The organism is Paenibacillus nanchangensis (genome assembly GCF_046543445.1).
GTDB classification, from domain to species: Bacteria; Bacillota; Bacilli; order Paenibacillales; family Paenibacillaceae; genus Paenibacillus_AQ; species Paenibacillus_AQ nanchangensis.
Map to the genome: position 1 here is coordinate 1 of NZ_JBHOFD010000045.1, position 46,612 is coordinate 46,612.

Below are 46,612 nucleotides of genomic sequence, written 5' to 3' on the forward strand. Positions count from 1 at the left end.
TGGCGGATGGCGTGGTGGAGAGCCGCCACATTCGGAAGAGTGCGATTACACGTGAACATTTGGCCTCAGAGATTATCGACAGCGCCCATCTGACCCCAGGCTTGATCAGCGGAGCTCACCTTGCACCGGAATCGGTAGGCGGAAAACATCTGCGGCAAAGCGGCATCAATAGCGAACATCTGGCAGATCAAGCGGTGGAAGCCCGGCATTTGGCGGATGAAAGTGTAGAGGCGCGGCACTTGACGGAAGAGTCGGTGGAGAGCCGCCACATCCGCGAGGGGTCGATTACGAGAGAACATCTGACGCCGGAGAGCGTGGACAGTGCACATCTGGTACCGGGTTCGGTAAGCGGAGCGCATCTCGCGCCGGAGTCGGTCGGAGGCACACACCTGCAGGAAGGCAGCGTGAACGGCGGTCATCTGACAGATCAGTCGGTGGAAGGCCGGCACCTGGCCGAGGAAAGCGTGGACGGACGGCATTTGACGGACGACGCGGTGGAGAGCCGCCATATCCGCGAAGGCTCGATTACACTGGAACACATGACGCCGGAGAGCGTGGACAGTGCACATCTGGTACCGGGTTCGGTAACCGGCGCACATCTCGCGCCGGAGTCGGTGGGCGGGATGCATCTGCGGCAGAGTATTGTAAACAGTTGGCACATGGCGGATCAGTCTGTGGAGAGCCGGCACCTGGCCGAGGAAAGCGTGGACGGACGGCATTTGACGGACGACGCGGTGGAGAGCCGCCATATCCGTGAAGGCTCAATCACACTGGAACATCTGACGCCGGAAAGCGTGGACAGCGCGCACCTGGTGCCGGGTTCGGTAAGCGGAGCGCATCTCGCGCCGGAATCGGTGGATGAAAAACATCTGCGGCAGAACATTGTGAATCGCGGGCACTTGGCGGATCAGTCGGTGGAAGGCCGGCATTTGACGGACGAAAGCGTAGAGGCACGGCACCTGACGGATAACGCGGTGGAGAGCCGCCACATCAGCGAAGGCTCGATCACATTGGAGCATCTCACACCGGAAAGTGTGGACAGCGCGCACCTGGTGCCGGGTTCTGTAAGTGGTGCGCATCTCGCGCCGGAATCGGTGGATGAAAAACATCTGCGGCAGAACATTGTGAATCGCGGGCACTTGGCGGATCAGTCGGTGGAAGGCCGGCATCTGACCGAGGGAAGCGTGGATGGACGGCATTTGACGGACGACGCAGTGGAGGGCCGCCACATCCGCGAAGGCTCGATCACACGGGAGCAGCTGACGCCGGAAAGCGTGGACAGCGCGCATCTGGTGCCTGGTTCGGTAAGCGGAGCGCATCTCGCGCCGGAATCGGTCGGAGGCACACACCTGCAGGAAGGCAGCGTGAACGGCGGTCATCTGGCGGATCAGTCGGTGGAAGGCCGGCATTTGACGGACGAAAGCGTAGAGGCGCGGCACCTGACGGAAGAGTCGGTGGAGAGCCGCCACATCCAGGCCAGGGCCATCCTGCGCGAGCACCTCACACCGGGTTCGGTGGACAGCGGCCATCTGGTGCCAGGCTCGGTAAACGGAGCGCATCTCGTGCCGGAGTCGGTGGGCGCAAAACATCTGCGGCCGGACATTATTACCGGTTATCATCTGGCAGATCAGTCGGTGGAGAACCGGCATCTGACGGAAGAGAGCGTAGACGGACGGAAGTTGACGGATGACGCGGTGGAGAGCCGCCACATCCAGGCCGGAGCGATCCTGGGCGGGCACCTGACACCGGGTTCGGTGGACAGCGGCCACCTGGTAGCGGGCTCGGTCAGCAGCGCGCATCTTGCGCCGGGTTCGGTCGGAGGCACACATCTGCAGGAAGGCGGCGTGAACGGCGATCATCTGGCAGATCAGTCGGTGGAGAACCGGCATCTGACGGAAGAAAGCGTAGACGGACGGAACTTGACGGATGATGCGGTAGAGAGCCGCCACATCCAGGCCGGAGCGATCCTGCGCGAGCACCTGACACCGGGTTCGGTGGACAGCGGCCACCTGGTACCCGGCTCGGTCAGCAGCGCGCATCTCGCGCCGGGTTCGGTCGGAGGCACACACCTGCGGGAAGCCGGCGTGAACGGCGATCATCTGGCGGATCAATCGGTGGAGAGCCGGCACTTGACCGCAAGCAGCGTAAACGGCGCACATCTTGCGGATGGGGCTGTGGAGAACCGCCATATCCAGGCGGGCTCAATCACGCGGGAACATCTTACACCGGAGTCGGTTGGCAGTGCGCATCTGGAGCCGGGAGCGGTGAGCGGAACGCATCTTGCCGCGGGTTCGGTCGGATGGATGCATCTGCGGGAAAGCGGCGTGAACGGCATGCACCTGGCGGGCCAATCGGTGGAAGGCCGGCACTTGACCGAAGGGAGTGTGGAAAGCCGACATCTGACCGATGACGCGGTGGAGAGCCGCCACATTCGGGCCGGGTCGATCCTGGGCGGGCATTTGGCGCCGGAGTCGGTGGATAGCGACCATCTGGCGTCCCGCTCAGTGAGCGGAACCCATCTTGCGCCGGAGTCGGTCGGCGGAGTGCATTTACGCGAAGGAAGTGTAAACGGCATCCATCTGGCGCGGGAGAGCGTCGAGAGCGGTCATTTGGCGGCCGGAGCGGTCGACGGAACGCATCTCGCAGCGCAATCCGTTGGAGGCGCTCATCTGCAGGAGGGCGAAGTGACCGGTGCTCACCTGGCAGACGGTTCGGTAGAGAGCCGGCATTTGGCCGCAGGATCAGTCGGCCCCGCTGCCCTGCAGGAGGAAGCGGTCGACTCGGCGGCGATCTCCGCTTTTGCCATCCAGTCCCGCCATATTGAAGAAGGCGGCGTGCAGAGCTTCCACCTTGCTCAAGGCGCGGTGGGTCCGGCACAGCTGGAGCGGGGAGCGGTTGGCCTCCGGCATCTGGAGTTTGCCCCCGTTCTCACATCGGGCAGTGTCGCCGCCAAGCAGCAGTTCGGAATGACGGCGTTTATGTTCCATGGCGAGGGCGACAGCGTGGACGTTCCGGTGAATTTTGATGAACCGTTTGGCCACACCGGCTATGTGCTGGTAGCCATGGTCAATCAGCCTTACTTCCATGCTTCGCTGAAAAGCCGGGAAGGCGGAGGAGCGGTTATTCAGGTGGTTCGTCTGCGTCCGTCCGCCCAGTTCTACGGCGTGGTCTCCTGGATTGCGATCGGGACACCCAGCGTACGGACTGGCGCACCGGCTGAAGGACCCCAGGACTGGACAATTTAGCACTACTTGAATAAACACAGATTTTAGAGTTACGGTCAGGTCCGCAGGAGCGGGTTCCTGGCCGTTTTTTTTTCATATTGCACGGTTACCCCGCCAGTATTGACTCCGGATAGGAATGCAGCATTGTGGAAATTAAATGAGGCTTCCGATAAAATTAGGAGATTATCCCACTACAGAGAGAAGGACAGGAGCATGATAGGAATCGACTTGGGAACAACGAACAGTCTGGTTGCTTTTTGGGATGGCGAACGGCCTGTGCTGATCCCGAATGCATTTGGCGATACGCTAACCCCTTCCATTGTGAGCGTGGATGAATCCGGCGAAATTCTGACGGGGGCGATTGCCCGGGAACGCCTGATCACTCATCCCCGGTTTACTGCGGCGGCATTTAAACGGTTTATGGGTACGGAAAAAGAATACAGCCTGGGACGGTACAGCTTTTCTCCGACGGAGTTATCTTCTTTTATCCTGAAAACATTAAAGTCCGATGCGGAAGCCTATCTGGGCCAGCCGGTTGAGGAAGCCGTAATCAGCGTCCCGGCTTATTTTAACGACACTCAGCGCAAGGCGACAAAGCAGGCGGCTGAACTGGCGGGTCTCAAGGTGGAGCGTCTGATCAGCGAACCTACAGCCGCAGCGCTGGCGTACGGCCTGCACCAGGAGGAGGAAGAAACGCGTTTTCTCGTATTTGACCTCGGCGGCGGCACCTTTGACGTCTCGATTCTGGAGCGGTTTGAGGGCGTTATGGAGGTGAAGTCTATCGCAGGCGACAACTTTTTGGGCGGAGAGGATTTCACGGAGCTGCTGGTGTCTCATTTTACGGAGCGCACCGGGATTGCTCTGGAAAGTCTCGATCACAAAATGCGCTCGGTTCTTAGTAAACAGGCTGAGCAGTGTAAACGGTCGCTTGGTGCGGAGACGGCAGCGGACATGACCATCGTTTCGGATGGCAAGGAATACAGTCTGCGGATCGATAAAACGACGTGGGAGCAATTGGCCCAGCCGCTGCTTGTCCGGCTGCGCCGGCCGGTGGAACGGGCTCTGCATGATGCGGGGCTAAAGCCGTCCGAACTGGACGGCATTGTTATGATCGGCGGAGCAACCCGGATGCCGCTGGTGAAACATACGGTCGGCCGGATGTTTGGCCAAATTCCTTATGTCACCATCAATCCCGATGAAACGGTTGCGCTTGGTGCGGCAATCCAGGCTGCGCTGAAACAGCGCGACCAGGCATTGGATGAGATTGTTCTGACGGATGTCTGCCCGTATACATTGGGGACGGATGTCTTAACCCGCAATGAAAACGGACAGGTAATTGGCGTTCAATATTTTCCGATTATCGAACGGAACACACCGATCCCGGTAAGCAGGGTTGAACGGGTCCAGACGGCTTTTGATAAACAAAAACAAGTGAACGTGGACATTTATCAGGGAGAAAGCCGCCGGGTGGAGAACAACTTGAAGCTGGGCGAAATCACGATCAAGGTGCCGCCGGCTCCCGCGGGCGAGCAGAAAATTGACATCAGATACACTTATGACATTAACGGAATTCTTGAAGTGGAAGTGACCAGTGTACAGACAGGAGAAAAGCAGCGCCTGGTTATCGAACAGCACCAAAATACGATGACCAAAGAAGAAATCGACGAGCGACTCCGGCAGCTGGCCGATCTCAAAATTCATCCCCGCGACCGTGCCGAAAACCGGCTGCTGGTTGCCCGCGGCGAACGGCTGTTTGAGGAATCGCTTGGGGAGGACAGGGAATACATCGCCCGCTGTCTGACAGCGTTCGAGGCAGCACTGGAAACGCAGGACGACCGGATTATACAAAAAGCGGTAAAGGAATACACGCAGCGGCTTGAACAACTGGAAGGGTGGAATTACTTTACATGATCCGTTGGGAAATGCTCGGGATCGAGCCGACGCGGGATGCTTCGCTGATCCGGAAGGCGTATGCCAAACAGCTCAAAATTTATCATCCCGAAGACGATGCCGAAGGATACCAGCGTCTGCGGGAAACGTACGATGCGGCGATGAAGCAGGCGGACCGGAGCAAACGGCAGACGAGGGAGCCCGCCGGTAATCCTCAAGCGGGCGCGGGCATAACCGCTGCGCCGGAAGCCCGCGATATGGACCGGGTTCCGCCGGAACCCGGAAATGGAACAATGCAGAAGCTAGAGGCAACCCATGGGCCTGGGCCGGAAGCTGCGCGCGGACAGGAGATGCGCCGTGAGCTAGAGCCGCAAGCCCTGCGGGAGCAGGAACCGCTTCGTGAGTCCGAGCCGGAAGCCGCGCGGGAGCAGGAATCGCTTCGTGAGTCCGAGCTGGAAGCTGTGCGTGAGCAAGAGGCGCACCGTGAGCCCGAGCCGGAAGCTGTGCGTGAACCGGAGGCGCACCGTGAGCCCGAGCTGGAAGCTGTGCGTGAGCAAGAGGCGCCGCGTGAGCCCGTACCGGTAACCCTCTGGGACGCTGAGGTGCGGCGCGAGACGGCAGCGTATGGGGAACCGCGAACGGAGTACGTAGACGACAGGCCGGCTCCGGCACGGCATCCAATCGAACAGCTGCTGGACCGGCTCCATGAAATCTATGAGGACTTTAATCTTCGGATTGAGCCGGAGGCATGGAACGCTCTGACGCAAGAAGACTTTATGTGGGACGTCGAGCTGGGAGCGCGCAGAAGGGATGCGACAGCCAACTTCCTGTACGAACACAGCTTCCTGCCGTTGGAGGTCTGGGGTACGCTGGATACGCTGTTTGAACTGAAGGAGAATGCAGAGGAGCTGCGGGAAAAATACGGTCCGGAGCTTATGGACTTTGTTATCGCTGAAGTGGACGGCGTGTGTGCCATGGGGTACGACTGTTTCCGGAACCGGGATTTGGACTTCGACATTGAAGCGTATCTGGAATACAGACAGGAGGGACAAACCCTGTTGATGGACGGGCAACCGGAGAAGGCGGAGGTCTGGTTAACCCGGGCGTACGGCCTGTTCCAAGACGATCCCGACCTGCATTTGATGCTGGCCAAAGCGGCGATGTTGATTGGCAAAACGGAAGCGGCGCTGGAGCATTTGAACCGTACGGCGGCGCTGAAACCTGAGTGGGGCGAAGTTTATTTGCTTAAAGGAAGGCTGCTGCTGGACCGGAAGCAATACGGCGAAGCATTGGAGGCTGCCGATACGCTCCTCCGGATAAACCCGGGATCGCAAGATGCGCTGACGCTGGCGTTGGAAGCCCGGATCGGGAGGGGCGAACTTGAAGCGGCATGGGAAGTGAATACCCAAAGTCAAAAGATCGATCCTCCCCAAGCCCATTTCAAATTTTATTCGCTGATGTTTGGTTTGCGGAACCGGCACCTCCACTCTCAGAAGCATAATAATTTGGTACCCAAAATGAGAGCGGCCAACCGGAGATTTATCCTGATGGAGGCGCTGATGCTGCTTCTTTATTTGAACTGGCCCGCCTTGTTTATGGGAGCGGTTATTCTGATGATGCCCAAGTCTGGAAACTGGTGGTATGTATACTTTATTTTAATGCTGCTGTTCGTTTATAAACTGATAAAAAATACATGGAGAGCCTTAAGGGCAACCCTTCGAATGCTAACCTGATAACCGGAGGAAATCGCGGTGTCCATCGATTATAAAATACGCCAGCGGAAACAGCTTGAGCCGTATTTTCGCTGCCTCTCCTCCAGCTGTTTTTTTGGGGGAACAGGGAATTATTACGTAACTTATGAGGTTAAATCGGATGATCTGCTCCTGCGCAGGCGTCAACATCATCAAATCCTTAAGAAATGGGAGCTTAAAAAAGCGGAAGACGCCGTCAGCTCCATACAAACATTGCTGAATCCTGATACTTATCTGCCTTACCGTATACTTCATGCACGCCTGTTTGCGCTTTCCGAGGAAGCGAGGGCCCGTTACATGGAATCGAAGCGTGAAAACGACCCCGAGTTCAAAAAATTGGAGGTAGTGAATACTTGTCTGTATCAGCTGCCCTCCGGCAACGTTTCGGGGTACGGTGCGGCTTGGGCCATCGCTTTGAGCCGGGTCGCCTTCACGGAAAAGTGGATCGGTGCCCAAGAATTATGGGATTACCGGCTGGCTGCCGCCCGGATGGCCCAGCAGAGCTACGGCAGCTGGGAGGAGTTTTTTGTGGGTTATTCCGCGGGGCTGTATTACTTTGAATCCAAATCCATTCAGAAATACATGTTCCATAACGCCATGTTTAGCTTGATGAGCGGCAGCTCTTTCCTGTACAAAAAAATAAAATGGGACATGAATTTGGACCCGGAGTGACGAACGGACATACCGTTGAGCCCTCCGATAACGGCATAGTTCCGCCGTTGTCCCGTCATTTCGCATGGTAAGGCCCGGCGGCTCGCCGGGCCTTTTGCTTATGGAGAATTTAAGCGCAGCTTAAGAGCTGCGGGCACATGGGAAGGCGAAGCATCCTTCAGGGGGCGCTTTGCTTTTTTTACGTGATAAAAAACAGCCGGCATAGCGCGCTAGTCCTGCTAAACCAGGCGTGTAACCATTCTTCCCGCGCCGCCCGCGCCTTCGGGCGTTGGCCGTCGCCGGAATCCTCCGGAGGACATAGTCTGTCATGTAACCCTGCAGCCGGGCAGGATCCGGCAGGAAGGTGGATGAGCTTGAAGACAAAACGGCCTGCAGCCGCCCGCGTACCGGCGCGGCGGAACGTATCCCTTGTCCGGACGCCGTCTCCGGCGCCCGCGCATCCCGATCCGCTTGTGTCGGTCGTGATTCCGGCTATGAATGAAGAACGCACCATCGCGGCGGTCATTTCCGGCGCCCGGGCAGTTCATCCGCGGACGGAAGTGATTGTTGTCGTCAACGGCTCCGCTGACCGGACGGCGGAGGTCGCCGCAGCTTGCGGAGCGCGTGTGATCCTGCTGGATCGGCCGCTCGGACACGATGTGGGACGCAGTATCGGAGCCGAAGCAGCTAAAGGCGGCATCCTGCTGTTCACGGACGGGGACCTTCCGCTCCCAGCCCGGCGGCTGCAGCCGTTCGTCCGAGCGGTGGAGCGGGGAGTTGACGTCGCGCTTAATGACTATAGCGGCCCGGTCGGCCGGAGGGTTCCCCATCCGGTTGTACTGTCCAAGCATACGCTGAATCTGCTGCTTGGCAGGCCTGAGCTGGCCGGCAGCTCAATGACCGCTGTGCCTCATGCGATCAGCCGCCGGGCGCTGGCCGCTATTGGCAGCGAGGCTCTGTGTTCGCCGCCGGTCGCCCAAGCGAAGGCGGTGCTGGCCGGACTGCGCGTAGAGGCGGTCTCGCATGTACCCGTCGGCGGCATGAACGCGCCAAGACGCAAAACACGCGGCACCGATCCGCTCAGCGGGGTTATCGTCTCCGACCATCTTCGCGCCATAGCGCTGCTGTGCGAAGCCAAAGGACCGCGGGCGGGATTTCACGACGGAGGACGCAGAAGGGAGTGGGTGCCATGAAAAAGCGGGCGAGAACCCGGGGGAGACCGGCCGGCGGGCTGAAGACCGGTCCGAAGCGGGCCAGCCGGCCGGCTCAAAGGACAGCCCGGCGGACCGCTTCGGGCTATTCGGGCGGGAAACGCCTGTCCGCCGCCGGATCAGGGAGACGGGGGCAGGGTCCGGCGGGAACGCGGCTCCGGCGGGCGGGGACAATCGGAGAGGTCATGGTTCCCGGGAGCAGGAAAGGCACGCTGTCTGTAGTGGTCTGCGCCAGAAACGAGGAAGGGACCCTTCCGGCCGTGCTGCGGGAGGCCGGCCGGCTGCAGCCCGAGGAATTGATCGTGGTACTGAATGGCTGTACGGACGGCAGCTTCGAGGCGGCAAAAAACGTGCGCGGAGCAACCGTGATTCAGCTTCCCGAGCCGGCAGGCCACGATGTGGGACGGGGAATCGGCGCGAAGCTGAGCCGGGGCGACATCATCCTGTTTCTTGACGGCGACATCGCGATCCCGGCTGCTTCGCTTGTTCCCTTCGTCACGGCGGTTGACCGGGGCATGGACGTCGCCCTGAACCGGATCGATCCGCTGCTGCCTCCGTTTGCCGCCTCCGACGGCGTTACCCGCTGCAAGCAGTTCCTGAACATGGCGCTTGGCCGGACGGACCTCGGTGCGGCTTCCATGACGGCCGTCCCGCATGCCTTGTCGCGCCGCGCCGTGCGGAAGCTTGGCTCTGCCGTGCTGGCCGTTCCGCCGAAGGCCCAGGCGGCCGCCATGCTCGCAGGCCTGCGGGTGGAAGCCGTTCACACGGTGGATGTGCTCGCCCGCAACCGCAAACGGACCGGGAACACCGGCGAGGACAATACCGTGTCCCGGCTGATCGCGGGCGATCATGCCGAAGCCCTGGCGGAAGCGATTCAGGCAAGCGGCGGCAGGCTGCTCGAGCCGGGCAGCCGCCGGCCGGAGCTTGCGGCCTGGAGGAATGCTTTATGAATACCATGACCAGCATCATTATTCCGACGCATAACGCGCTTGGGCTGCTGTCCGAATGCGTAAATGCCATTCGGTCGCATACCGGCGGCAGGTACGAGATCATTGTAGTCGACAATGCTTCTGCCGACGGTACAGACCGGTACTGCCGCGATCAGGGGCTGCGCCTGGTCTCCCTCCCTGTCAATGCGGGGTTTCCGGCCGCTTGCAACCTCGGTATGCAGCTTGCATGCGGCGGCGAGCTGCTGCTGCTGAACAACGATGTGACGGTCTCCCCCGGCTGGCTCGATAAGCTGAAGCGGGCGCTTTACAGCGAGCCGGATATCGGCATCGTCGGGCCGGTCACGAATTACGCGAGCGGCAGGCAGCGGGTAGAGGACGTGCCTCATCAGCTGGAAGCGTTCCGCCGTCTTCCCGCCAGTCCTTCCGATCCGTCGAAATGGCAGGTCTCGCCCCGGCTGGTGGGATTGTGTTTTCTTTTGCGGAGGGAGCTGCTGCGTACGGTCGGTTTCCTGGATGAACGGTTTGCGCCGGGGCATTACGAAGACGATGATTATTGCCTTCGCGCCCGGATTGCGGGATACCGGCTGCTGATCGCCGGAGATTGCCTTGTACATCATGAAGGCAGCGCGGGGTTCCGGGCACTGTACCGGGAGACGCTTGCCGAACTGGTGGACCGGAACCGGCGCAAGTTCATTGAAAAGTGGCAGACGGACCCGTCTCTGTTCATGTAAGGCGAGCCTTGAGACCAAGTGAAGGAGGAGAGAGGATGAGAGGAGTTATACTGGCGGGCGGCACCGGCACCCGGCTCTATCCGCTGACCCGCCTGCTGAATAAGCATCTGCTTCCCGTCGGCAAATATCCGATGATTCTCTATGGGATCGACCGGCTGCGCCGGGCGGGAATCACCGATATCCTGCTGGTGATCGGTAAGCATTCCGCCGGCCTGTATACCGATTTTTTGGGCAGCGGGGCCGCCTATGGCGTTTCGCTGACCTATCGTGTGCAGGAAGCCGCCGGCGGCATCGCCGAAGCGCTGCAGCTGGCGGAGAGCTATATCCCCGCAGGGGAACGGTTTGTGGTTCTGCTCGGAGATAACCTGTTCACCGACGATCTGAAGCCTTACGCCGAGCAGTTCGGCCGTCAGCCCGCCGGCACGGCTAAGGTGCTGCTGAAGCCGGTGGACGACGCGCGGCGATACGGCGTGCCGGTCTTTGACCCGGCTGATCCGGCAAGAATTACCATGATCGAGGAGAAACCAGAGCGGCCGCGGACGGAATATGCCGTAACCGGTATTTATATGTACGATACGGCCGTGTTCGATCTGATCCGTACCTTGTCGCCGTCAAAGCGGGGCGAGCTGGAAATAACGGATGTCAATAATCTGTACGCTGCCAAAGGCAGACTGAGCTATGATGTGTTAAAAGACTGGTGGAGCGACGCGGGCACCTTCCAATCGCTTCGTGAGGCAGGCGAAAAGCTGAACGATCCGCTGTTCTAACCGGACCGTCTCCTGCTGGAGAATGACCTGCAGATCATCCGGCCATCGTTTTTTTGTTGAACCGGCAGTCCCGCCGGCGGATTACCGCCAAGGCTGGGCTGTCTTTTTACATACGGGATGGAAGCCGCGCATAACTTTAAAGAATCGTAATGCCATCTATGGCTTGTTTATTTGGCTGCTTCCGCCAAGAGCAAAACTTTCCTTCTTGCAGCAATTTTGGCAGTTTGCGCCCGCCATGACGCGAACCCATTTGAGATCCCTGGCATATGCTGTAGCAGGGCGTTTAGGCAATCCGCAAGGCGTTTTGGCAAAGGAGCAACCGGCATGCAAAATCAAATCACCAAAGTACTGCAGCACATGGCCCATACCCACGAGCAGATGGCGCGCATTCTTGATGCAGAACGCCATGTGGCTGTGCGTATGGCGCAAATTGTCCATGATCTGCCGGCGGAAGACCCCGATTTCGGAGACAGCGCCGGACTGATTGAAAGCGCGGGCCAGGTGAACAAAAATATTATTGCTTACCTGAACGCGATCGCCGATCTGGAAGAAGCTTTGGCCGACCAGGTAGGCAGGGTTATCAAGGAAATGAATGGCACGGATGAAGAATAGCGGCATTACGGGAGGCGGAGGATGAGCAGGGAAAAAGCGTTTTTGCAGATGCTCGAATCGACGGCCGTCCTCCAGTGGAACATTGCGATGATTCTGGAGGCCAAGGCGGTTGAGGCGGAAAAAGTCAAGGATTGGACGCATCATCATATCCATCCCAGAGCGTTCGAGTCCCACGAGGATCAGCTGAAGGAGACGATCGGCATCCACGAACAGATTGTGGAATTGCTGGAAGGGCTAACGAAGCTGGAAAACGGATTGTGCAGCAACCTGAAAGCCGTGCTGGCCCCGCCGGAGGATGCGGAGGACAGCGGCGATTTTGGCGGAATGGATGGCGGCTTCGGATTCGGAGACGAGGAAAAATGAACGGCGGACCCGTCTCGGAGCAAGCCGTCAAGCTGGAGATGATCCGTTCGATTGCGCGCAGCCAGGCCGCCCTGGCAAACATTCTCGAGAGTATCGCTGAGGTGACCGGCCATTCCGAGCCGGTTGCCCGCAAGCTGTGCGACAACATCCGGATCTTAAGCGAATACCAGAGCGCCATGTGCCGGATGATGTCGGGTATCTCGCTTCACCGTCAGAAACGGGGGGTCCCAGCCGCGCCGTGGCTTCAAACCGGGTTGATTATGCCGCCCCACATAGGAAGTAATGGAGGGAATCCGAAATGAAAAAAACCAGCCGCAAAACCGCGGGCCACGCCGGTCCCGCCCGGCGGCGCAGAGCGCTTGTCGCACGCAAGGCGAAGCTGCGGACGACCAGACTGCGCCGGGTCAAAGCCCGGAAAACGGGGCTCCGCAGAGCACGCCGCCTGTACGCGGGCAGAGGAAGACGCCGTACCGGAAGTACCGCGCTCCGCCGGCGGAGACGCATCCGGCGGCTGCATTCGCGCCGCCTCCGGACGATTGCGCCGCCGCCCGTTCCGGTAGCCGTTGCCGTGCCTGTTCCGGCACCTCCCGCGCCGGAGGTGATTCCGCTCCCCCCGGAACCGGGCGTCTCGCCGGAAACCCCCCCGGCAGACGCCTATCAGCAGGGCTACACCGAAGCATACAACGTGGGGTTCGACGCGGGTTTCGCGAAGGGTTTCGAGGACGGACACAAGCTTGATTTCCGCTGAAGCTTAAACGGTTAGAAGCCGCTGGAGGAGCGAAGAAACATAGAAGTGCTAGAAGTAACTAGAAGCACCGAGAAGCAGCTAGGGATAGCTAGGAACAGCTAGGAACAGCTAGGAACAGCTAGAGGCACCTAGTGGCACCTAGAAGCACCTAGTGGCACCTAATAGAAGCTTAACCTGCCGGATGGCGCTGACGCCATCCGGCTTTTTCCCCTTTCGTGCCCGCTCTCCCCTTACTTCAGTCTTTTCTCTCCTGTTGAGCCTCCTTACGTGATACAACTCCTAGCCGCCGGAAGGCAATGGAAGTTGACGCATTTGTCGGCGGTGTCCTATACTCTTTCTCTGGGAAAACTGAAGAGGAAACGCCTCTTTTGTACCACACGAGAACATGGGATGAGGAAGAGAGGAGAGGCGGAAATGGAGAACGGGATTCGCCCGGCCCGGAGAGAAGATTTGGAGCCGGGAATGGAATTGATCCGCAGTTGCGTAGCTTTGATGCAGGCGGAAGGCAGCGACCAATGGAATGAAAGCTACCCGAATCTGGAGCTGATGACGTTGGATCTGGAGGAAGGCGTCCTCTATGTGTGCGAGGAGGAAGGCGAAGTTGCCGGCCTGCTTACATTGGACGAGTTCGCCAGCGAGGAATACGAGGCGGTGGAATGGTCCCGCCAGGAAGGCCGTCATCTGATCATGCACCGTCTGGCGGTGCATCCGAAGTTTCAAGGGCGGGGAATTGCCCGGCGGCTGATCGCCTTTACGGAGCAGAAGGCGCGTTCCGAGGGCTATGATACGATCCGTCTGGATACGTATGCGAAGAATCATAAGGCGCTGTCACTCTATACCAGTCTTGGATATGAGCTGCGTGGTGAAATCCGATTCCCGGGGCGTACGGCGCCTTTTCCGGTATTTGAAAAAGTGCTGACCAGCCAATAAACCTAGCCTGCAAAAAAATTGACCATGAACGTTTTTTTCGTCAAACCAAAACAAAACACCGTCGAACAACGGGACGCCGCAGTGCGAACGAACATATTCTCAGCTGTGGTGAGTTTGTTGTGCTCGTCGATGGACGAAGCGGCTAGACGAAACTACGAAATGCAGACGCTTCCGCAGAGACCCTGTTGCCTTTCTAAAACAGATTGAGAACAAGCTTTGTTAATAACTCAACTTTCACAGCTAGAAAAATGGCTTAGACCCTTGAGCGAGTAAGAGAAATTCAATAAATTTACTTGTATTGTCAAAAAACACCTCACTTGTTAGGGATCACGGTAGTGCGACCAACCATTCGAACAAGAAAGGTATGTAACTCTACGTTACAGCAACATTCCCTGCCGGAACACCGTCTCGGTTATCTAAACTTTGGAGGACTTTTGTAGCAACTCAACATTGACCTCCCCTATGACTTTCTTACGGACTCAGGGGACCCTATTTGCTGATTTTTCCGTGTTTTGGCAAAGAGACGGACTCAGATTCCCTTATTTACGAGGAAAATTCATCATTTGGATGTTTTTGGTACGAATAACGGATCTGGAGTCCGCAAGGCATACCAAAAGCCCAAGAATTTCAGAAATAACGTCCTCTGGGTCCGGAAAGACCTCGGTATCGCGTTCGGTGGTAATCCGCTCCGCTGCGGGTCTGTCGCTGGAGAGGATTCGTTCCAGTTAGTTCAACTGCAACAGCGGCAGTCGAAGACATTTGTTGATTATGTCACTTAACATGACGTGATCTAAAGGTTTGAGCAGGTTTTCTTAGGTGTTTGTTTATTTATAAAGGGGATTGTGTAAATTTTATTGACATTAGGCATGTCTTCCTCATAAAATTAATCCATTCCAATTAAATACGCATTCCTTTCGTATATCCTTAATAATCGGATTAAGGGTCTCTACAAGAAACCGTAAATTTCTGGCTACGAAATAAGCTTCGGCTTGTTTTTGTGGCTTTTTTTGCGTGCTCCGTTAGTACAGTTAGTACATCCAGTTCATCCTGCAGGGGGAGCCACAAGCCCGCAGAGACCGCGCTGAAAGGGAGGAATCGGCCATGGCCGGACTGCTGATTAAAAATGCCCAGCTGATCACAATGAACGCACGCGAGGAAATTATTCAAGGAGATCTGCGGATTGACGGCGGTGAAATCGTGGAAATCGGTTCCGCTCTGCTGCCGCGGGAAGGGGAAAGCGTGATGGACGCAACCGGACGGACCGTCATCCCCGGTTTTATCCAGACACACATCCATTTGTGCCAGACCCTCTTCCGCGGACAGGCGGATGATCTGGAGCTGATGGATTGGCTGCGCAAACGGATTTGGCCGCTGGAGGCGGCGCATGACGGAGAATCGGTGTATTATTCCGCTTTGCTTGGCATCGGAGAACTGATCTCCGGCGGAACAACTACCATTGTGGATATGGAGACGGTGCATCATACCGATTATGCTTTTCAGGCGATTGCGGAGAGCAGAATCCGGGCGCTGTCCGGCAAAGTGATGATGGACCGGTCTGGAGACGACGTTCCGGCCGCGCTGCAGGAGAAGACCGCTTCTTCCCTGCAGGCCAGCGTCGATCTGCTAGAAAAATGGCACGGGTACGGGAACGGGCGAGTTCAATACGCGTTTTCGCCCCGGTTTGTGATCTCCTGCACGGAGCCGCTGCTAGAAGAAGTGCGCGATTTATCCGCACGCTACGGGGTCAAAGTGCATACCCACGCCTCCGAAAATCTCGGGGAAATCGCGCTCGTTCAGGAAATGACAGGGATGCGTAATATCGTGTACCTTGATCACCTGGGCCTTGCCAATGACCGTCTGATTCTTGCTCACTGCGTTTGGCTGGATGAAGAGGAAAAACGGATTTTGCGGGAGCGGCGCGTGCATGTCAGCCATTGTCCCGGCTCCAACCTCAAGCTGGCTTCGGGTGTAGCGGAGACAAACAGCCTGATTCATGAACACCAGGTCTCGCTCAGCCTGGGAGCGGACGGAGCGCCCTGCAACAATCATTTGGATATGTTCAGTGAAATGAGATTGGCCGCTCTCATTCAAAAACCGGTGCACGGCCCGGCGGCGATGGACGCAAAAACCGTGTTCCGGATGGCTACAATCGGCGGTGCGAGGGCGGTTGGCATGGAGGACCAGATCGGCAGTCTGGAAGTCGGCAAAAAAGCGGATCTGGCTGTGCTGAACCTGAACCAGTTCCATACCTTCCCCTCTTTTGACGCCGATCCCATCTCACGTATCGTCTACTCCGCAACAAGCGCCGATGTAGAGACAACGATCATCGACGGAACGGTAGTCATGGAGCGCGGAATCACCCGGACGATCGACAAGGCGATTGTGCTGCGGGAAGCGGACCGTTCTCTGCGCCGGCTGCTGGGGCGGGCAAAACTCGCACCGCTGTGACTTCTAGAGGCCGCACGGCTGCTTGGTCGGAAAGCTCGCACAGCTGTGATTTCTCGGGCCTTATGGCAGTTTGCTCGTGCAAAACCCGCACAGCTGTGATCTCTCGGGCCTTATGGCAGTTTGCTCGTGCAAAAACCGCACTGCCGTACCCTTCGGGCCATACAGCATCCGACTGAGCAAAGCCAACCGCTGTGCCCTACTGGCACCGTCAGTCTTCTCGCCCCCAACTCACACGCTTGCAGTTTCCCGCCGCATGCACCGCGGCTCTCACTATACCGCTGTGACCTGCCGCCGCACGGCGGCCCTCCCCTCGCCAACAATGTCACCCGCCGCGGTACGGCGGCTCGCCCCCGCACGCTCTCACCCGCCGCCGTACCGCGGCCCTCACTATAACGCCGTGACCTGCCGCCGCACGGCGGCACATCCCCTCTTTGCTCAAAAAAACAAGAATTGTTATACTATACGAATCGTTAATATTCGTTTAACAACTATATACAAAGAGGGGTAGTCATGAACAGCTCAATCAAAAGAAAGGCGCGGGTGCATTTTTACGCGGTTTCAACTGTGCTCGTGCTTAAGCTGCTGCTGCTGCGTTATCTGTTCTTCGACCGGATCGCCTGGGAATGGGTCGCAGCCGATGCCGCTCCGGCGCTGGCCATCATAGGCATATTGGCGGCGGTTGTGCCGGGAAAAGCGAAGACCGCCGCCTATTGGGGATATAATCTGCTGTTTTCCCTGATTATGTTCGCTTCTGCGGTTTATTTTAACCATTTCGGTTCCGTGCCGACGTATCATGCGCTGGCCGAACTGAACCAGGTGTTCCAGGTGAAGGAAAGCGTGGAATCGACCGTGCTTTGGATCGATTTTTTGTTTTTTGCCGATTTTCTTTTACTTCTCCCGGCGCTTGTGGTGCTGCAGCGGAGACGGGAACGGGAATACCGGGGAAGGGTCTCCGAGCCGCGGTTTGCCGGACGCGCCCACCTGGTGGCCGTCCTCGTCTTTATCCTTGGCGGGCTGACGCTGTCGGCTTATTCGGTGCGGGCCGCACGGGACATTACGAACGAACTGGTTCAGGCGGAGAGTGCAGGCTTTATTAACTATGAAGTTGCCGCTGTGCTGAAGGACCGTGCGGACAGCGATCTCGTGGGCACGGGCGATATTAATGAAGTGATCCGGGAGACCGCCGCCCTGCAGGACTCCTACGGGTACCGGAATAACCCCGGCGCGGCGCCCGCTTATTTTGGTTCCCAGGCAGGCAAAAACGTTATCGTCATCCAGGTGGAGGCGCTGCAAAATTTCCCGCTGTTCCAGAAGCTGGACGGCCAGGAAATTACGCCTGTCCTGAACAGCCTGGCTTCGGGCGGGTTTTATTTCCCGCATGTATTCCAGCAGATTGGTCCGGGCAATACGTCGGACGCCGAGTTCATGAGCAATACGTCGGTGTACCCGATTGGAACCCAGGCAATGTCCACCGGATTCGGCGACCGGCAGCTCCCGAGCCTTCCCCGGCTGCTGCGGGACCGAGGATACGAAGCGTATACATTTCATGTCAACAAAGCGGGCTTCTGGAACCGCAACGAGCTGTATCCGGCGCTTGGCTTTAACGGCTACTACGACAAACCGAATTTCCAAAACGATGAATTTAACGCGTTTGGCGCATCGGACGAACAGCTGTTTTTGACCGGGGCGGAGAAGCTGGCGGAGCTGAAAGCAAAAGGAACGCCTTTTTACGCCCAATTTGTTACGGCATCCAGCCACCATCCGTTTAAAGTGCCGGACCGCTTCCGCAAAATTACGGTGCCTGACAGCATGCAGGACACGATGCTCGGCGATTACCTGGCGGCTGTGAACTATGCCGATTATGCCATCGGCACGTTTGTCGAGCGGCTTAAGGCGGAAGGCTTATGGGACGAAACGGTTGTTATGATTTACGGCGACCATTTTGGTCTCCAGCCGCAGCATGTCGACCCTGAAGAGGTACATTCGGCCCTCGGTATCCGCTACGATTCGCGGATCAGCCGGTTTAATATTCCGCTGATTATCCACGCGCCGGGTATGACGGCCGGGAAGACCGTAGAGCGTACGGGAGGCCAACTCGACATGATGCCGACGCTGGCGAATCTCCTTGGCATTCCGCTGAGAGACAGCGGATTTAACGCCTATGGCCAGGACCTGCTGAACGTCGACCGCAACGTTGCGGGGATGCGGTATTATCTGCCTACGGGCTCTTTTTTCAACGACGAAATTCTGTTTGTGCCCGGAAAAGGATTCGAAGACGGCGAAGCCGTGTCGATCCGGACGCTGGAGCCGGTGCAGGACTTTGCAAAATACCGGGGCGATTACGATTACGTGCTGAAGCTGATGGGATTGTCCGATGAATACGTCAAGCTGCTGCCGGGGCGCTAGCCCGGGCTGAAACAAGCAGCGGCCTCGTTAAAGGAGAGAAATCATGAAGAAACTGCTCAAACCCGAAAACATCGCCCTGCTGGCCGGAGTGATCATCGCCGCGCTTCTTCTCCTGTTCGGCCCGTTTGTCGGCGTTGCGGACAACGGTGATTTTCTGCGCATGATGAATACGATCGGGTTGAATTATTATGATGCGGCGGAGAGCTATGAAGACCGCTTTTTCGCGTTCAGTCATTCGCAGTTTGCTTATGACGATCTGTTCCGGGGATTTTACCCTTCGTCGCAAATTTTTTTGGTGCTGATTCCGCGCCTGCTCGGCGGCCTTGTGCACGGCAGCTATTTTGATATCCGGATGCTTGGTGTCGTGTACGCGCTGCTTTTGCTGGCGGCCACATGGCTTGCCGTAAAATCCGTTTCCCGCGGCTCAGCCGCGGCCGGTCTGCTGACAGCCGCGGTGATGCTGTTCGTTTTTTATGACATCGGTTATCTGGCCTACTTCAATTCCTTATTCGGAGAACCGGTCTCGCTGGTTTTCATGCTGCTGACCTTTGCGCTTGGGCTGCGGCTGCTGTCTGCCGGGGGCGCTGAGGGAAACTCGCGTTCCTATTCGTTTGGCAGCGGGCTGGGAGGAGGAACTTCCTTGTTCGGCCGGGAGGAGGCGCCCGTACGGCTGCTCGTCCTGTTTTTTGTATCGGTGCTGTTTCTGGTGATGTCCAAAATCCAGAACTCTCCGGTAGGCATTTTGTTTGCGCTGATGTTTTGGCGGCTTGCTTATGTGTATGAGGGCAGACGCTGGCGGAAGCTGGCGCTGTCGTTTGCTGCGGCGGCTTTTGTGGTGTCGGTTCTGATGTATGTGACCGCGCCAAAGGATTTGAAGCACATCAATTTGTATCAGACGATTTTTTACGGCGTGCTTTACGACTCGCCCGATGTTAAAGCGGACCTGAAGGAGCTTGGGCTGCCGGAGCGCCTGGAGGTGCTGGCCGGAACCAATTATTTTGAAGCCGGAACCGCCATTCCGCAAAATGACCCGTCGCTGGGACCCGACTTCTACGACCGGATTTCTCATAAAGATGTGCTGCTGTTTTACCTGAAGCATCCGGCACGTCTGATCGGCAATATGGAGTATGCGGCAAGTAATAGTATGTCTATCCGGCCTTCTTATCTTGGAAACTATGAAAAAGCGGAAGGCAAACCGCGCGGCGCGCTCACCTCCACGTACAGCGGCTGGAGCCGCTTCAAGACAGAGGGGATTCCGAATACGCTGGCATTCCTCGGCATCTTTTATCTGCTTTATTACGCAGGAGCGGTTTTTGAATGGTTCCGGGCGTCCGACCGCCGCGGCCGCGCCGTCTCCGAGCTGCTGATGCTGCCGGGGCTGATCGGGATATTTGCTTTCATGGTCCCGATTTTGGGTGACGGACGGGCGGATATGGGCAAGCATTTATTCCTCTTTAATGTCAGCTTCGATATGATGGTGGTGACGATGGCCGGCTGGGTTGTGTTAAAGCTGGCGAGGTTGTGGAAAGGAAGCCGGTGGTAGGGCGGACTGCTCGGGCTCCTATGACAGTTTTTGATTGTGAAAAATAAAAGTTAGGATGTACCTGCCTCTGTCCCATGAGCTCTGGGATGGAGGTTTTTTAATGGCCGTTTAACTGGCAGAACTTGACGGACTTCGTTTACAAGTGTAAACTTTAGCGCATGGCGTTTACAGCTGTAAACATAACCGCAGCCGGAATCCAAATTCGCCGCAGTGACAGCGTCCGGAAGTCAAAATTCGCCGCACTGACAGCGTCCGGAAATCCTAATTCGCCGCGGTGGCAGCATCTGGAGATCCAAATTCGCCGCGGTGGCAGCGTCTGGAAATCCAAATTCGCCGCAGTGACAGCGTCCGGAAGTCCAAATTCGCCGCAGTGACAGCTCAGCTTTACCTGTGCTGCTTGAGTTCAGCCGATACAAAAACGAGAGGTGAAGAGATGAACCCGTTCCCCCGAATCACCGAAGCCGAAAGTGAAGTAATGAAGCTCCTTTGGACCAAGGAGCCGTTGTCCGCGCAGGAAATGGTCTCCGGCCTGAAGGAGCGGATGCAGTGGTCGGAGCAGACCGTCAAAACCTTCCTGAACCGGCTGCACAAGAAACAGGCAATCCGCTTTGAAAAGTCGGGCCGGACCTATCTGTATTACCCGCTGGTTACATACGACGATTACCTCAAAGCGGAGAACCGCTCGTTCCTGGACAGGGTGTACGGCGGAGCCGTCGGCATGCTGTGCGCAAGGTTTCTTCAGGAGGAGCAGCTCTCCGAACGGGATATTGAAGAGCTGCAGCAAATTTTGGAACGGAAGAAAAAGCCATGAAGACGCTCGAAACCCTATTTTCCTTGTTCCTGGCCGCTTCACTGGCTTCCGCCGTTATTATGGTGCCGGTGCTAACGGTCCGCGGATTGTTCCATAAGCGTCTCCCTCCGAGCCTGATCTATGCGTTATGGGTGCTTGTATTGATCCGGCTGCTTGTCCCGGTCGTTCCGCAAAGCTCGTTCAGCCTGTTCAACCTGCTGCCGCCGGCGGCTTCAGGGGAATGGGCGGGGCATGGGCAGACGGCTTCGGTCCGCGTGCCAGCGGATGAGGCTTCCAGACCGGAGCTTGCGGAACTTAATGAGACAGCAGAGGAACCGCAGACTGCAGGGCTGGCTTCCGGCAGGCCGGAACAGCAGGCGCCCGCTCTGTTTACGCCGTTTTCTCCATCCCAAGATGACGAGCGAAACGGCGGTGGAGGGACTTGGCTGACGATAGGAGCGGCGGTTTGGGCAGGAGGATTGCTGTTGTTCGCCGGTTATTACGTGTTCAGCCGTCTGGTCTTTAGAAATAAACTTAAGGACGCCCGCAGGGTGGAGGATGAAGAGATATTGTCAGCCCTTAAGGCAGGTATGGAGAAACTGCGGCTGAAGGCGGAAATCCCCGTTTATATGACCGATCATCTCCGCAGCCCCTGCCTCCATGGTGTGCTAAAACCCCGAATTGTTTTGCCCGGGGATCTCACTGCGATAGCCGATTCCCGGCAGCTGACGCATATCCTGCTGCACGAGCTGACTCACTATAAACGCAAAGATCTTTGGATAAATTCTTTATGGGTGCTGACGTTGGGTTTGCATTGGTTCAACCCTGCAGTCTGGATCGCTTTCCGCAAAATGAAAGCCGACCAAGAGGCCGCCTGTGATGCGGGCGTGCTTGAAGCGCTTGGGGAGCGGGAAACAACCGCCTACGGGATGACGTTGATCATGCTGTCCCGCCGCCTGTCCCGCGGCGTCTCTTTTGGAGTCAATTTGACGCATTTTTTGCACAGCAGCCATGAAACGAAACGAAGAGTGGCCAGAATCGCCGGCTTTAAAAAAGGTACTTATAAGCTGTCCGCCGCCGCTCTGGGTTTGGTGCTGCTTCTTGGAGCCGTTTTGTTAACCAACGCTTCCCGCGGAGGCGGCACCGGAAAGGGATCGGCGGTATTCGAGGAAGGATCAGGAGGCGGAACAGGAGACCAAACGGCCGCATGGAAGATCGTCCGGCCAATCGACTCGTTCAAATGGTTTCACCGGCTGGACCGGGCGCTCGATTTTGCGGCATTTGGCTTTAAGGTTCCCGACTATTTTCCCGCAGGATATCAGTTTGAAACGGTAACGCTGAGCGAGAATTTCTCCAAGCCGGAAAAGGCGGATCTGCTAGAGATGGCGACTCTTACCCTGGTTGCCGATTTTGGACAACCGGGCGAGCGCAGGATGGAAGTTGTCGCTTCCCGCGGAAAGGGAACAATGCTGGAGCATCAGTTGTTATGGGGCGCTCCGCGTTCCTGGGAGCAGGGCGCGGAACCTCTCTACTGGAGCACAACGGCTGCAATAGGGGATGTCGAGGGCGTATTATATACGAGGCGGACAGCGGATCCGAAGCGGGGAACCGCTGCCAGCTTCATCTGGCAGGATGAAGGCGTGGATTATACGGTGAATTATTATACCGGCCGCAGCCCGGCGGAAAAAGGGTCTGAGCAGCGCAAAGGCATTTCGCAGCTGGAACTGGAGCGGGTCGTACAGTCCCTGGTTTACCCGGATGAGGTCCGTCATGTCCGTTACGACGGGGAAGGAAATTCATTTCCAATTTATGATGAGACAGACCTGCGTGAAGCAAAAAGCATTCTCGGTTTTGACGTAAAAGTTCCGATGGAGCTTCCTGAGTCCGGTCTTGCGATCATGGATTCGGTCCTTCTGCGGGCGAACGACCGGAATACCGGGTTTTCGTTCCGGCAGAGAGTGGATGCGCTTGTGAACAATTACCGGGCGCCCTATAACTCTCCGATCTATGATTTGAACGACGAGCTTGCTTTCTACCAGAGTAAAACTCCGCTGTTTGATCAAAGCAAACTCGCCTTCCTGCGGAAAATCGAACGGAACGGAATTGAAATCTCGGTGTATGCCGATCCGGATCACGTCTATTTTGGACCGCTCCCGTCAGACCGGGACAAAAACGCGGTCAAGCAGCAAACCTATTATTTGTGGTCGGAGAATGGGGTGAATTATGCCGCCATTTTCTTAGGGATGGATCAGAAGCAGGAAGAGCATGTAGAGGCTCTGATCCAAGCTCCTTTAAAACAACTTTAGCCGACAGCCCCATTAGGAGCGAAGACAGCACGAACTCAGCCGACAGCCCCGTTAGGAGCGGAGACAGCACGAACTCAGCCGACAGCCCCGTTAGGAGCGGAGACAGTGCGAACTCAGCCGACAGCCCCGTTAGGAGCGGAGACAGCACGAACTCAGCCGACGGCCCCGTTAGCAGCGGAGACAGCACGAACTCAGCTGACAGCCCCGTTAGGAGCGGAGACAGCACGAACACGGATAAAATAAACAACGGCAGCGGAACGCAGGAAGCGGAAAAACGGATGCCGGCAGCGAAAAAAAGATGCCGTAAGCAGAAGATGCTTGCGGCGTTCTTTTTTTATAACACAAATTAATTTCACAGCTCCTCAAGTAACCGCCAAGCCTAGCCCGCGCCGCAGGTCCCAACCGGAGGGGAAGTTTAGCGGAAAAAGTTGTAGAAGCCCAGGACAAAATATTTAATAAGCCGGTAAAAGAGATAAAGGCCAAACATGGCAACTATATTGGATAAATTGACATCCAGGAGAAACTTTTTACGTGCTTCGGGGTCCCGGGGAACATGATGGAGAAGCAGCTGAAGCCAGTTTGATGTGCCATAAAGCCGGGTATGACGGTAATGCGTCCAGACCACAAAGGCCATGACGCCGACAAACAGAACGGTAAAGCCGATTTTGGATAACATAAGGATCACTCCGCTGACGGTTTAGTTGGGCGGTAGTTCAAGAACATCCAGATTGTTGCGTTGACTGAAGCTCCAGAACATCTAGATTGTTGCGTTGACGGAAGCTTCACAACATGACAGAAGCTCAACAGTATCCAGATGTTTTAGGTAGACAAAAGCTCAAGAACGTCCAGACGGTTTAGTTGGACAAAAGCTCAAGAACATCCAGATTGTAGCTTGCTGTAATGATCTTCTCTTTGTATTCGCATTGCTCAATGAACCTGGGGAGCTTGTGCGTATTGTAGTCCGTGTTCCATTCCAAAAGCTTCCGGATCGTCTCAGGGGTCTCGCGTTTGGTGCTGGTTTCCGCTCCGGTAAGGCGGGCTTCATACCGCTTGAGGATTCTCTCCTCCTGCTCGGCCACAGGGGGGATAAGGACGACAATTTTATCCGCGGCGGCTAGGCTGGGGTTCACCCAGGTTTTGCAGTACACGCCTTCAACGATCCAGCCCTCTTGGCTGATCATTTCATTCAGCCTGCTGTCCCGCTGCGTTTCCGAAGCCTTTACGCCGTAGACACCGGCACCGTTATCCCAATAAATATCGTCCAGATCATAATGCGGGACAGCGAACTGCTTGCTTAGCAGAGCGGCCAGATAGGTTTTGCCGCTGCCTGCACCGCCGATAATATGGATTTTCATAACTTAATTTGTTCCTCCTTCTCTACTTCGATAGACCAGCTTGCCGATTTCTTTACTCCGATAGACCAGCCTGCCGATTGCGAAAATGGTTTGTGTTTACCATGCCGTAGATAGTATTCCTTATGTATTAGGCGATTGAACGTTTGCTGCCTGTTTGAAAAAAATACTGGCAAAAGCTAGTTTTCCTCCCCGCCCAGCAGCTCCCGCAGCATTTTCTCCCGGTCGTTCATAAAGGAGCGGGTCACAATGTAATGGTCGGTGTCCTCCAGCTTGACCGGCCGAAGATCACCGTCTTCCAGCTGCCAGATTTCGGCTCCCGGATAAGACATCAGGATCGGCGAATGCGTGGCGATAATAAACTGGGAATCGCTGCGTACCAATTCATGCAGCCGGACGAGCAGCGACATTTGGCGCAGCGGCGACAAAGCGGATTCCGGCTCGTCCATCATATAGAACCCGTTCCCGCCGAACCGGTGCAGAAATGCGGCGAAAAATGACTCCCCGTGCGACTGCTCATGCAGCGACTTGCCGCCGTAGGAAGCTTTGAGAGGCGGGCCGCCAGGTTCCCGGTCAAGTTCATCGATGTAGCTCGCCACATTGTAATAGCTCTCCGCCCGCAGAAAAAAACCGTCCTTCGGCCGCTTCACTCCGCGTGCCAGCCGGAAATACCGGTACAGCTGTGAATGGGAGGCGGACGTCTCAAACGAAAAATTTCGTGTGCCGCCTTCGGGATTAAACCCCCAGGCGGCGGCGATGCCTTCCAGCAGCGTGGACTTGCCCGTGCCGTTTTCCCCGACAATAAAGGTTACCGGGCAGCGGAAGTTCAGCCTGTCCAGCGAACGGACGGCCGGAAGGCTGAACGGATAGGCGTCAAAGGACGGCACATCCTCCCGCCGCAGTTCGACCGAACGCAGATACAGCGAGTTTTGATCCATCATTCCCCCCCCTTTGTATGAATACGATAGCGCTTTCTTAATTCTCCTCCTTACGCTGATTCCAAGGCAAACCGTATAGTATGTCCACTCCTGAAATCCGTGTGTTTCCCCTTGTTATACGTCAAAAAGAGACAACAACCTCCATCGGATGCGGATATTTTTCCTAATCCTTTTTCTCTGTAACTCAACTTTGGCAGCTGGAAAAATGGCTTAGCCCCTTGAGTGAGTAAGCAAAATTCAATAGATTTGCTTGTATTGTCAAAAAACACCTCACTTGTTAGGGATCACGGTAGTGCGGTCAACCATGCCAACAAGAAAGGTGCGTAACTCTACGTTACAGTAACATTCCCTGCCTGAACACCCGTCTCGGTTATCCAAACTTTGGAGGCCTTTTGAAGCAGCTCAACATTGTTCTCGCCTATGACTTTCTTACGGACTCAGAGTACCCTATTTGCTGATTATTCAGCGTTTTGGCAATGAGACGGACTCAGATTCCCTTATTTACGAGGAAAATTCATCGTTTGGATGTTTTTTGTACGAATAACGGATCTGGAGTCCGCAAGGCAACCCAAAAGCCCAAGAATTTCAGAAATAACGTCCTCTGGGTCCGGAAAAACCTCGGTATCGCGTTCGGTGGTCATCCACTGCGTGTCTGTTACAGGAAGAATTCGTTCCAGTTCGTTCAACGACAACAGCGGCAGTCGAAGACATTGTTTATCAAGTTTTGGTTCATGCTGCTTTTATTAACTCAACATTCGCAGCCCTTAGATCGGCAGCGCAGTCTGAGATCGGCAGCACAACCTGAGATTGGCAGCAACCTGAGATCGGTAGCAACCTGAGATCGGTAGCAACCTGAAATCGGCAGATATGCCTTGAAATAACTGGGCAAACCGGAGATCCAGTGCTGGAGTTGACTTTGAATCAGGGCGGGGCATTTCTTCCCAACCTGAGTCGCGCAATATCGTTCAGCCGATCTATGAGTTGCGCCAAGGCAACTACCCAGTCTAGGGTGCTAACTTCATCGCACCGTAAATCCCGCCGAGCGTGCGTCCGCCGCGGGCGAAGCGGTGTTTTTCTATTTGTTCAAGACGATTACTTTATTGCGGTTAAATCCGCGCTAGGACTGAGCCAAGCTGATTTTTGCTCTGCGAAAGTTGAGTCTGTAACAACAATACAGCCATTATATACGATCTGGCAGGGTCTGTAACCTTGCTTGGACGGAGAAACCAGACCGGTAGATTCCAAGGGGAGTTCATTTAGGCAACCCGGCCTGCGCTTCCCGCCGGCCAAAGGCCCGTCCGTCCCGTGCAAAACCGGAGGAGGAAGGCCGCCGGTGTCTCCGGTTTGTGCGGCGCAGATCAGCAGGGGCCCTGGCCAGACCCAGACGTCCCGCTAGGCGTTCCGCCAGACTCCCGAAGACATCCCGCCGAACGTCCCGCTAGGCGTTCCGTCAGACTCTCGAAGACATCCCGCCAAACGTCCCGCTAGGCGCTCCGCCAGACTCCCGAAGACATCCCGCCGAACGTCCTGCCAGGCGTTCCGCCAGACTCCCGAAGACATCCCGCCGAACGTCACGCTAGGCGTTCCGCCAGACTCCCGAAGACATCCCGCCGAACGTCCCGCTAGGCGTTCCGCCAGACGTCCCTGAAGACAGTCGTCATTCCGGGCATCCGCGGACGGGCATGTGCCAATTTCCGCCCTTTACAGACAGTGACCCATGAGGCGATTGCCGCCGGTGCATATAGTTATACTGTCTTGAGATCACGACAGGGCAGGGTGAACGCTGTGACAGTTAACCGAATGGAAAAAAACGAACGAGAGGAGAGGCGTGCGGGTTACCGGGACGGCTACCGTCTCGGGCTCTGCGAAGCGGTCAGACAGCTGCACCCGGAGGCGGAAACGCCAAAACGGCCGATCAAGCTGATGTATGTGCCGCAGGGCTTTGATGCCATAGACGCCGGAGTCACGGAAGCGCTCCGGCGGCAGACCGCCGAACTCCTCATCTGCGAAGCGCCGAATATGCTCGAGACGGCCGCCCGGGAGCGTCCGGACGCCGTGCTGGTCATGAACGGCCTCCACGTCTTCCCGGACAATCACCTGGAACAGGTGGCCGGCATCCGGGAATTAGGCATCCGCACCGCAATCTGGTTTGTGGACGATCCCTATTTTACCGCCGATACCTCCGGGATTTGCCTGCACTACGACCATGTATTTACGCATGAACTGGGCTGTATGGAATTTTACCGCAGTCTGGGGGCGCAGTCAGTGCATTATCTGCCGCTGGCCGTTAATCCGGCAATGTTCTACCCGCGGCGCACAGGACCCGCTTACCGCTATGACATTGTATTCATCGGAAATGCCTTTACGAACCGGGCGGAACTATTCGACACGCTGGCTCCGTTTCTGGAAGGAAAAAGCGTGCTGATCGCCGGAGGGTTCTGGGAGCGGCTGGCATCCTATGAGCAGCTGGCTCCCTGCATCCGTCCCGGATTTATTCCCCCGGAGGAAACCGCCAATTATTACAGCGGCGCCAAGCTGGTCATCAACATCCACCGGCCGTGGGAAGGGGGAAACGACAACCGGAATTCGTTTCAGATTCCGTCCCGTTCCATTAACCCCCGCACCTATGAAATCAGCGCTTGCGGCACGATGCAGCTGACCGATGTCCGGGATGATCTGTGCAGCTTGTACCGCCCGGGCTACGATCTGGACACCTTCGCTTCGCCGGCGGAACTCCAGGCCAAAATCGAATATTACCTTGCACATGAACAGAAACGCCGCCGCTTCGCCGTCCGCGCGCTGCATACAACGCTGACGCGCCACACGTTCGGCGCGCGTATGACCGAGCTGCTCGGCGTCATTGCCGGCAGCGACTGAACGAATCCAAGCAGAGCAAAGGAGAGGGAACCATGACTGAATTTATACTCCCGATGCCGCCGCTTCCGCTGTCACCAGCGGAGGAAGCGAAGCTCCAGGGCCGGCTCGCCGGCTTTAAGAGCGGGCATGACGAAGGTTATTTGCGCGGCAGACTGGCCGTCCTTGACGGCAGACCTGAAGACCCGCTGCCGGTCCGGGATCTGCATATCCTGTATGTCGCTTCAGGTAAGGGCTACCCTTATTCTCCGCTGGACGATGCGGTTTTGTCGTCCCTCCAGATGCTGGTCTCCTCCGTTGCCGTATCGGATGTACGCCAAAATCTGCTCGAAGCGGTCGCCCAGCAAAGACCCGACCTGGTACTTGTGCTCGATGGCATGGACCTGCCGGCCGAGCAGGTCGACGCGCTGCGGGGAATGGGAATCCGCACCGCAATTTGGCTGACGGACGATCCTTATTACACCGACTTTACAGTGGAGCTTGTAACCCATTATGACTATGTTTTTACGCTGGAAAAAAACTGCCTGGAGATTTACCGCTCGCTTGGCTGCGCGCAGGTGCACTACCTGCCGTTTGCCGCCTACCGCGGGCATTACCGGCCAACCATCGGACGGTCGCCGATCAGCCGGGATATCAGCTTTATCGGATCGGCTTATTGGAACCGGGTGAACTATTTCCGGGAGCTGATGCCTCAGCTCATGCAGTACAACACGGTATTTAACGGGATCTGGTGGGACCGTCTGCCCGAGGCTCCGCTGTATGGCGAACGGATTGAGATCGGCAAATGGATGTCTCCCCAGGAGACGGCCGCGGCTTACAGCGGCTCCAAAATCGTCATTAATCTCCACCGTTCCCATATTGACGAGACAGTGAATAACAATACGCATCTTGTTCCGGCAGCTTCGCCGAACCCGCGGACGTTTGAAATTGCGGCTAGCGGCACGCTGCAGCTGGTCGACGTGCGGGACGACTTGGCTGCGTTCTACAAACCCGGCGAGGAAATCGAGACGTTCTGCAGCCCGCAGGAGCTCCTGGACAAAATTCAGTTCTACTTGACGCACGAAGAAGAGCGCCGCGCGATTGTGCTGAAGGCAATGGAGCGGACACTGAAGGAGCATACGTATCCGAAACGTGTGAACCAGCTGCTCGCGACCATTTTTGGCTGACGAACCGTTTGGGTTCCGGGAAGCGCAAGCGGCCGTACCGGCCGAGAGGCCGCGCATTATCGCACAGGAGGTGACATACGCGCTCCGCTGCCGTTAGGGAGCGCCCGCGCGCCATGGCCGACAAACCCCAAATCATTTTGTTTTCGCATGTGGCGAACAGCCGAAGCATTACCGGCGCGGAAAAACTGCTGTTGTTTTTTGCCAAGGAGCTGTCCGCCTTCTATGACTGCACGCTTGCAGCGCCGCAGGAAGGCAAGCTGACCCGGCTGGCCCGAGCCGCAGGGCTGCGTGTGGAGCTGATCGGCATTCCGCTGCTCTACGGCATATACACTCCGTACGCGGGGCTGGAGCTGGATGCCAAAAAACTCACCCAAGGCAAAGAGTACCGCGAGCTGCGGCAGTGGCTTGCTGAACGCCGGCCGGATCTGATCGTAACGAGCACCTGTGTTCACGTCCTGCCCGCTATAGCGGCCAAGTCGCTGGGTATTCCGGTTATCTGGAAAATATCCGAAACGATCACGGACAACGAATACCAGGCGGTCAGCGCGGATTTCATTCTCCGGTACAGCGACGAAATTATCGCGATTTCCCGGACGGCCGCTTCCCCTTTCCCGCCGGAGTTCATTAACGGGGGCAAAGTCCGGCTGCTGCCCCCTTCCTGGAACGAAGCGGAGCTGATGGTGGAAGCCTGGAGCAAGCTGCGGAGCGAACGGCGGCGGGAGCTGCGCGTAAAGCCGGGCCAGCCGCTGATCGGGTACATTTCGTCTTTCATTATTAAGGAAAAAGGACTGGAGCATTTTGTGAAAATGGCGGTTGGGGTGGCTGCGCGTTATCCGGAAGCCCGCTTCCTTGTTATCGGCGAGCCGGGCGAGCAGACGTATTATGACCGCTGCGTGCGCAAGGTGAAGCTGGAAGGCCTGACATCCAGATTCCGGTTCGCAGGTTACGAAGACTGTCTTCCGGCTGCTTACAGCGCAATGGATGCCCTGGTTGTTCCCAGTCTCGTGCGCGAAGGGTTTGGCATGACCGCCTTGGAAGGGCTGGCCTGCGGCAAGCCGGTTATCACCTACGGCTCGGGCGGACTGCGTGAAATTCTTGAGGCGGCGGGCCGGGAGGACTGGATTGCTCCAACGGGCGAACCCGAGGCGCTTGCGGAGGCGGTCTGTGCGCTGCTGGCGCAGCCGAACCTGGCGGCCCAAGGCATGGCGGCGCGCGAACTTGCGGCGGCCGCCTTTGGACCGGCCGCCTACCGCGCGCGGCTGGCGGAGCTCGCGGCGGGCTGGACGCAGCGCTACGTGCGGCCGCCCGGCGCTGCGCCGGCAGTCATGCCGACGGCGGAGCCCGGCCTGACGCCGGCGGATGCCGCTAAGGCAGCCGCGCCCGAGGCCGCGCCTGGCGGCACGCCGGAAGCGCCGGAAGCGCCGCCGGCAGCGGACGCCGCCCCGCCGGCCGCCGGCCGCCGCGCGCGGAAGCGCCGGCTGCGGCGAGCACGGCTGCGGCGCGGAGGGCTGCGCCGCAGCCGCGTGCGGGCGCGCAAGCGGGGACGCGGCACCCGGCCGGCGAAGCGCACGCGGCGGGCCGCTGCGCGCAAGCGGGGCGCTGCCCGCAAACGCGGTAGCGTCCACAAGCGCAAGCGCGCCGGCGGATCGCGCCGGTCCCGGCGGCGCAGCAGACGCTCCGCGTAAGCGTCAGCCGGCCGGCTCGCCCGCATCGGCCTCGCTCACGCCAGCTGGCCTCGCCTTCGGCCTTGGTCCCTCGGGCCTTACACCATCAAGCCTTGGCCCTCCGATACCAGGCCTTCCCGGGCCTTGCGCCCGGCTCTGCCTGAACCGGCGGCCTTGCACTATCAACCAAAACGCCCTCGGTCCAAGGTGTTTCCGGGCCGATCCCGCGCCAGCCGGCCCAACCGCCGTCCGTCTGCTTTTCGTTTAAGCGCGGCGCTGCCTCAAACTTGCTGTCCGGCAGCGCCGGCGCCGTCTTTTTAACTGACCAACAGCAGGGGTGTGAATTCATGAAGATCATGACGATTTTGGGCACCCGGCCCGAGATCATCCGGCTAAGTGTTATCGTGCCGCTGCTCGACCAATACGCCGAGCGCCATGTGCTGGTGCATACCGGCCAGAATTTTACCGCCAGCTTAAGCGGTATTTTCTTCGCTGAGCTTGGGCTGCGGCAGCCCGATTATGTTCTGCAGGAGCGCGCGGGCAGCGTCGGCAGCCAGCTTGGCACGATGTTCGCCGGACTGGAGCCGGTGCTGCAGCGCGAGCGGCCGGACCGGGTGCTGCTGCTCGGCGATACGAACAGCGCGCTTTGCGCGATTTTGGCGGAACGGATGGGTATCCCGGTCATTCACATGGAGGCGGGCAACCGCTGCTACGACCTGGAGGTGCCCGAAGAAAAAAACCGCCGTGTCATCGACGCCGTCTCCACCATTAATATGCCTTATACGGAGCAGAGCAAACGCAACCTCGTCGCCGAAGGATTCCCGTCACGGCGCATTGTGCTGACAGGCAATCCGATCCGCGAGGTGATGCAGCATTACGAACCGCAAATCGCAAGCAGCGATATCCTGTCCCGGCTTGACCTGAAGCCCGGCGATTATTTCCTCGTTACCGCCCACCGCGCGGAAAATGTGGACCGCAAAGAACCGCTGCTGGAGATCATGTCCGGCCTGAACGCCGTAGCTGAAGCCTTCGGGCGGCGGCTGATCTGCAGCATTCATCCCCGGACGCGCTCGCAGCTGGAACGGTTTCCGGAGTTGTCCATGCATCCGCTCGTCGAATTTCACGAGCCGTTTGGTTTCTTCGATTTTGTCGCCCTGGAGCGGCATGCCTGCTGTGCGATTACGGACAGCGGGACCGTGCAGGAGGAATGCTGTCTTATGGATGTGCCCACCGTCACGATCCGCCGTACGACCGAGCGGCCGGAGACGGTGGACTGCGGCAGCAACGTGGTTTCGGGCGTTACCCGGGACGGCATTCTCCGCTCAGTCCGTCTTATGATGGGCCTGGAACGCGGCTGGAAAGCCCCGGAAGAGTATCTGGCGCTGGATGTTTCGCAAAAGGTCGTTAAATTTCTGCTTGGAGGGAACCTGCATGTTTAATAATCAACGGATTCTGGTTACGGGCGGCACCGGCTCCTGGGGGCATGAGCTGATTCGGCAGCTGCTGCCGCAGAACCCCAGTGAAATTATCATCTACTCGCGCAGCGAGTCGGCGCAGGTGGCGATGGACCGGGAGTTCGAAGACAGCCGCCTGAGCTTCTGCATCGGAGACATCCGCGACAAGGACGCGCTGACGGCGGCCTGCCGCGATATCGATTATGTGTTCCATCTGGCCGCGCTGAAGCATGTGCCTGTGTGCGAAGACCAGCCTTACGAGGCGCTTAAGACCAATGTGGTCGGTACGCAAAACGTAATTGAGGCGGCCATTCACAATGACGTCAAAAAAGTCATCTACATCTCGACCGACAAAGCGGCCAATCCTTCAAATTTTTACGGCATGACTAAAGCAATCGGCGAAAAACTGATCGTTTACGCGAATCTGCTGGGCTCGAAGACGCGTTTCGTCACCGTCCGGGGCGGGAACGTGCTGGGCACCAACGGCAGCGTCGTGCATTTGTTCATGAAGCAGATCCGGGACAGACAGCAGGTGCGCATCACCGACCGGAAAATGACCCGCTTTTTCCTGACGCTCCCGGATGCGATCGGACTGCTGTTCAAAGCCTCCGAGGTCAGCATCGGCGGTGAAATCTTCGTCATGACCATGCCGACCTGCCGGATTCTCGATTTGGCGGAAGTGCTGATTGAGGCTTCAGGACGGAAGCAGGTGTCGATCGTGGAGACGGGTATCCGTCCAGGCGAAAAAATTCACGAAATTCTAATGAGCGATTTCGAGAGCATCTCCACGGTGGTTTACGACGACCAGTACCTGGTGATTCTGCCGACACTGGAAATGCCAGGTCTGAAGGAGCACTACAGCGGTTGCGCGCCCGTCTCTTTCCACAGCTTCAGCTCCGAAACGAATCTGATGAACAAGGAGGAGATCAGAGACATTCTGGTCAGGGGAGGTTTTCTCGAATGAAGCTGCTGATTCTCGGCGGTAACGGCATGGCGGGTCATATGCTGGCGGATTATTTCCGCCGGCAGGGCAAGCACAACGTGTTCCATACCACCCGGGACCGGAATGACCCGCTTGGCTTATATGTGGATGCAAACGATATTGCAGGGATGGATAAACTGGTCGAAATCGTGGCTCCCCAGGTTATCGTCAATGGGATGGGCGTGCTGAACCAGTTTGCCGCGCAGGATAAAATCACGGCTTATCACGTCAACGGTTTTCTGCCGCACCGGCTCCGCCGGGCGGCGGACGCCATCGGCGCGTACCTGATTCATATCAGTACCGACTGCGTATTTGAAGGCACCCGCGGGAGTTATACGGAAGACGATCCGCCTGACGGCACCTCCGTCTATGCTGTCACGAAGGCGCTCGGCGAGCTCCGGGAGCCAAATCATCTGACGATCCGCACCTCGATTATCGGTCCGGAAATCCGGGAGGGCGGCATTGGGCTGATGAAGTGGTTTATGTCCCAAACCGGCCGGGTTCCCGGCTACACGCGGGTGATGTGGAACGGCGTGACAACGCTGGAACTGGCCAAAACGATAGATTCGCTGATGGATCAGCCGCTGTACGGGCTGATGCATCTGGCTCATCCGCAGCCGCTGAGCAAATATGAGCTGCTTCGGGAAATACAGACTGCATTCGCCAAAACCGATGCTGAAGTCGTGCCGGATGACGGCCCGGTTCAGGACCGGACGCTGATTAACACCCGCGCCGATGTCCGGTTTGCGCTTCCGTCTTATGCCGGGATGCTGGCGGAGCTTGCCGCCTGGCCGGGTGCGGCGGGTACATCGGTATGACGGAGGAAGGACGGAGTTTGCTGATCACAGGGGCGGCTGGCTTTACAGGACGTCAGGCGGTCCGCTATTTTGCCGCCGCCGGCCGCCGGGTGACGGCTGTGGTGCGGCAGCCGCTTCCGCAGGAAGGGGAGAACACTTCTCCCCTGTTCCCTGCAGGAGTTAACGTACGGGTGTGCGATCTGAGTGACAAGGAGGCGGTCCGGGAGCTGGTGCGCGAGACGGCGCCGGATGAAGTGCTGCATCTGGCCGGGCGGAATTCGGTTCCTGAATCGTGGCAAAATCCGCTGCTCTACATGGAAGCCAATGTCATGGCAGTTCTGCATATACTGGACGCTTTGCGCGCCTTTCCGGCCTGCCGTATTCTGGTGGCCGGTTCCAGGCTGAAGTTTAGACCGGAAGCGGGCGAGGCGCCTCCGCATCCGTATTCGCTCAGCAAAACGCTGGCGGAGCTGTCCGCTCTGTCCTGGGGAACGCTGTTTGGCCAGGATGTGCGGGTCGCCGAACCCTGCAACCTGATTGGCCCCGGGCCTTCTACCGGCTTCTGCGCGCTGCTTGCCGGTCATATCGTCCGCTGTGAGCGCGGCGAAGCGGCCGGGACGTTCCGCTTGTCCTCCCGCCATGCCAGCCGCGATTTCCTGGATGTACGGGATGCCGTCCGGGCGTATGACCGGATATTGAGTGAAGGAAGTGCGGGAATGGTGTACCGGATTGAATCCGGAACGGCGCGTACGCTGGGGGAAGTGGCGGCGGCTCTGCTTGCTGAGACTACGGCCCATGTGCCGATAGACTGGGGGCCGGCTGCGGCGGAAACAGCCGCTTCACTCCAACCGCAGCTAGAGCCACAGCTGCAACCACAGCTGCACCCGCAACCTCAGTTACAGTCAGAGCTGCAGCCGCAGAAACCGGTACGGGAATCCGATGCCGCACAGCTCGGCTGGCGTCCGGAGACGGAGCTCCGGCAGTCGCTTCGAGATAGTTTGCGTTATTTTCGGCAGGAGGCGGATGTATGAATCCTACAGTATCGGTCGTTATACCTTTTTATAACTGTCCTTATATCGCCGCTGCGCTGGAGAGCGTATTGTCCCAGTCGCGGCGGGCGTTTGAGATTATCGTTGTCGACGACGGTTCGACCCGGCATGCGGATCTGATTACGCCGTACCTCCCTCACATTCACTACCTGGGAAAAGCCAACGGAGGGACGGCATCCGCTCTGAACCACGGCATCCGGCATGCTTCAGGCGAATATATCGCCTGGCTGAGCTCAGACGACGTTTTTTTTACCGACAAAATCAATAACCAGCTGCTGTTCATGCTGCAGACCGGAGCGATGCTGACCTATACCAATTTTCATTTTATCAACGAACATTCCCAGCTCACTGCGCTGAACGCTTCCCCGGTTTTTCCCGACTTCCGGGAGTTGTACCGCTGCTTCCTCCAGGGCAATCCGGTTAACGGATGTACGGTGATGATGAAAAAAGAGCTGCTGCAGCGGATCGGCTTGTTCGATGAAAACCTGCCGTTTACCCATGATTACGATTTGTGGTTCCGGGCAATTGTGGCGGGGTATCCGCCGGTTATGCTGAACCATTCCTTGACCGGCTACAGAAGACACGAGGGAATGGGGACGCTGCGGCATTATGACAGCATCCTGGCCGAAGCGGAAGCGACCCGGCAGCGTTACCGCGGGCGGGTGGAAGGACTGCTTGCCGCGATGGGCGGCTGATGGCCCGATGGGAGGCTGATGGCCCGACGGGAGGCTGATGGCCCGACGGGAGGCTGATGGCCCGATGGGCGGCTGATGGGCGCGGGGATCAGAAGCCCGGTGCAGATATGGGCTCCGGCGCTTCGTCCCCGCCCGAGGGGGCACGCAGGCCTTCATCCTCTTTGGCTGCTGCATTCAAAAACGAAAAACAGGAGCGGCACCTCAGCGGCCGGGAGGCGGAAGACTTATCCGCAAGCCGGGCCAAGAGGTGCTGATTCCATAAGCATTTCATTATTTCGGGCCATCCGGTTAACCAGCGGCGCGCAGCAACGGATGCCCGCCGCTGAAGATGCTGCTTGCCCGTAAGACCGCTGCGGCAGCCTGCCGCAGAAAAAGGAGGTTAAGCGCATGGGAGCGCTGCCCAAAGTGTCTGTCGTCATTCCTTTTTACAATTGTCCCTATGTGGAACAAGCGGTTCAGAGCGTCCTGGATCAGAGCTATCCGAATGTAGAGATTATTGTTGTCGATGACGGATCGTGGCTGCATACCGAACGCCTTGAACCTTTTCAGGACAGGATTCATTATGTGCGCAAATCCAATGGAGGAACGGCATCCGCACTGAACGAGGGGATCAGGCGGGCATCCGGCGAATATTTTGCCTGGCTGAGCTCCGATGACCGTTTTCATCCTGACAAGCTTCGCAGACAGGTGGAGCAGCTGCAGCGCACCAGGGGGAGGTTCGGCCACACGGCGTTTTATTATGTAGATGAACGGGGGAACCGGATTTCCGAACCTGTGCTGTTTCCCGATACGGGACGGGCGGGTCTGATCCGGACGCTCATGACCGGGTGTCCGGTCAACGGAAGTACGGTGATGATCGGTATGGAAGTCTTCAGGCAGGTCGGTGAGTTTAACGAACGGTTTGTTTATACCCACGATTACGAGCTGTGGCTGCGGATTCTCCCCCATTACGACTGGAACTACATTGAGGAGCCGCTTCTGGATTACAGAGTGCATGACCGGATGGGCTCCCGGCTGCACAGCGCCGAACAAACCGCCGAAATTGCCAAAGTGCAGCACAAGCACCTCGGGGCGCTGAAACAGCTGCTGCAGAAGGAGTTGAACCAATGAAGATCATAATGCCTATCCTAACTCTTTCGCGGGGCGGAGCGCAGCGTATGCTGGCCGAAATGGCGAACCGTCTTGCAGATATGGGCCATGAAGTCACGGTTGTTATCCCTAAATTCGGAACGGTGGAGTATGCCATGCGCTGTCCGGTCGTCTTCCGTCCCGACGGAGTGCTGACGGAACATGATCTTCCGCCGGGGGACGTCATTGTATCCAATTATTACTCCACCGTGTTTCCGGCGCAGCGGGCAAGCGAACAGGGCAAAGGACTGCACGTCCGGCTGGCACTCTGTTACGAACCCGCGTTTTTGCCGGATAACGTAAATTCTTTTGCTTCTTATCATGTCACTCCCCGGCTGTTCGTTCTATCCCGCTGGCAGCAGGAGCTTGTCCGTCTGAACCATGGCGTAAATGGGCGGATCGTTCCGGTTGGCGTCAATCCCGATTTTTACAACCAGCATATCCGGGGACAGACAGGCGCGGGGCCTATAGTGTCTACGATTATCCGGCGGCCCGAAGGAGGATTTTCCGCTCATCGCGGCCAGGAGTACCTGCTGGAGCAGCTTGCTTTTGTCAAAGCAAACTTGCCCGGCACGGTGCTGCGGCTGATTTGCCCGCCGGGAGAGATGGCGGTTTCCGAAGGGCTGCAGTCGCTGCTTCGGGACCCGCGTTTTGAAATCCGGACGCCGGCTAACGATACCGAGTTGTGTTACCACTATAACGAAACCGACATTTTTGTCAGCGCAAGCACATACGATGCCGGTTCGCTGCCCGGCCTGGAGGCGATGCGGTGCGGGGCCGCTCTGGTTACGCTGTATGCGGGCGGCAATATGGAATACAGCGTGCATGAAGGGAACTGCCTGATGTCTTACCGGTATGAGAACCGGCTTGCCGGAGATATCATCCGGCTGATCGTGGATCCGCAGCTGCGCCAACAGCTGGCTGCTAAAGGAGAAGCGGATTCCTGGCAGTATACCTGGGAGCGCTCGGCCCGGATATTTGCTGACGGGCTGCGGGAAATGCTGTATTAAGCAGCGCCGGGGGAATAAAGCGGGAGGCGCTCACAGAAGGAAGACAGCGCTAAAACGCCGGATCAAGGGGATCCGGCGTTTTTAATTATTTTCATTCCTATTAGGGTGTGTACGCAAGGAAATAAGGGTCAGTCAAACGATTCCGTGATGGGTTACGAAATGCTTTCAACCCTGGAGCTACACCTGTTTATTGTCAGATCGATCTACAAATCCTCTCCTGTGACACACCCGCAGCGGATTACCACAGAACGCGATGCGGAGGTCTTTAGAACGCGATGCGGAGGTCTTTGCGGACCCAGCGGCCGTTATTTCTGAAATTCTTGGGCTTTGGTATGCCTTGGCGGACTCCAAATCCGTTATTCGTACCGAAAACATACAAACTATGGCTTCTCCGCGTAAATAGGTGCATCTGAGTCCGGAAATTTGCCAAAACACGGAATAATCAGCAAATAAGGCCTTGTGTGTCCGTACACTTGTACCCCTACTTTCTCTGGCGGTTACAAAAGGCGGGAATCTGGGATGAAATCTGAAGCAAGAATGCCTTTTTTAATAAAATGAAAAATTATCGGCGTTTGGCAACCCGCTATGACAAGATAGCGAGCTTGTTCAAGGATTTTTTGGCGTTGATTTCGATGAGGTTATGGCTTAAATAGCTTTACGTACAGGCCCTAGTTAAAGGACGAGTTTTAGTGAATGAATAATGCTTGGCAGAACATAATTGAACAGCAGCGGATCTGGCACCGGTTAAATCATTGCATCCATGGCGAGTATACTGAGTTTAGCTCAATCAGACCACTCTCATGGATACTTTTTCATGTGGCAGCAAAATAAATCTGTGCTTCACCCTCCCTGCCTCCCGGCCTCCTCACGATACTTCAACGGGTGGCTGCCGGCATTTTTTTTGAAAACGGTACTGAAGTAATGCGGGTTCTCGTAGCCGACCCGTTCCGCAATCTCCATCACCTTCAGGTCCGAATGCTGCAGCAGTTCTTTGGCCTGCTCGATCCGCACCTTTGTGATGTAATCGCTGATTGTCTCCCCGGTCCCTTGCTTGAAGATTTGGCTGATGTAGTTGGGCGTCAGATAGACCTGTTCCGCGATTTTGGCGACCGACAGCTCTCCGGCGTAGCCATCGTGGATGATCTCCTTGATTTTGTTGATCGTTTTGCTGTTTTTGGTCGTGTTCTTCAGTTCTAAGTAACGGGTCAGGCCGGTGAAAAACTGCAACATATACGTTTTAAGCTGTCCAATTTCAGTTTTGCCGTAAATTTCGTTCAAAATTGTCACCCGGTCGTCCATCATTTCCATTTTGCCTTCGTTCATCTCATATAATGTGCGCAGGGAAGCGAATAGGATTTCGGAGCAGAGGTTTTGCACATAATCCATCTGCAGCTTCGGCCCGCTAAGACGGAGGAATAATTCTTCTAGCAGAACGGCGGCCTTGTCCGTATTGCCGACCTTCAGCGCACTCATTAGCCCGGTATGGAATTTGTACAAATCCGAACTCTGGAGGGTTTCGCTGTCCGGCCGGATATCCCGGATGTGAATGATGGAGTGCGGACCGGTATAAAACTTGTAAATGAGGGCGGTCGCCGCTTCTTTGTAAGACTCCTCCACATTCCGGATATCCGCATAAGTACTCCCGATCCCGACCGACACAGACAGCTTCAAAAACCGGCTGATGCTGCTCGCGCAGGTTTCGCAGACAGAGGCGATTTCCCTGGCTGCTTCGATATTTTTGGCGGTTCCGCTGCCCTCGGTCCCTAGACCGCCTTCGGCCGCTTCGCTGCCTGTGATCGCTTCGCCGCCTCCGATCGCTTCGCCGCCCTCGGCCGCTTTACCACCTTCGATCGCTTCGCCGCCCCCGGCCGCTTTACCGCCTCCGATCGCCTCGCCGCCCCCGGCCGCTTCACCAACTCCGGCTGCTTCCCCGCCGCGGAGACCGAACAGCAGGATAAATTCGTTTTCTTTCGAAACAAAGCCGATGCCGGACCGCCGCTCGGCCATAATTTCGTTAACGATATTTTCGATGGAAAAGTAGAGGAGCTGCTTGTATTCCTCCGAGTATTTTTCCAGCGCTTTTTTATAATCATCAAGCTGCAGGACGGCTGCCGTAAATTGTTGCTCCGGGGTGAAGGGCATCTCAAAAAACTCGATTTTTCTCCAGACTTCCCCCGCTTCCGGGTAGAGGCCTGCCAGCAAATTTTGCAAAAATTTATCCCGGATCAAAGGTTTGTTCTCCTGGAGCTGTTCTTTGAGGGACTCCAGATTGAACAGCATCGCCCGTTCTTTGTGGAGGGTGTCGACCGTTTTCCGAAAGATCTCCTTTAGGTCGGCCAGCTTCACAGGTTTGAGAATGTAGCCCTCCGCATTCACCTTTAATGCATTTTGTGCATAAGAGAAGTCCTGCATGCCGCTGATAATGATGATTTTGACCGGACTGTCGGCTTCCTTCAATTTGGCCGCCACCTGCAGTCCGTCCAGAAACGGCATCATAATGTCCATAAACATGATGTCGGGCTTAAGCTCCATACAGAGCTCATAAGCCTCCTGCCCGTCCTTGGCTTCCCCCAGAATCGTTATGCCAAATTCCTCTTCCCAAGGAATGGCGGTCCTCAAGCTGTCCCGGATAAACGGCTCATCATCCGCTATGATCATCGTGATCATCTTCTTCCACCTCATTCCATGTGGTCACTACGGGACAGCTTACGACTACCAGCAATCCCTGCCCGTCTTCTTCGTTGCGGTAATATTTGATGCCATAGGCTTCCCCAAAAAATTGCTTGATCCTTGAATGGACATTCCGTATCCCGTAAGAGCCGTCGCCGGGCTGCCGGGTGTTCAGCATCGCATTCAGCTCGTCGGGAGAGGCACCCGCTCCGTTGTCAAATATGGATAAGGTCAGCAGGTTGTCATGCTCCTGGCGTACCCTGATCCGGATGGTCCCCGGCCCCTGCTTCTTTTGGATGCCGTGGATAATGGCATTTTCGACCAGCGGCTGGAGCGTCAGCTTGACGATCAGACAACTGCTGAGCAGTTCTTCGTCCATCGCCTCCAGCTTGTATTCGAGCTTATCCCGAAAGCGGAAGCTCTGGATTTCCAGGTAGCTTTCCACCTGCCGCAGCTCGTCGCGCAGCGGAATAACGTTGCTGCCTTTGCTGAGGCTGTACCGGAAAAAATCAGCCAGAGAGGTCACCATGCTGCTGATCTCCGGCACGTTATGCCGGATCGCCAGCCAGTTCATCGAATCCAGCGTGTTATAGAGAAAATGCGGGTTGATCTGGGCCTGGAGGGACTTGAGTTCGGCTTCTTTTTTGCGCAGCTCGGTGACGTATAATTTGTCGATCAACGCCTTGATCTGCTGCAGCATCATGTTGTACCGCTGGAACAGATAAGCGAATTCGTCTTTGCGTTTGTACAGGATTTTGATGCTGAAATTTCCGCTTTCAGCATGGGACATCGACTGCACGAATTTGCGGATCGGGGCCGATATATTTTCGGACAGCAGCAGTGCCATCATCAGGGACAGCAGCATGCATACGGCAATGACCAGATACATAACCCGCTGGAAAGAAAACAGCTCCCCGTTCAGCTCGGAAAGGGGGGAAAGCGCGATTACCTTCCATCCGTAAGGCGTGATTTCCTTGTAGGTAACGAGCTGGTTCTCCCCTTCCTGCTTGTATTGAAACGAATGGGAAGCAGCCCCGGAAGCACCCGCTTCGGATATGGGCAGATTGGCCGCATATTCCAGACTCTCCAGGTCTCTCCCGATCAGCGCCGGGTCAGGACTAAGCGCAATCCGGTTGTTATGATCCGCGATATAAAGGGTGCTGCCGGGAGTGGGCTTGTAATGCTCGATGGCGGAGTTGAAATCGCCGAGCGGGACGTCCACCGTCAAAATTCCCACATAAGGGAGCTGGATATGGCGGATGCCGAACAGGCGCTTGGCAAACTTCAGCGTGTACTCGGAATCCAGTGAACTTAAACCGATGACGCTCATATCGGATTTGGCCGGTATGCCCAGATACCAGGGCTTCAGGGAGATCAGATCGAGATTAAACACTCTGCGCGAAAAATTATACTGCGTATATTCAGGCCGGTTCACAAGGTAGAGCATCGGAACGAACCGGACACCGGCGCTGCCGGTGCTCGGAAAGTTTTCCAGGATTTTGTTCAGCTCATTTAACTCGTTAATAATCCCCGCGGCGTCGGTAGCCCGGTCGGAAGAGATCAGATCGGCAAACTGGGAGTGCAGATAAAGGGAGGTCATGGCTTCGTCTGCGTTATTGAATTTTTGCATAAGCTGGTCTTCGACCAGGTTCAGGTTGTTTTGAATCGATGTCTGCGCGTTTCGTCCGATGATGCTGGCGGATTTGTTGTAAATGGTAATGGCGAGAATGGTTGTGGGCAGTAGAACAAGAAACAGAAAATAGAGGATGAGTCTGCTGCGGATGCTGAAATTGTACAGGAACAGAAATTTGGACAGCCGATCGAACCACTTTTTCATAGAGAATTACCCCTCAGAGGATCGGTATGCAAATAAAATGACGCTTGCCAAATGAAGCCGTTTGCTGGAATATGTAGGCAGATTGGATGGGTTTATTGTAAAATCACCGGCACGCTGTGTCAACGCGGGAGGTTGCTATGAATCGGGGATGGAGTTTAGCCATAGGGCTGCTTATCGTTTTGGGGGTGGCCGGTTTATTTATCATGGACCGTTCGCCGTTAACCGGCCGGAGAGAAGAGGGAGAAAGCACTCCAGAGAAGGTGCGGATTCAGGTCGCTTTAAACGAGTGGGCAAACAATCTGGAAGTGCAAAACGCGGTCAGGCGGTATAACGAAACGAATCCGGAAGGGGCGGAAATCGTCCTGATGGACATTCCGTCAGAGAGCTATAACGATACGCTGAACATGCTGCTTACGTCGGGGAAGGGGCCGGATGTATTTGTCGCCGACCGGATCTGGCTTGCTTCTTACGTGAACAAAAATTATTTGGAGAATTTGCAGCCTTTTCTCAGGCAAAACGAGTTGCGGCGGTATCCCGAGTGGAGTCTGGATTACGCGCAGAGTTCCCTGTTCAAGGGAGGGATTTATTTTCTCCCTTCCGGTGTCGAGACGCTTAGGCTGATTTACCGAAAAGATTTGTTCCGCGCCGCCGGCCTGAATCCCGAACAGCCGCCGGCTACGCTTGCCGAAATAAAGCCGGCCGCGGACCGGATCACAGCAACCGGAGGCGGCGTGCGGAAATACGGGTTTGCCCTGCCGGCCGGGGATTTGCAGCACAGCTTCCAATTTGATTTGGAGATGTCCGGCACCTACAGCGGCATATTTTATTATGACTACCGGTCGGGCAAATATGACCTGAGCGTATATATGCCTTGGCTGGAGACGATGAGGGCGGTGAAGCGGGCGGGAAGCCTGTATCCGGGCGAATCCCTTCTGAAGCGCGAGCATGCGCTGAAGCAGTTTGCGGAAGGGAACATCGGGATGATGTACGCCACCAGCCAAGATTACGCGAAACTCCGCGAATATAACCGCAAGGGGGATTTTGGGGTGGCCATGCCGCCGGCCGTGGACGAACAGCGGATAGGTAGCGGGGCTTTGATGATGCAGCCGCTGTCGCCTTTGGTTGTTAACTCGGGGGCGGCGGCGAAGGAAACGGCCGTTAAAGTCTGGAAATTTCTGCAGTCCGCCGACTTCCAGACCGTGCTGTTCCAGCAGGCGCTGGCCATTCCTATGGTCGACGGTATTTTGGAACAGACGGATTTACATACGCTGCATACCGGGTTCCAGGCGTTTTTTCCGACAGACCGGGAATCCCTTTACCCGCTGTGGCCGCAGATTATGGATCAATACGACCCGAATGCTGTCGCGCCGGGGCCGCGTAATCCCGGTGACCGTCCGAGGATGGAGCAGTATTTGCGTCTGATCGGGGACGAGGAGCCGCTCCCGATGAAGGAAGCGCTGGCGCGGGAGACGGAGCGTCTGAATGAGCTGTTGGAGATTGCGGCTAGCGGACGGTTTTTTAATGCGGAGGAGTATGTTTATCCCGGGTTTGATCCCCGGCGGCCGCTCTCCGGAGGGGCTGCAGAATAAGCTTCCCCGGCATTTGTGAAGTGCCCCCCTTAGAATAGACATTGGACCGGCATCATAGAATTTTGAACTTTTATCATAGATGCGCTTATTTTGTTTTGCCGCTTCCGCCGGTAAACTGTGGGTCAAACAGGATTGATCCGCCGGAAGGATACGAAATGGGGCGGGTCCGGTACAGACTGGGTAGATCGGGCAGACCGGATGGATTGGGCAAACCGGGTAGATTGGGCAGATCGGACAGATTGGGTAGACCGGGTAGATAGGGCAGATCGGATGGATTGGGCAGATCGGATGGATTGGGCAGATCGGACAGATTGGGCAGACCGGATGGATTGGGTAGACCGGATAGATTGGGCAGATCGGACATATCCGGCAGACCGGTCCGGTCCTAGAAGGCGATGCGGACTCTATAGTGTCCTGATTGCAATGCGGATCAATGCGTCCTGGCGGACCAGTTCGGATCAAATACGGACTTATGCGGTGCTGAAAAGGCATTGCGGAGCGGGAGGAACGGCACATGACGGCAGCAGACAAGGTAAGCGAGACCGGAGCGCGGATTTTTGACTACATGACAGCGGTGAAACGAGAACATTGGGGGATGGATATCGAGCAATGGGACTGGGTTCCCGGCGTCGGTCTGATTTCGATTCTGGATTACGGAGTATACGCGGATGAACAGCGGGCAGTGGACTACGCGGTGGAATGGGCAAGGCGTAACGAAGGACTGTCTGATAAGGCGAGAGTCATTAACTCAATGGCGCCGTATGCTTTATATCCCGTGCTGTACCGTTTGAGCGGTAAAATAGAGTATCTGGCCAAAGCGCAGGAGATTGCCCGCTGGATGCTTGAAGCAGCGCCCCGCACCCGGGAGGGGGCGTTTGAGCATACCGTAACCGAAGATGCCGCGTTCCCGGAGCAGGTTTGGGCCGATACCGTATATATGGCGGTGCTGTTTCTGTCCAGGCTGGCCCGCGCGGCGGATGACCGCGGGGCGGCCGAAGCAGCGCTGGAGCAGACGCTGCTTCATTTCCGCCTGCTTCAGGATGACAGCACCGGCCTGCTGTTCCACGGCTGGGACTGCGCACGGGGCAATCATCTGTCCGGCGCGAGATGGGCCCGGGCGAACGCCTGGGTGATGCTGGCGGTGCCGGAAATCGTCCGGAATATCCGCGGCCTGGCCGGGATTCCGGAGGAACTGCTGAGCCGGTACCGGGAGCTGGCGGCTGCGCTCCGCAAGGTCCAGGCGGAGGATGGGCTGTGGCACACGGTGCTGGACCGGAGCGATTTTTACAAGGAAAGCTCGGCCAGCGCCGGGATCGCCTGCGGCATGGTCAAAGCGGTCCGGACGGGACTGCTGGACGCGGCGTATCTCGAACACGCGCGGCTTACCGTGGATGGGCTTCTGCCTTTGGTCACCGCCGAAGGGGAGGTGCGCGGCGTCTCAGGCGGCACGCCCGTACTGGCATCCATCGCCGCCTATAACGAGGTTCCCCGCTATCCGACGCTGTACGGGCAGGGGCTGGTTCTGCAGCTGCTGGCCGAATTCCGCCTGCTGGAGCGGGAGGCATAACCTCCCGGGAGGTGTAACAACACGGGAGGTGTGACCCGCAAGTGTCCATTCTGCCGCCGTATTGGCGGTGAATAGCGGATACGGGGGCAGGCCTGTTGTGTCAAAAGAGAAAGCCGGACCGGCGAGGGGGTTGCCCCCCCTTCTTCGGTTCGGCTGTTTTATTTTCCTTGGCGGCTGTCCTTTTAAGTAAATCTCTCAACTTTCGCAGTTGGAAAGATGGCATAGACCCTTGGGTGAGTAAGAAAAATTCAATAGATTTACTTGTATTGACAAAAGACACCTCACTTGTTAGGGATCGTGGTAATGCGACCAACCATGTCAACAAGAAGGTGCGAACTCCACGTTATAACAACATTCCCTGCCTGAACACAGTCCCGCCTTTTCCAAACTTTGGATGCGTTTTGAAGCAGCTTTGCATTGTCCACTCCTATGACTTTCTTGCCGGACTCAGGGGCTCCTATTTGCTGATTATTCAGCGTTTTGGCAAAGAGACGGACTCAGATTCCCTTATTTACGAGG

37 protein-coding genes, 1 pseudogene and 1 riboswitch are annotated in these 46,612 nt (G+C 56.8%); of the genes and pseudogenes, 32 read left to right on the forward strand and 6 right to left on the reverse strand.

Annotated elements, in window-relative coordinates; translation table 11 throughout:
• From ACE6ED_RS26195 to ACE6ED_RS26280, 18 genes are all read left to right on the forward strand, one after another.
• Positions 1-3,245 (forward strand): WIAG-tail domain (locus ACE6ED_RS26195; protein ID WP_410830397.1); only part of this gene is annotated, 3,245 nt, incomplete at its 5' end.
• A 192-nt stretch (positions 3,246-3,437) separates the two neighbouring features.
• A complete protein-coding gene (locus ACE6ED_RS26200; protein WP_410830398.1) occupies positions 3,438-5,135 on the forward strand; it encodes a molecular chaperone HscC in 1,698 nt (565 codons plus the stop codon).
• Positions 5,132-6,847: a tetratricopeptide repeat protein gene (locus ACE6ED_RS26205; protein WP_410830399.1), complete on the forward strand. Its 1,716-nt coding sequence runs from the start codon at positions 5,132-5,134 to the stop codon at positions 6,845-6,847. Before ACE6ED_RS26200 ends, ACE6ED_RS26205 begins: the two co-directional genes overlap by 4 nt.
• A gap of 18 nt (positions 6,848-6,865) precedes the next feature.
• Positions 6,866-7,537: a DUF1266 domain-containing protein gene (locus ACE6ED_RS26210; RefSeq protein WP_410830400.1), complete on the forward strand. Its 672-nt coding sequence runs from the start codon at positions 6,866-6,868 to the stop codon at positions 7,535-7,537.
• Positions 7,538-7,884: 347 nt separating this feature from the next.
• Positions 7,885-8,709, forward strand: a complete 825-nt coding sequence (locus tag ACE6ED_RS26215; RefSeq protein ID WP_410830401.1) for a glycosyltransferase family 2 protein — start codon at positions 7,885-7,887, stop codon at positions 8,707-8,709.
• Positions 8,706-9,677, forward strand: a complete 972-nt coding sequence (locus ACE6ED_RS26220) for a glycosyltransferase family 2 protein (RefSeq protein ID WP_410830402.1) — start codon at positions 8,706-8,708, stop codon at positions 9,675-9,677. Before ACE6ED_RS26215 ends, ACE6ED_RS26220 begins: the two co-directional genes overlap by 4 nt.
• Positions 9,674-10,408: a glycosyltransferase family 2 protein gene (locus ACE6ED_RS26225; protein WP_410830403.1), complete on the forward strand. Its 735-nt coding sequence runs from the start codon at positions 9,674-9,676 to the stop codon at positions 10,406-10,408. The genes ACE6ED_RS26220 and ACE6ED_RS26225 overlap by 4 nt, the downstream gene beginning before the upstream one ends.
• 35 nt (positions 10,409-10,443) lie before the next feature.
• Positions 10,444-11,175 (forward strand): sugar phosphate nucleotidyltransferase, encoded by a 732-nt coding sequence (locus tag ACE6ED_RS26230; RefSeq protein WP_410830404.1) that lies wholly within the window; start codon positions 10,444-10,446, stop codon positions 11,173-11,175.
• 324 nt (positions 11,176-11,499) lie between these two features.
• A complete protein-coding gene (locus tag ACE6ED_RS26235) occupies positions 11,500-11,787 on the forward strand; it encodes a nucleoside-diphosphate sugar epimerase (protein WP_410830405.1) in 288 nt (95 codons plus the stop codon).
• Between the two features lie 21 nt (positions 11,788-11,808).
• Entirely contained in the window at positions 11,809-12,150 is a 342-nt protein-coding gene (locus ACE6ED_RS26240; RefSeq protein WP_410830406.1) for a restriction endonuclease subunit S, read from the forward strand.
• On the forward strand, positions 12,147-12,452 hold the full coding sequence (locus tag ACE6ED_RS26245; protein ID WP_410830407.1) for a hypothetical protein: 306 nt from the start codon (positions 12,147-12,149) through the stop codon (positions 12,450-12,452). The genes ACE6ED_RS26240 and ACE6ED_RS26245 overlap by 4 nt, the downstream gene beginning before the upstream one ends.
• Entirely contained in the window at positions 12,449-12,898 is a 450-nt protein-coding gene (locus ACE6ED_RS26250; RefSeq protein ID WP_410830408.1) for a hypothetical protein, read from the forward strand. The genes ACE6ED_RS26245 and ACE6ED_RS26250 overlap by 4 nt, the downstream gene beginning before the upstream one ends.
• A 414-nt stretch (positions 12,899-13,312) precedes the next feature.
• Positions 13,313-13,828, forward strand: a complete 516-nt coding sequence (locus ACE6ED_RS26255; protein ID WP_410830409.1) for a GNAT family N-acetyltransferase — start codon at positions 13,313-13,315, stop codon at positions 13,826-13,828.
• An 894-nt stretch (positions 13,829-14,722) separates the two neighbouring features.
• Positions 14,723-14,821, forward strand: a riboswitch (purine riboswitch).
• Between the two features lie 108 nt (positions 14,822-14,929).
• Positions 14,930-16,276 carry a 5'-deoxyadenosine deaminase gene (locus ACE6ED_RS26260; protein WP_410830410.1) on the forward strand — a complete coding sequence of 449 codons (1,347 nt, stop codon included), beginning with the start codon at positions 14,930-14,932 and terminating at the stop codon, positions 16,274-16,276.
• A 510-nt stretch (positions 16,277-16,786) separates the two neighbouring features.
• Positions 16,787-18,682, forward strand: coding sequence for an LTA synthase family protein (locus tag ACE6ED_RS26265; RefSeq protein WP_410830411.1), 1,896 nt, complete (start codon positions 16,787-16,789; stop codon positions 18,680-18,682).
• A 43-nt stretch (positions 18,683-18,725) separates the two neighbouring features.
• Positions 18,726-20,225 carry a glycan biosynthesis hexose transferase WsfD gene (wsfD, locus tag ACE6ED_RS26270; RefSeq protein ID WP_410830412.1) on the forward strand — a complete coding sequence of 500 codons (1,500 nt, stop codon included), beginning with the start codon at positions 18,726-18,728 and terminating at the stop codon, positions 20,223-20,225.
• Positions 20,226-20,658: 433 nt separating this feature from the next.
• Positions 20,659-21,036: a BlaI/MecI/CopY family transcriptional regulator gene (locus ACE6ED_RS26275; protein WP_410830413.1), complete on the forward strand. Its 378-nt coding sequence runs from the start codon at positions 20,659-20,661 to the stop codon at positions 21,034-21,036.
• A complete protein-coding gene (locus tag ACE6ED_RS26280) occupies positions 21,033-23,321 on the forward strand; it encodes a M56 family metallopeptidase (RefSeq protein ID WP_410830414.1) in 2,289 nt (762 codons plus the stop codon). The genes ACE6ED_RS26275 and ACE6ED_RS26280 overlap by 4 nt, the downstream gene beginning before the upstream one ends.
• 415 nt (positions 23,322-23,736) lie before the next feature.
• Here the strand turns inward: ACE6ED_RS26280 and ACE6ED_RS26285 are convergent, their stop codons facing one another.
• The 3 genes from ACE6ED_RS26285 to ACE6ED_RS26295 form a co-directional block, all read right to left on the reverse strand.
• A complete protein-coding gene (locus tag ACE6ED_RS26285; protein WP_410830415.1) occupies positions 23,737-23,997 on the reverse strand; it encodes a hypothetical protein in 261 nt (86 codons plus the stop codon).
• A 178-nt stretch (positions 23,998-24,175) separates the two neighbouring features.
• Complete coding sequence (locus ACE6ED_RS26290) at positions 24,176-24,676, reverse strand: P-loop NTPase family protein (protein ID WP_410830416.1); 501 nt, start codon at positions 24,674-24,676, stop codon at positions 24,176-24,178.
• Positions 24,677-24,852: 176 nt separating this feature from the next.
• Positions 24,853-25,611: an AAA family ATPase gene (locus ACE6ED_RS26295; RefSeq protein ID WP_410830432.1), complete on the reverse strand. Its 759-nt coding sequence runs from the start codon at positions 25,609-25,611 to the stop codon at positions 24,853-24,855.
• Between the two features lie 1,800 nt (positions 25,612-27,411).
• On the opposite strand from ACE6ED_RS26295, the gene ACE6ED_RS26300 reads away from it, so the two are divergent.
• From ACE6ED_RS26300 to ACE6ED_RS26350, 11 genes and pseudogenes are all read left to right on the forward strand, one after another.
• Entirely contained in the window at positions 27,412-28,488 is a 1,077-nt protein-coding gene (locus ACE6ED_RS26300) for a CgeB family protein (RefSeq protein ID WP_410830433.1), read from the forward strand.
• A gap of 32 nt (positions 28,489-28,520) precedes the next feature.
• Positions 28,521-29,651 (forward strand): CgeB family protein, encoded by a 1,131-nt coding sequence (locus ACE6ED_RS26305; protein WP_410830417.1) that lies wholly within the window; start codon positions 28,521-28,523, stop codon positions 29,649-29,651.
• Positions 29,652-29,764: 113 nt separating this feature from the next.
• Positions 29,765-31,336 carry a glycosyltransferase gene (locus ACE6ED_RS26310; RefSeq protein WP_410830418.1) on the forward strand — a complete coding sequence of 524 codons (1,572 nt, stop codon included), beginning with the start codon at positions 29,765-29,767 and terminating at the stop codon, positions 31,334-31,336.
• Positions 31,337-31,662: 326 nt separating this feature from the next.
• Positions 31,663-32,754 (forward strand): non-hydrolyzing UDP-N-acetylglucosamine 2-epimerase, encoded by a 1,092-nt coding sequence (gene wecB, locus ACE6ED_RS26315; RefSeq protein ID WP_410830419.1) that lies wholly within the window; start codon positions 31,663-31,665, stop codon positions 32,752-32,754.
• Positions 32,747-33,733, forward strand: a complete 987-nt coding sequence (locus tag ACE6ED_RS26320) for a polysaccharide biosynthesis protein (RefSeq protein ID WP_410830420.1) — start codon at positions 32,747-32,749, stop codon at positions 33,731-33,733. The genes wecB and ACE6ED_RS26320 overlap by 8 nt, the downstream gene beginning before the upstream one ends.
• Positions 33,730-34,569: an SDR family oxidoreductase gene (locus ACE6ED_RS26325; RefSeq protein ID WP_410830421.1), complete on the forward strand. Its 840-nt coding sequence runs from the start codon at positions 33,730-33,732 to the stop codon at positions 34,567-34,569. The genes ACE6ED_RS26320 and ACE6ED_RS26325 overlap by 4 nt, the downstream gene beginning before the upstream one ends.
• The gene (locus ACE6ED_RS26330) at positions 34,566-35,579 is read left to right on the forward strand and encodes an NAD-dependent epimerase/dehydratase family protein (protein WP_410830422.1); all 1,014 of its coding nucleotides are present in this window, start codon (positions 34,566-34,568) and stop codon (positions 35,577-35,579) included. Before ACE6ED_RS26325 ends, ACE6ED_RS26330 begins: the two co-directional genes overlap by 4 nt.
• On the forward strand, positions 35,576-36,292 hold the full coding sequence (locus ACE6ED_RS26335; RefSeq protein ID WP_410830423.1) for a glycosyltransferase: 717 nt from the start codon (positions 35,576-35,578) through the stop codon (positions 36,290-36,292). Before ACE6ED_RS26330 ends, ACE6ED_RS26335 begins: the two co-directional genes overlap by 4 nt.
• A 387-nt stretch (positions 36,293-36,679) precedes the next feature.
• Positions 36,680-37,402, forward strand: coding sequence for a glycosyltransferase (locus ACE6ED_RS26340; RefSeq protein WP_410830424.1), 723 nt, complete (start codon positions 36,680-36,682; stop codon positions 37,400-37,402).
• Complete coding sequence (locus ACE6ED_RS26345) at positions 37,399-38,430, forward strand: glycosyltransferase family 4 protein (RefSeq protein WP_410830425.1); 1,032 nt, start codon at positions 37,399-37,401, stop codon at positions 38,428-38,430. The genes ACE6ED_RS26340 and ACE6ED_RS26345 overlap by 4 nt, the downstream gene beginning before the upstream one ends.
• A 545-nt stretch (positions 38,431-38,975) precedes the next feature.
• A pseudogene (locus ACE6ED_RS26350) lies at positions 38,976-39,083 on the forward strand (IS5/IS1182 family transposase); the annotation flags it as partial.
• 187 nt (positions 39,084-39,270) lie between these two features.
• Here the strand turns inward: ACE6ED_RS26350 and ACE6ED_RS26355 are convergent.
• Together ACE6ED_RS26355 and ACE6ED_RS26360 are read right to left on the reverse strand one after the other, a co-directional pair.
• On the reverse strand, positions 39,271-41,097 hold the full coding sequence (locus tag ACE6ED_RS26355) for a response regulator (RefSeq protein WP_410830426.1): 1,827 nt from the start codon (positions 41,095-41,097) through the stop codon (positions 39,271-39,273).
• Positions 41,072-42,937: a sensor histidine kinase gene (locus tag ACE6ED_RS26360; protein ID WP_410830427.1), complete on the reverse strand. Its 1,866-nt coding sequence runs from the start codon at positions 42,935-42,937 to the stop codon at positions 41,072-41,074. The genes ACE6ED_RS26355 and ACE6ED_RS26360 overlap by 26 nt, the downstream gene beginning before the upstream one ends.
• Positions 42,938-43,074: 137 nt before the next feature.
• Here ACE6ED_RS26360 and ACE6ED_RS26365 point away from each other — a divergent pair, with 137 nt between their 5' ends.
• Entirely contained in the window at positions 43,075-44,526 is a 1,452-nt protein-coding gene (locus tag ACE6ED_RS26365) for an ABC transporter substrate-binding protein (protein ID WP_410830428.1), read from the forward strand.
• Between the two features lie 85 nt (positions 44,527-44,611).
• Here the strand turns inward: ACE6ED_RS26365 and ACE6ED_RS26370 are convergent, their stop codons facing one another.
• A complete protein-coding gene (locus tag ACE6ED_RS26370; RefSeq protein WP_410830429.1) occupies positions 44,612-44,890 on the reverse strand; it encodes a hypothetical protein in 279 nt (92 codons plus the stop codon).
• Between the two features lie 150 nt (positions 44,891-45,040).
• Here ACE6ED_RS26370 and ACE6ED_RS26375 point away from each other — a divergent pair, with 150 nt between their 5' ends.
• Positions 45,041-46,093 (forward strand): glycoside hydrolase family 88/105 protein, encoded by a 1,053-nt coding sequence (locus tag ACE6ED_RS26375; RefSeq protein ID WP_410830430.1) that lies wholly within the window; start codon positions 45,041-45,043, stop codon positions 46,091-46,093.
• 95 nt (positions 46,094-46,188) lie between these two features.
• A partial coding sequence (locus ACE6ED_RS26380; RefSeq protein WP_410830431.1) for a hypothetical protein occupies positions 46,189-46,612 on the forward strand: 424 nt, incomplete at its 3' end.

Bases quoted from the DNA above. Each gene is read 5' to 3' on its own strand.
- ACE6ED_RS26220 (WP_410830402.1), top strand. From the start codon at position 8,706: ATGAAAAAGCGGGCGAGAACCCGGGGGAGACCGGCCGGCGGGCTGAAG.
- ACE6ED_RS26345 (WP_410830425.1), top strand. From the start codon at position 37,399: ATGAAGATCATAATGCCTATCCTAACTCTTTCGCGGGGCGGAGCGCAG.
- ACE6ED_RS26295 (WP_410830432.1), bottom strand. From the start codon at position 25,611: ATGGATCAAAACTCGCTGTATCTGCGTTCGGTCGAACTGCGGCGGGAG.
- wsfD (WP_410830412.1), top strand. From the start codon at position 18,726: ATGAAGAAACTGCTCAAACCCGAAAACATCGCCCTGCTGGCCGGAGTG.
- ACE6ED_RS26310 (WP_410830418.1), top strand. From the start codon at position 29,765: ATGGCCGACAAACCCCAAATCATTTTGTTTTCGCATGTGGCGAACAGC.
- ACE6ED_RS26330 (WP_410830422.1), top strand. From the start codon at position 34,566: ATGACGGAGGAAGGACGGAGTTTGCTGATCACAGGGGCGGCTGGCTTT.
- ACE6ED_RS26290 (WP_410830416.1), bottom strand. From the start codon at position 24,676: ATGAAAATCCATATTATCGGCGGTGCAGGCAGCGGCAAAACCTATCTG.
- ACE6ED_RS26275 (WP_410830413.1), top strand. From the start codon at position 20,659: ATGAACCCGTTCCCCCGAATCACCGAAGCCGAAAGTGAAGTAATGAAG.
- ACE6ED_RS26235 (WP_410830405.1), top strand. From the start codon at position 11,500: ATGCAAAATCAAATCACCAAAGTACTGCAGCACATGGCCCATACCCAC.
- ACE6ED_RS26215 (WP_410830401.1), top strand. From the start codon at position 7,885: ATGAGCTTGAAGACAAAACGGCCTGCAGCCGCCCGCGTACCGGCGCGG.
- ACE6ED_RS26320 (WP_410830420.1), top strand. From the start codon at position 32,747: ATGTTTAATAATCAACGGATTCTGGTTACGGGCGGCACCGGCTCCTGG.
- ACE6ED_RS26370 (WP_410830429.1), bottom strand. From the start codon at position 44,890: ATGTCCGATCTGCCCAATCTATCCGGTCTACCCAATCCATCCGGTCTG.
- ACE6ED_RS26325 (WP_410830421.1), top strand. From the start codon at position 33,730: ATGAAGCTGCTGATTCTCGGCGGTAACGGCATGGCGGGTCATATGCTG.
- ACE6ED_RS26200 (WP_410830398.1), top strand. From the start codon at position 3,438: ATGATAGGAATCGACTTGGGAACAACGAACAGTCTGGTTGCTTTTTGG.
- ACE6ED_RS26335 (WP_410830423.1), top strand. From the start codon at position 35,576: ATGAATCCTACAGTATCGGTCGTTATACCTTTTTATAACTGTCCTTAT.
- ACE6ED_RS26280 (WP_410830414.1), top strand. From the start codon at position 21,033: ATGAAGACGCTCGAAACCCTATTTTCCTTGTTCCTGGCCGCTTCACTG.
- ACE6ED_RS26240 (WP_410830406.1), top strand. From the start codon at position 11,809: ATGAGCAGGGAAAAAGCGTTTTTGCAGATGCTCGAATCGACGGCCGTC.
- ACE6ED_RS26230 (WP_410830404.1), top strand. From the start codon at position 10,444: ATGAGAGGAGTTATACTGGCGGGCGGCACCGGCACCCGGCTCTATCCG.
- ACE6ED_RS26255 (WP_410830409.1), top strand. From the start codon at position 13,313: ATGGAGAACGGGATTCGCCCGGCCCGGAGAGAAGATTTGGAGCCGGGA.
- ACE6ED_RS26355 (WP_410830426.1), bottom strand. From the start codon at position 41,097: ATGATCACGATGATCATAGCGGATGATGAGCCGTTTATCCGGGACAGC.
- ACE6ED_RS26365 (WP_410830428.1), top strand. From the start codon at position 43,075: ATGAATCGGGGATGGAGTTTAGCCATAGGGCTGCTTATCGTTTTGGGG.
- ACE6ED_RS26245 (WP_410830407.1), top strand. From the start codon at position 12,147: ATGAACGGCGGACCCGTCTCGGAGCAAGCCGTCAAGCTGGAGATGATC.
- wecB (WP_410830419.1), top strand. From the start codon at position 31,663: ATGAAGATCATGACGATTTTGGGCACCCGGCCCGAGATCATCCGGCTA.
- ACE6ED_RS26305 (WP_410830417.1), top strand. From the start codon at position 28,521: ATGACTGAATTTATACTCCCGATGCCGCCGCTTCCGCTGTCACCAGCG.
- ACE6ED_RS26225 (WP_410830403.1), top strand. From the start codon at position 9,674: ATGAATACCATGACCAGCATCATTATTCCGACGCATAACGCGCTTGGG.
- ACE6ED_RS26340 (WP_410830424.1), top strand. From the start codon at position 36,680: ATGGGAGCGCTGCCCAAAGTGTCTGTCGTCATTCCTTTTTACAATTGT.
- ACE6ED_RS26360 (WP_410830427.1), bottom strand. From the start codon at position 42,937: ATGAAAAAGTGGTTCGATCGGCTGTCCAAATTTCTGTTCCTGTACAAT.
- ACE6ED_RS26375 (WP_410830430.1), top strand. From the start codon at position 45,041: ATGACGGCAGCAGACAAGGTAAGCGAGACCGGAGCGCGGATTTTTGAC.
- ACE6ED_RS26205 (WP_410830399.1), top strand. From the start codon at position 5,132: ATGATCCGTTGGGAAATGCTCGGGATCGAGCCGACGCGGGATGCTTCG.
- ACE6ED_RS26285 (WP_410830415.1), bottom strand. From the start codon at position 23,997: ATGTTATCCAAAATCGGCTTTACCGTTCTGTTTGTCGGCGTCATGGCC.
- ACE6ED_RS26260 (WP_410830410.1), top strand. From the start codon at position 14,930: ATGGCCGGACTGCTGATTAAAAATGCCCAGCTGATCACAATGAACGCA.
- ACE6ED_RS26300 (WP_410830433.1), top strand. From the start codon at position 27,412: ATGGAAAAAAACGAACGAGAGGAGAGGCGTGCGGGTTACCGGGACGGC.
- ACE6ED_RS26250 (WP_410830408.1), top strand. From the start codon at position 12,449: ATGAAAAAAACCAGCCGCAAAACCGCGGGCCACGCCGGTCCCGCCCGG.
- ACE6ED_RS26265 (WP_410830411.1), top strand. From the start codon at position 16,787: ATGAACAGCTCAATCAAAAGAAAGGCGCGGGTGCATTTTTACGCGGTT.